Source organism: Candidatus Zixiibacteriota bacterium, assembly GCA_035380245.1.
In the GTDB taxonomy this organism is placed as follows: Bacteria; Zixibacteria; MSB-5A5; order GN15; family FEB-12; genus DAOSXA01.
Genome location: DAOSXA010000001.1, coordinates 1043402 through 1101072, shown reverse-complemented (window position 1 = coordinate 1101072; position 57671 = coordinate 1043402). Strand labels below are relative to the sequence as shown.

General features: G+C 52.5%; 29 protein-coding genes (2 of these 29 running past the window's edge). 12 read left to right on the top strand and 17 right to left on the bottom strand.

Features of this window, described 5'->3' with window-relative positions:
* From PLF13_04195 to PLF13_04180, 4 genes are all read right to left on the bottom strand, one after another.
* Positions 1 to 5453, bottom strand: the 5' portion of a protein-coding gene (locus tag PLF13_04195) for a right-handed parallel beta-helix repeat-containing protein (protein ID HOP06474.1). The gene continues 2494 nt to the left of window position 1, outside the view; only the first 5453 of its 7947 coding nucleotides appear in the window; it begins with the start codon at positions 5451 to 5453; the stop codon falls past the left edge of the window.
* A gap of 758 nt (positions 5454 to 6211) precedes the next feature.
* Positions 6212 to 10414: a T9SS type A sorting domain-containing protein gene (locus PLF13_04190; protein HOP06473.1), complete on the bottom strand. Its 4203-nt coding sequence runs from the start codon at positions 10412 to 10414 to the stop codon at positions 6212 to 6214.
* Positions 10411 to 11016 (bottom strand): hypothetical protein, encoded by a 606-nt coding sequence (locus tag PLF13_04185; GenBank protein HOP06472.1) that lies wholly within the window; start codon positions 11014 to 11016, stop codon positions 10411 to 10413. The genes PLF13_04190 and PLF13_04185 overlap by 4 nt, the downstream gene beginning before the upstream one ends.
* A complete protein-coding gene (locus PLF13_04180; GenBank protein HOP06471.1) occupies positions 11013 to 12875 on the bottom strand; it encodes a serine/threonine-protein kinase in 1863 nt (620 codons plus the stop codon). The genes PLF13_04185 and PLF13_04180 overlap by 4 nt, the downstream gene beginning before the upstream one ends.
* Before the next feature lie 219 nt (positions 12876 to 13094).
* Between PLF13_04180 and PLF13_04175 the strand changes: the two genes are divergently transcribed.
* The 3 genes from PLF13_04175 (at position 13095) to PLF13_04165 (ending at position 18978) form a co-directional block, all read left to right on the top strand.
* Positions 13095 to 14942, top strand: coding sequence for a sigma 54-interacting transcriptional regulator (locus PLF13_04175; GenBank protein ID HOP06470.1), 1848 nt, complete (start codon positions 13095 to 13097; stop codon positions 14940 to 14942).
* 1008 nt (positions 14943 to 15950) lie between these two features.
* Entirely contained in the window at positions 15951 to 16667 is a 717-nt protein-coding gene (locus PLF13_04170) for a hypothetical protein (GenBank protein HOP06469.1), read from the top strand.
* A 373-nt stretch (positions 16668 to 17040) separates the two neighbouring features.
* Positions 17041 to 18978, top strand: coding sequence for an aryl-sulfate sulfotransferase (locus tag PLF13_04165; protein ID HOP06468.1), 1938 nt, complete (start codon positions 17041 to 17043; stop codon positions 18976 to 18978).
* Between the two features lie 525 nt (positions 18979 to 19503).
* Here the strand turns inward: PLF13_04165 and PLF13_04160 are convergent.
* From PLF13_04160 to lepB, 3 genes are all read right to left on the bottom strand, one after another.
* Positions 19504 to 22860 (bottom strand): PKD domain-containing protein, encoded by a 3357-nt coding sequence (locus PLF13_04160; protein HOP06467.1) that lies wholly within the window; start codon positions 22858 to 22860, stop codon positions 19504 to 19506.
* Between the two features lie 667 nt (positions 22861 to 23527).
* Positions 23528 to 24667, bottom strand: coding sequence for a radical SAM family heme chaperone HemW (gene hemW / locus PLF13_04155; protein HOP06466.1), 1140 nt, complete (start codon positions 24665 to 24667; stop codon positions 23528 to 23530).
* A gap of 3 nt (positions 24668 to 24670) precedes the next feature.
* Positions 24671 to 25396 (bottom strand): signal peptidase I, encoded by a 726-nt coding sequence (lepB, locus tag PLF13_04150; protein HOP06465.1) that lies wholly within the window; start codon positions 25394 to 25396, stop codon positions 24671 to 24673.
* 454 nt (positions 25397 to 25850) lie between these two features.
* Here lepB and PLF13_04145 point away from each other — a divergent pair, with 454 nt between their 5' ends.
* Together PLF13_04145 and PLF13_04140 are read left to right on the top strand one after the other, a co-directional pair.
* Complete coding sequence (locus tag PLF13_04145) at positions 25851 to 27560, top strand: dockerin type I domain-containing protein (GenBank protein HOP06464.1); 1710 nt, start codon at positions 25851 to 25853, stop codon at positions 27558 to 27560.
* A gap of 150 nt (positions 27561 to 27710) precedes the next feature.
* Positions 27711 to 29780 carry a dockerin type I repeat-containing protein gene (locus PLF13_04140; GenBank protein HOP06463.1) on the top strand — a complete coding sequence of 690 codons (2070 nt, stop codon included), beginning with the start codon at positions 27711 to 27713 and terminating at the stop codon, positions 29778 to 29780.
* A 219-nt stretch (positions 29781 to 29999) separates the two neighbouring features.
* Here PLF13_04140 and PLF13_04135 read toward each other — a convergent pair whose 3' ends face one another.
* Positions 30000 to 30593, bottom strand: coding sequence for a DUF2179 domain-containing protein (locus PLF13_04135; protein ID HOP06462.1), 594 nt, complete (start codon positions 30591 to 30593; stop codon positions 30000 to 30002).
* Between the two features lie 285 nt (positions 30594 to 30878).
* Between PLF13_04135 and PLF13_04130 the strand changes: the two genes are divergently transcribed.
* The 4 genes from PLF13_04130 (at position 30879) to PLF13_04115 (ending at position 35572) form a co-directional block, all read left to right on the top strand.
* Positions 30879 to 31412 (top strand): HD domain-containing protein, encoded by a 534-nt coding sequence (locus PLF13_04130; protein HOP06461.1) that lies wholly within the window; start codon positions 30879 to 30881, stop codon positions 31410 to 31412.
* Between the two features lie 11 nt (positions 31413 to 31423).
* Positions 31424 to 33391: a homoaconitase gene (gene lysF, locus PLF13_04125; protein ID HOP06460.1), complete on the top strand. Its 1968-nt coding sequence runs from the start codon at positions 31424 to 31426 to the stop codon at positions 33389 to 33391.
* A gap of 105 nt (positions 33392 to 33496) precedes the next feature.
* The gene (locus PLF13_04120) at positions 33497 to 34150 is read left to right on the top strand and encodes a hypothetical protein (GenBank protein ID HOP06459.1); all 654 of its coding nucleotides are present in this window, start codon (positions 33497 to 33499) and stop codon (positions 34148 to 34150) included.
* Positions 34151 to 34204: 54 nt separating this feature from the next.
* Positions 34205 to 35572, top strand: a complete 1368-nt coding sequence (locus tag PLF13_04115) for an MmgE/PrpD family protein (GenBank protein HOP06458.1) — start codon at positions 34205 to 34207, stop codon at positions 35570 to 35572.
* A gap of 302 nt (positions 35573 to 35874) precedes the next feature.
* Here the strand turns inward: PLF13_04115 and PLF13_04110 are convergent, their stop codons facing one another.
* The 7 genes from PLF13_04110 to PLF13_04080 form a co-directional block, all read right to left on the bottom strand.
* On the bottom strand, positions 35875 to 36621 hold the full coding sequence (locus tag PLF13_04110) for a YIP1 family protein (GenBank protein ID HOP06457.1): 747 nt from the start codon (positions 36619 to 36621) through the stop codon (positions 35875 to 35877).
* Positions 36622 to 36837: 216 nt separating this feature from the next.
* Entirely contained in the window at positions 36838 to 38985 is a 2148-nt protein-coding gene (locus PLF13_04105) for an EAL domain-containing protein (protein ID HOP06456.1), read from the bottom strand.
* A 166-nt stretch (positions 38986 to 39151) separates the two neighbouring features.
* Positions 39152 to 40666: a circadian clock protein KaiC gene (kaiC, locus tag PLF13_04100; GenBank protein ID HOP06455.1), complete on the bottom strand. Its 1515-nt coding sequence runs from the start codon at positions 40664 to 40666 to the stop codon at positions 39152 to 39154.
* Between the two features lie 5 nt (positions 40667 to 40671).
* Positions 40672 to 40962 (bottom strand): circadian clock KaiB family protein, encoded by a 291-nt coding sequence (locus PLF13_04095; GenBank protein HOP06454.1) that lies wholly within the window; start codon positions 40960 to 40962, stop codon positions 40672 to 40674.
* A 6-nt stretch (positions 40963 to 40968) separates the two neighbouring features.
* Positions 40969 to 41847: a response regulator gene (locus PLF13_04090; GenBank protein ID HOP06453.1), complete on the bottom strand. Its 879-nt coding sequence runs from the start codon at positions 41845 to 41847 to the stop codon at positions 40969 to 40971.
* Positions 41844 to 42305: a response regulator gene (locus tag PLF13_04085; protein ID HOP06452.1), complete on the bottom strand. Its 462-nt coding sequence runs from the start codon at positions 42303 to 42305 to the stop codon at positions 41844 to 41846. The genes PLF13_04090 and PLF13_04085 overlap by 4 nt, the downstream gene beginning before the upstream one ends.
* Positions 42298 to 45141: a PAS domain S-box protein gene (locus tag PLF13_04080; protein ID HOP06451.1), complete on the bottom strand. Its 2844-nt coding sequence runs from the start codon at positions 45139 to 45141 to the stop codon at positions 42298 to 42300. Before PLF13_04080 ends, PLF13_04085 begins: the two co-directional genes overlap by 8 nt.
* 486 nt (positions 45142 to 45627) lie before the next feature.
* On the opposite strand from PLF13_04080, the gene PLF13_04075 reads away from it, so the two are divergent.
* Entirely contained in the window at positions 45628 to 46188 is a 561-nt protein-coding gene (locus PLF13_04075) for a response regulator (protein HOP06450.1), read from the top strand.
* On the opposite strand, the gene PLF13_04070 is transcribed toward PLF13_04075, so the two are convergent.
* On the bottom strand, positions 46185 to 50624 hold the full coding sequence (locus PLF13_04070; GenBank protein ID HOP06449.1) for a PAS domain S-box protein: 4440 nt from the start codon (positions 50622 to 50624) through the stop codon (positions 46185 to 46187). The two genes, PLF13_04075 and PLF13_04070, sit on opposite strands and share 4 nt — an antisense overlap.
* Before the next feature lie 693 nt (positions 50625 to 51317).
* On the opposite strand from PLF13_04070, the gene PLF13_04065 reads away from it, so the two are divergent.
* Positions 51318 to 53522, top strand: coding sequence for a hypothetical protein (locus PLF13_04065; GenBank protein HOP06448.1), 2205 nt, complete (start codon positions 51318 to 51320; stop codon positions 53520 to 53522).
* Between the two features lie 258 nt (positions 53523 to 53780).
* Here PLF13_04065 and PLF13_04060 read toward each other — a convergent pair whose 3' ends face one another.
* On the bottom strand, positions 53781 to 56171 hold the full coding sequence (locus PLF13_04060) for a hypothetical protein (GenBank protein ID HOP06447.1): 2391 nt from the start codon (positions 56169 to 56171) through the stop codon (positions 53781 to 53783).
* 178 nt (positions 56172 to 56349) lie between these two features.
* On the opposite strand from PLF13_04060, the gene hutU reads away from it, so the two are divergent.
* Positions 56350 to 57671, top strand: the 5' portion of a protein-coding gene (gene hutU / locus PLF13_04055) for a urocanate hydratase (GenBank protein ID HOP06446.1). 349 nt of this gene lie beyond the right edge of the window; the window shows 1322 of its 1671 coding nt (coding positions 1–1322); its start codon is at positions 56350 to 56352; its stop codon lies beyond the right edge, outside the window.

Sequence of the window (57671 nt, the reverse complement as noted above, 5' to 3'; positions counted from 1 at the left end):
TAGTCGAGCCAGTCGCCGTCACCCTTACCGGTGTAAGTGTTGTAGGCGAAAGTCCCGGGCACCCACATAAGAGCGCCAATGCGGCCAATGTTATCGAACTCCGAATGTATGATAGAGACACTGACACCGCTGCCGAAAGCAGCAACGGCCGTCCCGGCATACCCCGGATGAATCATGTTCTTGAAGACGATATCATCGAGGAAACCGCTGCCTTTGTGACGAATCCCTTGATAAACGTTAAAACCGTCACCATCGAGCGTCACCTTGCTCATGTTGAGTGCAATTCCGTCCTGAACCAGGAACCAGCCGCGGGCATCACCCGAGCTGCCGGTGTTGGCCGTAGGAACGATTGTCACTGTTGACGAAGCATCGCCGATGATATCCAGATCGCTGTCTATCACCACCTGCGGTCCCTCGGCATAGGTACCGGGTGTGAGATAGATAGTACTTGACGTCACCAGTCCGATTGCCTCGATCAACCGCGTTTCGGAACCGGCCTGAGGACTGTCGTCATCGACGTAAAGGGTGCCGAAACTACCCTGGAATCCGGTCGCGATCGGGTCGGTATCCGTACCCGTTGCCAGCCACGGAGTATAGTCGACCGGACCTTCGAATCCTACGGCGACTGTCGCCGGATCGACCGCGCCCCACCAGTTGCCGGAAGCATCGGCGGTTTCACCCGCTCCGGATTTGACTGACAGGGTGTTGCCGGTTATCGAGTTGTCGTGAATCGCCAATGTCGCACCGGTCGGGAGATTTCCAAACGTAGCGGTGTTGCGATCATAAACAGCGATACCGTTCTCGAACCCGGTAATATAGTTATTGGAGATATCCAGAACGGCACTACTGGAAAGCGGACCGAGCCAGGAGTCATCAGTAGCAACATAGATCGCCGTGGTATTGGGCGGACCACCGTTGGCGCCGCCGACATTGCCGCCGTCCATCATGTTGCCGCTGACGGTGGCGTTCGTAATCGGCCCTCGGAACACAACACCATAGGTAGCCGAACTGAACGAACCGGTAAACGTAATCTCGTTATCGGTAACGGCTATCTGACTGGTAGCGGACTCGCCGCCCGATCGGAAATCGATCAGACCAACGCCACCCGAACCACCGATATCGACACTCTGGGTGAAGGTATTGTCGTCGATCGTGATCGGACCTTCGATCACGGCGACCTGAGTCGCCGGATCCAACTGGCCAATCAGACGAATACCGGCACTCCAAATGGAATTGTTGAACGTATTCCCGCTGATATCGACATTAAGAATCGCCTCACCGTGGGCATAGTTCCACATGTAGACGCCGCGACCGTAATCAGTGAACAGGTTACCCGTCACGGAAATGTTTTGAATGTCGAAGTTGGGAAGGCTGCCGTCGCCGATATATATACCGGCCACTGCCGCCGTACAGTCCTCGATCTCAAACGGTCCGAAAGTGTTGCCGTCAACATCGAGGCCGTTGATATCCGAACGCAGATAAATACCCACGAACAGATATTCGAACACCGATCCCGACACGGCAAAGTCGCTGAGCATGAAATTATTGCCTGCGAAAATACCGATCGCACGTGAGTATTCTCCGAGATTGGTGGCAATAAAGTTGGAATTGCTTACGGTCAATCCCGCGAAGGTATTGGTTATATTGACACCAAAGGCATTTCCCGGTCCGGGATTATTGCCAAGATTGGTAATGTCAACGTAGTCGAGGGTGAGATTAGCCGCAGCACCGGCTACCCGTACGCCTTCGACTAACTGTGTCGGATGCGTGATGCCGATTTGCGACAGCATTACATCATCGGCCGTAACCGTAATCGCCGGCCCCGTACCGGTCGGGGTAATGAGAGTCGATCCCGGTCCGGCGCCGATCATAGTCAGTGACTTGTCGACAACCAGGTCCTCGACATAAGTTCCGGCCGCGACATTGACGGTGCTGCCGGTGACGGCATTGATACCTTCCTGAATCGTGACAAAGGCATCATAGCCGAAAGTATGCCCGCCAACCTGATCGCCCGGCGAATATCCGGTCCAGTCGTCATCCACCCAGACCTCAGTCACGGGATAAGACAGCGTACAGTTGGTATGCGAGGCATCGGAGCACCATGGATCGAAATCGACTTCTCCTGAAACGAGCCCGGAGATAACCGGATAATCGATTGTTCCCCACCAGTTCTCCTCGGCATCGAAGATAAAGCCGTTGGTCGGGTCGCCGTTGACCACAACACCATACTGGGCTTCCGGATTCCCGGCGGTACCGTTGCCGTAGATATCATTGCCGTGAGCCTGAATATCGGTAGCACAGTCAAAACAGGCATACTGTGAGTCGGCCGGCGCCGGTTCGAACTGAGCATTCCAGTAGTTGCCGAGCAGATCGACGATGACACCGTTCCAGCCGTTGTCATGGATGGCATTTTCAATGATCATGACGCCGTCGTTTTTCGGACCGGTATAGATGCCGCTCTTACTATTACCGTAGATGTTGTTGCCCTCAATAGTAAGATTGACCGGACCATAGGCGGTCAGCGGATCGGACACCTTGTCCGAGCTTCCCCGGATCAAGAGGATGCCGTGACCGTACTTCAGTTTGTCCGGATCATCTCCCGGCAGTTCTACGTTGTCATAGATCTCGTTATTACGGATCACGAGATCGGAGAATCCACCGGCCGTCTCAATACCGCTTCGGTGAGAACCGTATATCTCGTTGTCTTCAATCACTGTCCCGGCCATCGAGGCAGGCCCGGGAGCGCCGTAAGCGTAATAAGACGACCAGATAAATACGTTGTCGCCGTTCCCCTTACAGTCGAAGATCTTGTTCCCGGCGAAGCTGCTGTTAACCACCCCGTTGTCATCGTAAGGATGATTGACAATATAGAGTCCCATCCGACCCTGAGCCCCGTCCTGAGAAACCGTATTCGTATTCGGGCCGATGACATTGTTGACGACCTGAATGTTGCCGATTTCTTGTGAATAAGCGTACACTCTGACCAGCGAAGTGTTCTGATTCGCCACCGCGCTCAATTCCTGCACCACGAAGCCATCGAACGTGACATCGTCGGTGTTATATATGTCCACAATTGTCATATACCCGCTTGCAGGATCAGGATGCATAATGATGGTCTCGACCGCATCGTCCCAGGTATACCCGGTCGGTACGGCGTATCCATTCTTGTTCACTCCGGCCGTTGCACCGAATAAGCTGAGCGGTTTGGTAATAGAGAGCGCTTCGACATAAGTCCCGGCCGAGACATTGATAAGGTCATACGGATCAGCGGCATCGATAGCCGCCTGAATGCTTCCGTTAGGAGTCACGTACAACTGGGTTACGTCAACCAGATCCTCGATATACATATCGTTGCCGGTTAAATGTCCAATCGGCGCCAGCGACAACACCGTCGCAGCATCGGTCAACGTCGGTACGAACCAGACACGCACCTGGTCGGGTGAGTCATCCTGTTCGCCGTGCACCGCGAATCCGAAATCGGAGGCCTGCACCGTAACATCGGCGCCGTCCGAGATATTGGTGCTGTAGGTGATGATCGCGTCACCCGAGGGCGCCACGCCGGGATTGTTGTAATCACCCATTTCCAACTGGAATACATCGCTGAAACTGTTGGTCCCGGAGAACACTATCCCGCTGACACCGAGGGGTGTATAATTACCCCAGGTGGCCACGCTCACACCCTGCCAGGCATTACCTGAAACCGTCAGATCGGAGACATCGACCCCGTTGCAGTCAACCAGCGAGAGACCATGTCCGCCGTTGTTGATGCAGGTGACTCCGCTTACGGTCAGATTGCTTGTCCCAAGAGCATCGACGCCGCTGCGATAGACATCACGCACCGTCACATCGATCAGCGAGCAACCGTCCACCTGACCGAATTTGATTCCATAACGCGGTAATGAATTAGTCGCCGTCGACTGCAGCGTGAGTGATTCAATCGTCACATTGTCGGCATCGACGTAGATACCGGAATTGTTCGAGGCCAGACCGGTCGGATCGATAATCACTGTGGCGCGATCCTCACCTACCAACTGCAGACCCGTCAGTGTGATATTCAGGGTCTCGTAGTAGGTTCCGGGGGCAATCAGCACCGTGCTGCCGTCCACGACATCTATCGCTTCCTGGATAGTGGCAAAAGCATCATACTCCCAGATGAAGTTCGTTCCGTGAGCGTCGTTGTAGACGTCAACATCACCTTGCCAGGTGAAGTCATCGTCCACGAGTGCGTCGGCCAGATCATACACGGCAGTGTTGCTCGTGTAATAAAGCCCGGCGGTCGCTTCACCACATACTTCAGGATAGTGGTTGCCGGAAGAATACAACCAGCCGCCGCTGGGATCCTGCGTCGCCGCCAGGAAATACCCCATCTCATCGATTTGACTCTGGTAGCCGACTTGATCCAGGCGACCGAGCGTCATCATGGCATAGGCCGTCGTTTGCCAGTCATCGTCGCCGGGGTTGGCACCGTAACAATAGCTGACACCGCCATGATTGGCCTGACTCGCCAGGAGTCGATCAACCAGGTCCGGTATTTCCGATGTATGCAGATCAGCTGCAACGAAGGCATCGATCAAACCGCTGATACCGAGATTGTACCAGTAGAAGTTAACATCGTTGTAGTCCGGATCGAACCCGGCATCGTCAACTATATCAAAATAGCCGGGATTATCCATGTAAGAATCCTGGTACAGCACCTCGGCCATGGCATCGGCGTCGGCATCGTAACCGTTGCCGGGGAAACGGGCGTCCAACATGGCGGCCACGCGAACCCAGACACCGACATCCCAGGCTATAATACCGTTCGGATAACCGTTGGTTACACCGCGATAATCCCGAACAAACTCGGCGAATGCCTGCGCACCGCCGTAGGAGGTCATGCGGGCATCGTATTTGGCGCGCGCCGAATCCTGGTATTCCGTGCCCGAGACCGATGAAAGATCGTTGTATTGCATCAGGAATATGAGGTCCGATCCGGAACGCACATTTGGATTATAAATCATGGTATCGGCGGCATCGGTCATGGCCAGCAAGTAACTTACCCCACCGAACTCAAGGTGAGTGTAGTACAAACCCAATGCCGTTGCACCGTAGAGATTGGTCGAACTGGCTGAGGTTGTGTGTGAAAAAGGCGCCGGCGGTGAGGTAACCCGCCAGTCCCAACCCCCGTCGTCCGGGTCATCGGGACTATCCGGATTGCCGTTACCGGCGTTGTCCTCGGTGATATCGGCCTGCATCTTACGCAGGTAGTTGGCGCCGTATACCTGCGCCTGATGGAAATCGACAGCGCCGTCGACGCTGAGCGACTGTGTCGGTATTCTATCTCTGGCCAACAACTCCATATCCGGTGTCGTTGTCTGGCCCTGTTCACTCCAAGGTATCGCTACTCCGGCCCAGGCACTGGCTGAGCACAGCACCAATGCGAGAATAGTACCCATTAGCATTGAAGATCTCATTACTTTCCCAACTCCCAAGGAAGAGATTGATAACTATGGATAACGGATTGTACTTTCGCGGCTTTCGCCTTTCCCCAGTACGATCGTAAAATGGGTATTCTGAGCTGTTGTCCCCTCGGTGAAATTCCCTCCGCGCTTTACAATCGGCAGTGTGCAAATCGGTGGTGTGCGCGATTACTGCATACCGTCATCTCCCACAAGAATTACATTTCTCTATTCTGTTCACCTCCTGTCATGAGTTACCGAAACGATGAGCACACTTGATGCAGACTCACTGCTTTAAGTTAACATACCTCTAACCGCAGGAACGCAGTTGTCTGTCGAAGATTGAATATAAGCGGTATCATGTGAGAACTGCCTGCCGACCAGCAATCCTTTCGGATGAGCAAACCGATCTGTCAGGTAGTATATGAAACCATTATGCTATATATAGGGACTTTCGTCAAGATCAAAGTGAGTGATATCACCTAGGGAATAAGCCGAATTATCGACACTAGTGCTGCTATCAAAACGAACAACGGTCTTGATATATCATGGAAATGATTATAGGATCATGCGGTTGCACTATTGAAGAAATCGTACGCTCTTATATTCGGGAAACCACAACGGCGATACGGGTGACACAAGGCCGCCCGCTACGCGAGGTCAGGGTTCATTAGCGCTTAGCGGCAGGGCTTGTCTCCGCCGCATAAGGGATTTACAAAAACTTCCGGTTGACAGAGCAGGCGAGCTTCGTGGGACTCGCCTGCTGTTATTATCTACTTGAGCAATATCATCTTGCGCTCGAATACCTGCCCCCCCGCATCGAGCCGGTAGAAATACACACCGCTCGCGACAGCTTTGCCGTCGATCGCGGTACCATCCCAGTCAACGACATAATGACCGGCGGCCATGGTGCAATCAACAAGTCGGATCACACTGCGGCCCAGGATGTTGTAAACCGACAGCCGCACACGACCGGGTTGCGCCAGATCGAATCCAATCGAGGTACTCGCATTGAATGGATTGGGATAATTCTGGTTCAAATCAAACCGCGCCGGGACCGTGGGATCATGCTCCGAATCGGACTGACCGGACTGGTTTAGTGTCGCTTGTACCAACAAGGTACGGTTACCGGTTGCGTCGAGCATCAAGTCAACCGTCTCCGTTTCGGACAACGTTCCCAATAAAACTCCGGACCGATCGAACACGGCAATTTCGATACCTTTTGGTAAATCAACCATCTGGTCGGTCTGCATGATCACGCGATCATGAGCTTCGCCGCTTAATTGCATCGTCCAGATCAGGATTGAGTCGCTTGTTGCCCGGATGTCGGAAGCGAGAGTTGTCTTGTTGTCCTGGCGGCACACGGCGTCAAGTTTCAGAGATGTCGAGATCGCAGGAGGCGAACTGAAGTCAAGGCTGTCCGATCCGGCGGTTGCAACGGGCGAAACACCGATCCAGCAGGTTGAACGTTGACCGTCACTGTTGGCGGCGGCGATCTCCGCAAACCATGAGCCCGGATGTTCGGCGAAGGGAACGGTTGTCTTCAATTCGGTATATTCATCGTAGGGAATCAGCAATTCCAAACTGTCGGTCGGATGAACATTCCGCACGAAATACGCCCTGAACTGCTCCATCAATGTTGTTGAAGAATAACTTCGCCGCGCGGGACTATAAGCGTGCAAACCGTTCTCGATATAGTCCCCATAGCTCGTGTCTTCGATGCGACCACCCCAATCGACATCGAATGCAAACGGGTTGACGATCTGGTTCCAGCCGGGAGCGAGGATCAGTCTCGCATAGCCTTGCCCGTCGATATAGACATCGGGGACAGTGGAATATCCGTGGGCGTGAACCGTCGTCGCCGAACGCGATATCAGCCAATAACCGTGGTACGGTAAAAGGCTGTCCAGTTCGGGGTATTCATCATAGGCCGCCAGAGTCGGATTCCAACATCCGAATCGGAAGTTGAACCCATCATTGTTATCACCTAAAAGCGGTTTAAGAATGGAATCAATGACCAGACTGGACGGATTCATGGAAAAACCTACCATCTGGTAATTCCACGGCACGATCTCGAACAAATCAGTCGTGTTCGGTATCTCCACCTGGAAATAAAACCAGGATTCATTCTCCGAAGCATTCGGAAGTGTGTTGGAGACACCGTTGTCAACGGCTCGGAAACAGTATTCGATAGAACGCAGTCCGAGCACGCCGGAGGGTATGCTTCCGGTATAACTCTGACCCGTGGCAGCGGTCATAATCACACTATCGCGATTGTGTCCTCCCCCCTGCCGATAGATCAACCAGACTTCATCCGGTGAACCCGAGACGTTTACCTTCAGCGCTACATTATTAGCATGGTTGAAGAGCGTATCGTTGTTGTACTCATAGAGCGTCGGCAACACCGTAAAAAGAACACTGTCCGGTTCATGACCAGCTCCGGCGGCGACAACATAGGTCTGTCCGGGAGCGACCGGATTTATCAGACCACGGGTCGAGACCAAAACAACGTCATGGTCGCGACTCAGCCATTGCACCGCCGAGTCGAGATTGATTTCGATCCCGGTGCAATCGTATTCATAGACATGGCACTGTATGGACGTACCGCATTCCGTTGAATTTCTATCGGCAGCAACCACCATATCCGGATCGATGTAAATCCCCAGCGCACCGATCTGCACGCTGAAGTCATTATTGTCTGCGGCACAGGGAGACGAAAGGGACAAATGGAAATCACCGCCTTCCAAGTCACAGAGGAGCGGGTCTTCAATCAGATTGGTGACATCATACGGAAACCCGTTCGGATTGGACTGAGCCTGATCTCCGCAGTTCCCGTAGACATCGTTACAGGTTACCACCGTTCTCTCTACGTTGTAGCCGCCAATCGATATGCCATATCCGACATCACACTCGCAGGTTTCGATCGGTCCATTATCAGTCACCAGATTCCGCTCGAAATCAACATCGACGAGGAAGCTCTGAAAACCGAAACCGTGTTTTGCACCGCGGTTGCCGACAATCGTGTTGCCGATCACTCGAAAGGGATTGACAGTGGTAGCATTATAAAGGAAAACTCCACCACCAGCATCATAAGAGTAGTTGTTGCTAATGATGTTATTTTCCAGTACCCCGCCGGCAGCATCGGTGGAACTCAAAATCCCTCCACCGTCGGTGCTTATGTTATCCCGTATGATGCTGTTACGTAGAACAACATATCCACCATAGTAGAAACAGACTCCACCGCCGCCGGCGTCATCGCCGCCGGAAGTCGATTCATTATGATGGATATCGCAGTTCTCAATAACCACGGCAGCGCTATCGATTAAAATGCCGCCGCCTCGACCGCTCTGCGACTGGCTATCCGGGTTACCGCCGGTTACTTCAAAACCGGATAAATACATGGTATCCGCAAAGTCCTCAATAAAGAGCACCCGGTTGCCCGGCTCCGCCTCGAGAACGGGCCGACTGGTCGTGTCGTACGGAACCATTACAACGGCTTTGTTGACATACAGACTTCGGGAGTAAGTCCCCGGGTGGACAATGATGGAGTCGCCCGGTTCCGCCCCGTTCAGAGCTGTTTGAATGTTGCGCAGTGGCGCTGTCAGGCTGCCGTCGCCGGTCTCGTCGCTCCCGTCGGTTGACACATGCCAGGCACTCGGGATCACGAAGTCGTTGTCATATAACTCCTGGGCCGCCAGATCATTGGCCATCATCTCAGTGATCGAGGCCAGGCGATTGTCACCGCGACCGAACACCAGCACATAAATTAACTCGGTGCTGTCCCCCGCCGGCAAAGAGACTGGACCGGTCGTATTCAGAATCTGCATATCGCTGCAGGTTGCCTGGATATCCCCGGTGCCGGCCACCGGATCGCCGGCATACCAGAATGGTGTGCTGTCTCCTGCTACGTCGTACCGGCTGCCGTTCGCGTGAAGGCCTCTCAGGTAGTTGTATGTCATCTCCGGTGAGTTCGGCGTTTCCGATTTGACCATCGCCGTGAAGGAAGTCATCTCAACGTTTTGGTACCCGGTGAGAACGCTGTCCCAGAAATGAGCCTCGTCGCCGCCGTTACCTGTTTCAACAATCGGCCCGCGAAGCAGATCGATCCCTACGGCCGGCTGCATAGAGCCATACAGGTAGTCCCAGTTGGCACTGTTGTACCCGTAGCCCAGGTTGCGAGTTGTGTCGCAGGCCGTAAGATCATCCTTGTCGTAGTTTTCGCCGGGCTCAGCACGACCAATATCAACGTCACACCAATAGCCTAAATAACATGAGTCGATATCGTTGGCGCCCTTGTTGAAGATCCTGAAGCGGAAAAATATACAGTTGCTCAGCCAATCCAGATCGTACGCCCAAACCGTCTGACGCACCTCAAGACCCAACGACAGCGTGTCGCCCCCGAAATACTCCTGTAGCGTGGAGTCGGCATCGTTGTAGACAGCCCAGAGCATCTGGTTGCCCATCATGTCCGGTGTTCCGTCTTCTCGAATCGGAGCCCCTTGATCGACCGGCCAGTTGGTGTAATCGGCATTGGGAGTACCGGCCAGACTATCGGCATAAAGCTTGTAAACTTTGAACGAGGGATCATCCGGTTGGAAAGTCCCGCCGCTCATGGGACCGGGCCGGTATTCCGACTGCTGATCGTAGCGGGCTGAAGCCATTCGCACCTGACCGTCCACTGTGCCGCCGATCCACAGCGCCGTAGTGTAGACACAAGTTTTATTGTTCGCGCCCGAAATGATATCCTCAATCCCGGTGTAAGGGAAATAAGTGCCGGTCGGTAAATTAAAAATCTCGTTCAGATCCTGACCCAGTTCACCGTAGTTGGTGATAAACATGAGGATATTGTTGGCGTTGATATAAGTATCCTCGGTATAACCGAGCGCCGTCGTTCTCCCGCTCTCGTTTCTGTCAACCGACCAGGCCGGCACAAAAAAGGTCAGCAATATAATACAGATAATTATCGTTGTTTTCATTTGCTGCTCCCCGGAGGATTGGGAAAATCAGGAAACTGCGCATCCTTCTGACCGGTCACGCTCGAAGAGGAATAAATGATCGCAGCCACCGTCCCGGCCGTTAGCAAGCATGCCAGCTTCCATCCGTGAATCTTCTTCTTTTTCGTCAATGCACCCGACTCAACCAGCGCACGGCCTTCCTCTACCCATTTAAGATACTGCGGTACCTGGGCATAGTATGGACCGGTCCAATCAGGTCGCTCCAAAAAGCCGTATGCTGCCAGCGCTACCACGGTATCCCTGATCGTTTCCGGCGCTTGCCCTTCTTCCGTCAGTAATTGATAAGTCGCAGCAGCCAGTAAGAAATAAGCCCCGGCCGTTTCATCGTTACTGAGTTTATCTTCATCTCGATCCAGAACCAGGTTAAGCACATCAACAGCACACACCCAATCGAGTGCCCCGTAGAAATTGAGGGCAGTTTCGATGGTTGCTTCCGATCGGTTGAATTGACAACCGTTGCGTGATCCGGGCAAAGCCTGTTCGGCCCGAGAAGCACCGGCGAGGGTGAAAATAAGAAGCAGGATTATTGCGGAGGTATGCCGCGTCCATCGACAGCGCATCATTGTTTGACTTCTCCTGTTGGCTTGGCTGACCAATACACCACTAGTTTCATGTTATCATCCGTTGGAGTTCGAAAAAGATCAAAATTCACCGTTGCGCTGTCACCGACAAAGGCCGGTACTGTTCGTGCAGCGGTTTGTTTGACTGAAAAGGAATCTATCGTTGCGGCGGTCCATTCGTCTTCGCCAACCAGCTCACTCATACGCAGGCTGATCGACCATATTCCCACCGGGAGATTCGATATAACCGCCGGAATCGCCTCATAGGTTTCTTCGATGCCGTTAAAGCGCACCGTCAATCGGGTCTGCCGGGACGGATACGGCATACAGCCGATCTTCAACCGTACTCGATCCGTTCTCGCGAAGTTTCTGACCGCGTCGATTGTCAGCACCGTATCACCTCTCAGATAAATCAAATCGTCAGTGACCGGAAAACGCGCATGTACGATGCAAATCTTGTGTAAACCGGGTATTGTCATCAGTGAATCCTGACCAGCCTTTATCGGACGACCGTCGAATTCCAGAGCCACCCATGGATCCGGTTTGGTTTTTACCTGCACCGATATAGAATCGACGCTCGGGTGCGGAGGGATGACCACAGGAGATTCGCTTTCAGGCGACTTGGTTGTACTGCGTGAAGGCGGATCATCATGGGCAGTTTTTTCCGTGTTGTTCTTCGGTGTTTTCGAAGCTTCGTTTCCGCTTTTCTCTACTTCCGGCTTATCCACCGGAATATCCGTCTTGCGCGACTTGGCGTCATCCACAGAGTCCATACTTATCTCGGGAATAGCCGAGCCATGATCAATCGGCAGGGTCGTATCGTCTTTGCCGATAGAATCAACGACAGCCGGGATCCTTGCCGCCGTTCGGATCGAATCCGCCACGACATTATTGGCAGTAACTCCGGGTTCGGATTGTGAATTGCCTATATTCGACACCACCAGATAGACGGCCGCAACCACTATCAGCGGCACGCCAACGAACATCACTAACTTTTTAGGGCGCTTGATGCCGGTTCGGTCCGGCAGCGAATTCAGAAATCGCAGGACCTCATTCATATCCTCGAACCGGTCCTTTTTCTCCGGCGCCGTGAGACGCTTCAGAAAGGCACGGAACTCGGGAGACAATCGCCGAGCGGCTTCACCGTTCCAATGGTTGGGATTCGCACCCAGTCGTTCGTGGCGCAGACGCACCCCGGTGCTGAGTTGAAAGAGGGTAACTCCCAGAGCATATATGTCTCTCTGGATCGGGTCGTCAACGGCGTCGTCATCGAGCTGATCCGGCGGCAGATAGGACCAGGTCCCCGGTGTGGGACGATCCTCGGTCAGATGATGACTGGTTCTCTTGGCAATGCCGAAATCGATCAAGCGCACATGACCATGACGGTCGATCATGATGTTGGAGGGTTTCAGGTCCCGATGGTAAACCTCGTTGGCATGAGCATAAGCGAGCGCCTTGATTAAAGCCAAAGCAACGGTCGTCACGCGTTTTTCGGACATCGGTCCGGAACTATGGACAAGCTGTTCGCAATCACTACCGTCAATGTAGGGGATTACTATCGCTTTCTGGTCCGGAAGATAAGCCTGGACACCACAAATGTTGGGGTGATCAAGATTGGCCTGAATAGCGGCTTCGAGACGGAAACGGTCAATCGCCTCGGGGCGCATGAGAAATTTGACCACGACCTTTTGATCGAACAGCTCCAGGTTCCGGGCAAGATAGACATGACCGAACCCACCTCGCCCAATATACCGCTCGATCTGGTATTTTCTTACCAGAGCCGTTCCGAGTATGCCAAGAGGGTCGGTTTCGCCCGTCTGCGAACCCTCTGCCGGCGTCTCATCGGTGTATTCATCAACCATAAAACCGTCCCCAGCACATTTTGCGAATATGAATCACGGTCCGCTAAAAGTCAAGAGAGCCGGTCGTTTAAGCCTATAGGTACTTCTAGTTCTAAACAATGGAGAAGGATTTAGATTGCGATAGCAGCCGTTTGTAGATACCTTCCGTATTAACTAAAGCTGCCAATTGCTGTTTGCTCTGACCCAGCGGCCGCTCGTAGTAAGAGGGAACCACACTAAGTGCCACAGTTGATTATCAAACGCGGAAAAGTTCAAATTGATCGTTTTCCCTTGAACCAGGACATCACCACCATCGGACGCGGTGGCTCGACCGATGACCCGCCTGACCTTGAATTGCTGGACACCCACCGCCGGGTATCGCGCTACCATGCCGCTTTCGTGCATGATGCGGATGGACGATACTGGGTAGTCGATCTGTTTTCTTCCAACGGCACTCAGGTCAACGGAGAGATGATCTACCGCAAACGACTTAATAACTCCGATGTCGTTCAGATTGGTGATTTCCGGCTGATATACGACGAAACCGAACGAACCGATACCGGTCTCCCCTTGCTGGTTTTAGTCGATGAGGATATGTCTGCCGTACCCGGCATTACCGGAACCAGTACCGTCATGCGCGAGGACCAAACCCATGACGGCATTGAGCTGCCCGATCAGGATTGGATTATGCTCAACGACATCCTCACCCGTTTGAAGCACCTGGGCAATTCCGGCGCAATCGTATCCGAGCTGGTAATGTTGCTGGTAAGCTCCATGAAAGCTGATTGTGGTTTCGTTGCCGTTCTTCACGATGAGGGAGTATTGGTGCCTTTGGCCGCCCATGGCTTCAACCGCAACGACAATGTTCGCTATCCGGTTTCGCAGGAATGCGTTCAGGTCGCTCTGAAGGAAGGCCACTCTATCCTTCGTACAGTTCCCCACGGTTCCGCCCTCTGCTGCCCCGTAACGGATCAATCCAATACCACCGGCGTTCTTTATTTGCACTCCCGGAATCGCGAGGCATTCGCTGAGTCTTCGACCATCCTGCTCGATCATATCCGCGACTGGATCGAAGATAAAAATCTGCCGGTAATGAGCACGCCTCCGCAACGCAACACCTCCGAAACAGTCAGCGGGCATATCAAATGGCCCGGCAAGGTAGTTACGTGTAACCATAATATGAGGAAACTCCTGGCGAATCTGGACAGAATTGCCAAAAGCGATACTTCGGTTCTTTTCCTTGGAGAAACCGGCACAGGCAAGGAAGTCCTCGCTGAGCGGTTGCATCTTAAATCCAGTCGAGCCATGGGTCCCTGGTATCCGGTGGAACTTTCCGGGGTCGAGCAACAGCATGTCGATGGACTTCTCTTTGGCTGGGAAAAAGGATCTTTTACCTCGGCCGACCAGGATCGCCGAGGGGCATTCGAAATCGCCAATGGCGGCACGCTCTTTCTTGATGAAATCGGTGATACCAGCATTAATGTACAAGCGAAACTCCGCAGAGCGGTTGAGGAAAAACAAATACAGCCCATAGGGAGCGAGAAGGCTATCAAAATCGACACTCGCGTTCTGGCCGCAACCAATGTCGATCTGAAAAAGGCCGTGGCAGAAGGGCGTTTCCGGAACGACTTGCTAATGCGCTTCACCAGTATCGAGAACATCCCCCCCCTCCGCGATCGCCTTCAGGAGCTCCCGCTTCTCTTCAATTATTTCATCGACCTTTACGAAGGCTCCCTGGTGGCTGTTTCACGCGGCGCGATGCGTCTTCTTTATCGTTATTCCTGGCCCGGCAATGTGCGGGAAGTACGAAGAATGGTCCAGCGATGGAACAATCTCGGTAAGAAAGTGGCCTTCTATTGGGATTTACCGGAGGAAGTCATTAACGAAACCGCAGCATTCGCAACCGATACCGACCGCTTTCGCACTACCAAACAAATCGAGAAGGAAGAGATCACCCGGGTTCTTCGCATGACAAAGGGCAATGTAGAAAGAGCGACTAAAATCCTCGGTTTCGGTGGAAAACAAACTCTGTACAACAAAATGAAAGCGTTCGGGCTTTCACCGGATAACTTCCGCAATCGTAACTGACAACTTGCCCGATCACACTTCGGAGACCGTCCAGATCTTAGACGCACCGTCTTGCTGCTGGACGCTTTTTTTCGTAACGGCCGTTTCATCGTTGTCTTTCCCGACATATTAGTTGATTGACTCCCAACAGCATGCAGCGACTCATGCAATGTTGCCTCAATAGTCGGATTTGGGCACATCGCTTGCAATACACTTGTCTGGGACGAACTAGCTGTGCAAGTTCTGGCGTCGCATCGTCCGGGTCAGGAGGGGAACTCTGCCGGCAACTCACCATGCGAACCGCCGTTGAAAGCATAGCCAATTGCTCAGAAGTAGTGCTGAGAGTCTGACGACACGGGGGGCTCTGTCTGCTTCTGTTCGATTCCGACGAGCCAGGGAAGTGTCACCGGGCGCCGAAAGGGGTGTCGCTTCAAAATCCTAGGCTTGGTTCGTGGGATAGGGGTTCCGGGAGGGGCCCCGGAAGGGGACCCTTCCCACGACCTATTTTTTACGAACCCGGCGATGTTTGTGCTCACATTGCCGGATTTCCTTTTTCCCCAATATATTTATAGGTAACAGGACAGGCGAGCCCTCCGGCTTGCTCTAACCGGAGGGCCCTTAGGGGCACAGGGGGAGGGGAACCGTGCCCCTGTATTTTGTGATGTAAATCGGTCTCTCTAGCTATATGACTCGGAGTTTTTCAATCATTCTATGATCAATAATACTCAATTGCAAGTCCCTTTTTATCAACAACGGCATTCATATAACTGCGTGGCGCATTGATCCGTTGCCAGGCATCCGCCTTGCTGAGAACCGTTGAAAAAGAAGTTCCCCCATGACAACAGCAGAAGGATTTCCATACACTGTGAAAAGCCATTTCAATACATCCTCAGAGGCAGATAGTTATCAAACGAAATGTCACAGCCCCGGTTGTATATAGTTTTAGTTGCGGCAGCAAAAAAAACGAAACTTTTCTATTTCTGTCGCGTTTTGTCCATGACTAACCGTCTTACCGGAGAGAGAGAATACATGCGTCCAACATCTTTGATAAAGTCGGCTGTCTTTGCCCTGTTTGTGACAGCTATGATCACCGGCTCAGCCGGTGCAACTCAGAACTTCCTTGGCGGCGTACATTTCAACGCCGGCTTCCCACAGGGAGATTTCGACGATCAGATCGACCGCAACGCTTACGGTCTCGGCGGGCAGATTTTTTTCGCCCCGGATCATTCACCGTTCGGAATCGGACTGGAAGTCGGCTGGATGAATTACGGCAACGAATCCCGACGTGAGCCCTTCTCGACCACTATCCCCGATGTCACCGTGGAGGTCGAAACTTCCAACAATCTCGTGCAGGGCTTCCTGATTTTCCGAGGCCGCATTCCCAATGGACCGATTCGTCCCTACGGTGACGCGTTGATCGGTCTCAACTATCTCTTCACTGAGACCTCGATCAAAGACGCCGATGAGCCCTCGGAGGATATTGCCTCCACGACCAATCAGGACGACGCCGTGTTCGCTTACGGTTTTGGCGGTGGCGTCATGGTGCCGATCTTCAATAGATCCGCCGATGAAGGCAAACCGATTACGATTATGCTCGATGCCGGTTTGCGATATGTCCTTGGCGGCGAGGCGGAATACCTGAAAAAAGGTTCCATTGCCCGTGAAAACGGTACGGTCACCTATGACCTGATCAAGTCCAGGACTGACATGTTGCGTTTGCATATCGGCATCGCGGTAGCGTTCTGATAGAACCTGCAGGCGAGAATCTCTGTGATTTCAGTCTCTTACTTTATCAGAACCCTTTCACCGTCGTGGTCCCGACGACTCATAGACTTGTCCGCTCCGGAATAATAGCAAATACATCTTGAACAGGTCAGGTTGCATACAAGCGATCTGACCTGCGAACCGTTACCAGTCGCACCGTTACATTGACAATTCGACGGAAATTGCGTACAATAGATATGTAGAGAGGTACAGATGCTGTTTTTTGAAGTTCCTATCCGATGAGTCTCCGTTAGAGTTTTCAGGTATACTGCTCTCACCGATTTCTCGGTACATCCTGAACAACACCAAACGGCATGGCACCTGTGCGTTTAAATCAAATGAGAGGATTGTATTTATGCCATGCTCACTGAGACATCCGGTTCGAGTTTTCATTCTTGTTGTGTTTATTTCGATGGTCTTCCAGCAGACCGGACTGGCCCGTGAGCAAACGGTGGGGCTCTTGCAGTATGATGAAAAAGCCTCCTTCACGGGCTACACATTGCTGGCGCCTTTACAGACACCGGATATATACCTGATCGATAACTACGGCCGTGTCGTTCATTCCTGGGACATGAATGTCAGTCCTTCCTCAGAAGTCTACCTCCTCCCCAACGGACATCTGTTGCGCGGGGCAAAGACGGTCAGCAACTTTGGCACAGTCGGTCGTACTATTCAGGAGATCGACTGGGACGGCACAGTTGTCTGGTCGTTTGTCTACTACACGTCCGCTTATCTACAGCATCACGATATTGAACCAATGCCGAACGGCAATGTCCTCCTCCTGGCCAACGAGCTGTTTACCAAGGCGGAGGCAATTCAGGCAGGACGCGACACGTTATTGATGTCGCGCGACATAATCAGGGCCGACTATGTGGTAGAGATACATCCCACCGGTCCGGAGAGCGGCGAGATTGTCTGGGAGTGGCATTCCTGGGATCACCTCATACAGGATCATGATGCCTCCGGGGACAATTTTGGCGTGGTTGCCGACCATCCCGAATTGCTGGACATCAATTATGCTCCCAACACCACGGCCGATTGGCTTCACACCAATGCCGTTGCCTACAATGAAGCGCTGGATCAGGTAGTGATAAGCTCGCGTCATTTCAGTGAGTTCTGGGTCGTCGACCACTCCACGACAACGGCGGAGGCGGCCGGACATAGCGGAGGCAACTCCAACATGGGCGGCGATATTATCTATCGCTGGGGCAATCCCCTTTGTTACGGCGCGGGTACAATTGACGACCGTAAGCTATTCGGCCCGCACAACGTCCATTGGATCGCATCGGGTCTGGAGGGCGAGGGACACATCCTGCTTTTTAACAATGGTTGGGAACGACCTTCGTCGCAGTATTCTTCGATCGAGGAGATTATCACCCCTGTCGGAATTGACGGCGCCTATCCTCAACCGAGCCCCGGCGCTGAGTATGAGCCGGACAGCTCGATCCTGATATTCGCCGCCGACACGCCGACTGATTTCTACTCGCCGACCATCTCCGGATGTCAACGGCTGCCGAACGGCAACACCCTGGTCTGCTGCGGGCGACCGGGTTGGTTCTTTGAGGTCACGAGCGACGGCACGATCGTCTGGCAGTATCAAAATCCCATATCAATTTACGGCATTCTCGATCAGGGAGATCCGGCCGGAAACGGTCTCGATGTGTTTCGCTGTCATCGATATGCCCCCGACTATCCGGGATTGGTCGGTCATGACCTTACCCCCAAAGCGCCTATTGAAGGCTATCTGGCAACTATCGCGGAGACATCACACAACCCGGAGATTCCCCAATACAATGATTCAGTGGTGATTTCATCCAGGGTCTGGTCCGACGACGACATAGCGTCGGTGGAAGTAATTTACGATGCGGGTAGCGGGTTCATATCCGAAACGATGTTCGATGACGGCCTGCACGACGACGGGGCGGCAGAAGATTCAATTTTCGCCGTTGCGCTTCCGCCATTCAGCGGCGGCACTGAGGTCTCTTACTATATTCAAGTCGAAACCAAGTCAGCAGCAGTCGAAAGCGACCCGCCGTCTGCGCCTAATACAGCCGTGTATGCCTACACCGTGGACTACGGATACATCTGCGGGGACATCAATTTGAGCGGCGCCGGCCCGGACATTGCCGATCTCGTCTATCTGGTGACTTACATGTTTCAGGCCGGTCCCGAGCCGCCGGCGTTGGTTACGGCCGATATTGACGGCTCCGGCGCCGGTCCGGACATTGCCGATTTGGTGTACCTCGTAACCTACATGTTCCAGAGCGGCCCCGAACCAGCCTGTTCCTGGTGACGTGATTCAGGTGAGCGGCGGGCGATCTCGTTCCGTCGGTCTGCTAAGGTGTCCCATCTATTGGGGTATGTTGAAAAGTCATACACTCGGATATTCAGTAAAAAACACATCTGTAATGCGGGCGACACAAGGCCGCCCGCTACGCGAGGTTAGGGCTCTTTAACGCGTAGCGGCGGGGCTTGTCTCCGCCGCGATTGAGGTTTGTCAACAATCCCCGAGGGGTGGGGCACCTTTGTCCGAAGCTTTCAGATATATCCCACCCGTGGACGGGCGGGCCACCGGACGGAATAGTGTGACGCGCAGGATTTGGTAGGCGATCTCACTCACTTACCCCAACAACTGTCGGGTAATCTCGTCGGCGAGGCAGATGCCCACCTCGGTCAGGCGCACAGCCTCGTCGTCCTCGATCAGATGCCCCGACTCGATCAGCGCCGCCATCGTCTTACGCGACAAACGGGTCGCGAGCGATAGCGGCTCCTGAACCACAGAATCATCAGTCTCGTTGTGTATGCTACCGCAGCATGGCTACTGGCATGCAACCGGTATTGGTCCACCCTGGAACATGTATGCAACCAGATAGACCAAGTCTGCTATATCAGGGACATCGCTACTGCTGCTACCGTCTACGTTGGCTGCCGGTAGACATGGCGGCTCCGGTCCACTTTGGAACATATAGGCCACGAGATAGACTAAGTCCGTTATGTCAGGACCAGTACCATCGTTATTGATATCACCACGTAGTTTACAGCATGTTGGATAACTGATCGTCCGGAGCAACGGTTCTCCATTCTCTGGTGCATGCAACCACTCGTTGAAGTCGAAGCGAATCCACGCAGAGTTTGTTATCTGAGTTCCTGCTTCCAGACCATTTCTTGGTTTTATCGAGTAAGAGACGTATCCCTCTCCTTCAGGCGGCGTCACATTGGGCGCTAACCATATACTGTCAAAAAACCAAGTAATCACGCCACTGTATGGATCGAAATCGTAAGTGCAAACATCCGAATGGCTCGTGGGTCCAAAGGCCAATGTGCTCCAGTCAAGATCGCTGTCGAGTGTGTCCAGAATCAGCACGTAGATTGCTTCAGCGGTTGCTTCCACCTTGTTCTCAAACTGAATGAGATAGTGCAATTGCTGGTCACCTTCTATTTCACACAGCGGCCCATCGCCGTGCGGCGACGCTGTCTTGTCGTTCGGGTCCATAGAACCAACGACTGTGTCGATGATTGTTACCTGGTTGTTTTCTAAGTCAGTCTCTTCAGTGGATGATACCACCGATAGAGTGGCGCGCAGCTCAGTACCCAAGGCCACGCTGCCGTCGATTGAGCACTCTACAACGAAGATAATCCCTGCGAATGGAGTTGGCTCAACCGGACCTAACACAAATAGCAAATCGTTACCCGACAAGGTGTATCCGGTATACTCCATACCTGTGGCCTGGTAAACCAAGTGTGCGTCTATGACATTGACTCCCAAGACGTTCGGAGGTGTAAACGAAAGCACGCAGTTTTCCGCTGACATTGTTCCTATATTTGTTAATTCAAGAACGTATTCGAAGTTGAATCCGCGTCTGGCAGTCGTATTGAACCCAGCCACCTCAAGATCTGCTAACGGTTCATCGATATATATGTATGATGGTTTCGACATTTGGTCGGTGGCAGTTCCGCTGTGAATCGTTAGAGTAACGTCATATCGGCCGGGTGCGCTGTACAAATGCTGCGGAGCTTGATCGCTGCTGGAACCGCCGTCTCCGAAGTCCCAATCCCAGGAATCGGGTGAACCTTCGCTCTCATCCGTGAATTGAACTGTGGTTTCTACCGGACCGGCGGTCGGATTAGCCGAGAAATCACATTTCAGTAACGTACCGCTTCCGCCGCTCTGGGCATACACACCCTTGCATACTGATGACCAACCTGGAAAGGAGCCCGAATATTCTATGGACGTAGTTGCACAAACTACATAGAAACCCGGATTAGCATAACAGTGTGATACCAACGAAGTCGCGCTCCACTGTATCGGTGTACCGTCTCCAAAGTCCCAGTAATACTCAACGGACCATCCTGATTGAGCCTCAACGAGGCTTTGAAACTCCATGGCCTGATAGCTTCCACCAAAGACAAAATCATTCACGCCACTCATAACGGGCAGAGAATACGAATTGGATTGTGAGTGTTGGTCATATGACGCAGTCAGGGTAATGTCATAATGACCCGCTGACTGATAGGTGTGAACTGGGTTCACCTCATGACTCGATTCACCGTCTCCGAAATCCCAATCGAACGTCAATGTCCAATTCGGATCAGCTGGTTGAGAGTAGTTCACGAACAGTATAGTCAGGGGTGCTAGTCCTGAGTGTGGGATTGATTCGAAAAGAACATTTCCTGGATCGCATGCATCTCCAATATTGTCACCATCACTGTCTATCTGATCAGGATTGAAGTCATATGAACAATTGTCACATTCGTCACCCACTTGGTCACTATCTTGGTCAGCCTGATCTGGGTTGAAGGCATACGGACAATTGTCACAGGCATCACCGACCCCATCAGAATCTTCATCCTCTTGGTAAGGGTTGTATGCTTCCGGGCAGTTGTCTACATCACTGCAGAGGCCATCACTGTCGTTGTCGTGGTAGAGACCCTCGCACGGATCACACTCATCGCCTACTCCGTTGGAGTTCGCATCAGCTTGATCCGGGTTTGCAACGTCCGAACAATTGTCATCGCAGTTGGTTGTACTCCCTCCGGTGCACGGGTTATCGTACGGGTCCCCGCTGGCGTCCCCATCGGATAGAACACCATCGCCGTCTGGATCGCAGGCATCCCCGATCCCGTCGGTATTCCAATCAGCCTGATCCGGATTCCACACACTTTGGCAATTATCGCAGGCGTCGCCATGCAGATCGCTGTCAGTGTCTTCTTGTCCGGGATTCTCGATCAAAACGCAATTGTCACAGGCATCGCCATAGCCGTCACTATCACTGTCAGACTGATCGGGATTAGTAAGTAGTGGACAGTTGTCACATGCGTCACCAAACTCATCCGTGTCGTTGTTTGATTGGTCAGGATTAGCTACACCGGGACAGTTGTCTACATTGTCGGGAATCCCATCGCTGTCTGTGTCGGTGAGCGCCTCACAGGCGTCACCAATTCCATCGCTATCCGAGTCGTTTTGGTCGGGATTGAACTGGTTCGGGCAGTTATCGACATCCGCACAAACCAGATCGGCATCGTAGTCGTTATTCGGGTCACCCGGACAGTAATCGCAGTCATCGACGAAGCCATCACCGTCCGCATCATCAGCAGACAGGCACTCACCAATTGTGAAGCAGTAAGGCCCTTGCCAATCCGGTTCAATGCTGCCTCCGCTCTCCAACTCCCACATCCAACCATCATCAGAACCATTCCAGGTACATGAATCTATGCAGATCGTCTGACCCACGTATGAATCACTGATCTCCACCTCAGCGAAGAAAACCAGTTGGTCAAATCCCGTAGGGAGCCCCATACCGGGCCACAGATTAAGGCCCACCAACGCGATCGTGTCGGAGCCTGCGCCATCAAGCGAATGGTCATAGACAGAGATCATCTGAAACATCGATGCCCAGTTGATGTTGGTTGTATCGTAACGTACTGGACTCCAAATCACCCCGTCTGGCGAGTAGATCTTGAATGAGTTAGAGCAATTTGTAACAATCGCGCCGCTTGATGGCGTCTGGTATTTCAGTACAAACCTGACGAGATCAGGATTTACAGTTCCCGGCAGCGTCTCACCTTGGACCGATTCTAGAATAACTCGGTATTCATTGGTTTGAGACCTAGCGGAGTCACAGAGTGCAAACACCAGGATGAGTATTGCGATTCTGATCTTTAGCGATAACACCATCGTCGATTCCTCCAATGCTATTTCACATAAATGAAACAGATTATATATGCAAGCTGCACAATAACAATACCGATGATGCAGCACAAAGTTACTCGTACACCTTCTGCAGGTAACAAGCCACTCCGTTGACCGTCTGACCCAAATGCGAATGCACCGACATCGGTCATTAAGTACTCAAACAGGTTCATAACCCAGCACATCGACTGATCTCGGCAACGAACCGCATTATAGGTATCTGCTCTAGCTTGGTTGGTTATTTCCTGAGCACACGTTGTAATAGTTGTAATATAGGTACTTCTGTCCATGTCGGCAATCCCAAAATGTATAAAGTGATCTGACATGGGCATCTGATCCACGCCTGCTAACGACCAGATGGAGGTTTAGCGAACACCATGTTATCCTATTGCCTGACGTCTGCGTTCATAACCTCGGAAACTTTACAGTACTCTATCTTCTCGGCGAAGAAGATTAAGTTATTTCAAATGGCTGTGGCGAGATTACTGCGCTTTCACCTTGCCCATTATGGACACCGCAAATGAAAGCCCGCAAGAATAACATATCTTTTAGTAATCCCCTATTACATATAACGTTGGTAGCGTGGGTGCCTGCGGAGTGGGATTAGTTGAAACAGTGTGACGCGCAGGATTTGGTAGGCGATCTCACTCACTTACCCCAACAACTGTCGGGTAATCTCGTCGGCGAGGCAGATGCCCACCTCGGTCAGGCGCACAGCCTCGTCGTCCTCGATCAGATGCCCCGATTCGATCAGCACCGCCACCGTCTTGCGCGACAAACGGGTCGCGAGCGATACTCCGAAGCGGTCAACGAACTCCTTCTTGCGCACGCCACGCGAAGTCCGCAGCCCGAGCATGATCGCCTCGACTATCCGCTCCTCATGCGAGGACGGATCCGGCTCGGCCGGGAGTCTTCCCTGTTTTAGCAGTTCGACATATCGCTTCAAGTCGGATGGATTGAAGAAACGACGGTTGCCGATGAACGAGTGCGCCGAAGGCCCCAGGCCGAGATAGGCGGAGCCGTCCCAATACCCCTGGTTGTGGCGACATTCATAGCCGGGCCTGGCGAACGAAGAAACCTCGTAATGATGATAGCCCGCCTCGGTCAGGCGATCGCATCCCTCGCGGTACATGGCAGCCACCAGTTCCGGATCGGCCTGGCGCAGGCGGCCCTCGTTGAGCATCTTTTCGAGTGGTGTCCCTGATTCGACGGTGAGCTGGTAATAAGAAATATGCGGCGGTGCGAGCTTGAGCGCCTCATCCAGATCGGCGCTGTGCTGGTTGGCCTTCTGGCCCGGCAGACCGAAGATCAGATCTATTCCGTAATTCTTGAATTCGAGGGCGTTGGCATGGTAAATCGCCCGGTGGGTGTCGTTGAGATCGTGCCGCCGACCGAGCAAACGCAGCAGAGCGGGATAAAACGACTGCACCCCGAACAGCGGCCGGTTGACGCCAAAAGTTTTGAGAGTGTCCAGCAATTCAAGCGAAACCGATTCGGGATTGCACTCGAAACTGAACTCCACCTCGTAAACCATCGGGAACGAACATTCGACCTGCCGGAGCCAGAGACGAAACGAGTCGAGATTCATCAGCGAGGGCGTCCCGCCGCCGACATAGATGGTGCTGATGGAGCCGAGGGCCGAACCGTATTTGCGTGCCGTCAGATCGGTCTCCGCGGCCAGCGCCGACCAGAAGCGATGTTCAATATCGTTATCTAAATGCTCTTTGTAAAAATCACAATAGGAGCAATGATTGGCGCAAAAGGGATAATGGAGATAGAGTCCGAACGACATGACTTATAGCGGAAGACCGAGACGATCCCAACGGGTGTGGCTCGGGAAATTGACAATTCCCCAGCCGATCCATTGGATCGCATCGATCACGTATGGAAAGCCCCAGCCCGGTGCATCCTTATCCGGCTGCCATGACCAGTAAACGAAAATCGCCTTGCCTCGGATATTTTCGTACGGTACGCCACCCCAGAAACGAGAGTCCTTGGAGTCATCGCGATTGTCCCCCATCACGAAATACTGATCCGGAGGGACCTCGTACGGTCCGAAATTGTCCCGGAACGAAAGGGAGCCCGGGATAATTTTCTGGTCGATATTTTTCATGCTGGCTGGAATCTCAGCGACTTGATCGTCAACGTAAACCACCTTGTCGGCTACTTCGACCACCTGCCCCGGAAGGGCGATGATCCGTTTGATGTAGTCCTTGGTCGGGTTATTCGGGTACTTGAACACGATAATGTCCCCGGCCTGCGGCGTACCGCCGTACTCGTAGGCAAGTTTGTTGACGAAAATATAGTCGCCTTCATACAGGCTGTTTTCCATTGAGGATGAGGTCACGCGGTAAGCACTGACAACGAACACGCGCAACAGAATTGCCGCCACCAGAGCCACCAGAGCCGTCTCCAGATATTCACGCCAGAGCGGCTTGCGCTCGCGATGCTGACGCACCTTGCGGGCTTCGCGATTGGCTTCAGCCTTGGTAAATTCCTCAATGAGAAAATCTTGGTCCATACATCAGGGTTATCGGCTAAATCCCATACCATCTTTAGATACAGGTGTTCACATTTTGAATATAACTACGCGGCAGGCCGGGACAAACGATAAGGCAGGAGCGAAATCAAGCTGCAGGAATAATTGACTTCACTATCGTGGAAAAGTAAGACAATTGTCATATTAATAAGAGGAAAGGCAGCGACCGATGTCGTTCATGGTGGCAAGTGCAGGGCAGGTCTCTCCCATTTTTCGGGCAGGAAAATCAGATCAGCATCTAAAATTACATAGCCGCCTTCCCCAAGAACATGTTGACAAAATCGGAAAATCAGGCATTTTGAGAATAAGCCAAAATTGATCACGCCTTGTAAATTACCATTACCTATCAACTTCCTTTACTGACGGGATATCGATTTTGACAATCCTGGTGTGCTCTCGCAAGCTGTTGTCTTGCTTATTCATAGCAATAATATGTATGTTTATGGCTTCCTCCGGCTGGGGGACAACACGTCTGGTACCTTCACAGTTTACCTCCATCCAGGCGGCAATTGAAACCGCCTCGGACGGCGACACGGTGCTGATTTCCGATGGTATCTATTTGCAGAAGATAGACTTTGCCGGGAAAAACGTGGTCGTTGGCTCTCATTATATAATAGACAGCAATCCGACCCATATCGAATGGACCGTAATCGACGCCGACTCCGGCGCGGTCGAACCGGCCTCGCAAGGAGCTACGGTAAATTTCAGCAACGGCGAAGGCCCCGGGGCACGGCTGATCGGTCTCACCGTACGCGGGGGGCTGGGCAATGAGGACGTCTACAGCTTCGGACGTAAAGGAGGCGGGATATATATCCGGGATGCCGCTCCCCGGATAGAGCATTGCCTGATCCGCAATAACTATGCCTCAACTTCCGGCGGCGGAGCCTATTGCAGCGGTGACCCGATCCCGCTGTTTTCGAACTGCCGGTTCATAGAGAATTTGACCGCGTTTTTCGGGGGTGGGATTGAGATTGATCTTTGCTCGCCGATGATTGTCGACTGCGAGTTCAGAGACAACTCCGCCGGCAAATCGCTCGGTATCGGAGGCGGCCTCGATATCTGGCAGGGCGACCCGACCATTATCGGCTGTTGGTTCATCGAAAATATAGCTTATGCCGGAGGCGGAGTATCCTGCTACGCCGGTAATATGCAGATGAGTAACTCTCTTCTCCTGAACAACGAAGCCTGGTTCGGAGGCGGCCTTTATGCTTACGGCCTGGATCCTGTCGTAACCCAATGCACGTTTTTCGGCAACAGGGGCGATCAAACCGGGGGTGGTGTTTACATTGAAGGGTGTCATCTGATACTTAATAACAGCATCATTGCCTACAGCGAGAACGGCGTCGGTCTGGCCGAATATGTCAGCAACTCGGAACTCAACTGTTGTGACCTGTACGGCAACATCGACGGCGACTGGGTTGGCTCGATTGCGGTTCAGGCGGATTTGAACGGCAATCAATGGACCGATCCGCTCTTTTGCGATGCCGTAAATGAAGATTTCACCCTGGATGCGATGTCGTCCTGCCTGCCGGACAACAATGACTGCATGCAACGGATAGGTGCTTATGGGGCCGGTTGTGAGGGCGCCTTGAAAATGCAGATAACTCCTTTTCCGTTCAGTGTAGTTTACGCCAATGCCGTCGACACGATGATGGCCACGATCGTAATCGGCAATTTCACGGCCGGATATTCTCTGCTTAACCTCGATCTCAGTTCGATCCGCATCAACGACTCGCTGGTTCCGGACTCGATCTATTCCCTGCCGGCATATGAGTATTTCATCGGTGAGGTGCTGGTGTTGCGGGAAACGATGAAATCGCTGTTGGCTTCGTATCCGATCGTCTGGGATACAACCCTGGCAGAGTACCGAGTGACGGGACTATTCAACGACAAGGCCGATCTCGATCTGGTTGCCCTGGTGCCGATTCTCGGTCGAGCAACCGGGGATTTCAATCTCGACGGCTCGGTGGACATCAGCGATGTGATCGCCATGGTCACTTACTATTTCTCGGGCGGAGAACCACCTGCCGATATGACTGCGGTCGATATGAATCACGACGGCCGCCTCGATATCACCGACCTCCTGGCGCTCGTGGAACGGTTGTTCTCGGAACGACTCGAACCACCGGGACTCCGGGTGCGATGACGAGCTAATCCCCGGCATCCAATTCTTGACAGGATATAACTCGGGGCTATATTGAAGATACAAACGGCTTGGGATGGCCGACCCGTTACTTCTGCCCTGTGTGGGGCGGGTACTATCACTATCGGAGCTTTTCGCAAGGGAGCTTTACAAATGAAAGCAATCTCGATTCTCGCCGCAGCAGCGGTACTGCTGTTGGGGACTGCCGGTGTTTTCGGTCAGTCGCTGACAATCGACCATGTTGACGGACTAAACGGCAGCGGCGCACTTGACACCGATGTGCCAATATCGATCTACATCGGTATGACCGCCGGCCCGGACAACATCTGGGGTATGACCAGCGGATTCCGTGTCTACTCCGACAACGGCGCTCAATGGAACACGACCTCCGGCGCCTGGGTTGACGTAACCAGCTCGGTATTCGAGCAGATGTTCGTTCAGAATTTATCTATTACGGGATCGGGAGCGGATACTATCGGTTTCTCCGGTTTCCGCATGTTCACCAACGGTATTCCCGGTGGATTCGAAGGCATAGCTTTCCGGATCGATATGGGGCCAATCGATGCCGCCTACAACGGGACGACGATCTGCCTTGACTCCGCTTATTATCCCCCGAGTGGTCTCTTCAAATGGGTCTCATCGGTTGGGGATGTCCTCCCGGAATGGGGCGGTCCCTATTGCTGGTCTGTCGGAGAGACGGTCCCGATGATTACCTGTCCGGGAGATGACGAAATCAGATTGTGTGGTCCATTCACTATGGTCTATGAGTTCTCGTACTCCAACACCGACCAGGTTTCCGCCAGCGAGCCGGCTTATATCGAAGGGAACTACGTCTATGTCCCGATAGAGGAACCGGGTACTCAAACGATTACATTGACAGCCGGAACACCACCCACGACGGCGGAGTGTTCGTTCAATGTGATAACCACATTCGATGAACCTCCAACAGTAACCGTTGACCCGGCTTTCGAGTTCAACGCATGCCCCGGCGATACGCTCTCTTTCACTTTCACCGCTAATGATCCCGAGGGATTGCTGAACAATTTAAGTTCCTCATTCGGAACGATAACCGAAGAAGGTTCTTATTATGTTCTGACATTTAGTTTCGGTACGGGTGGTGTGTACGATTTTTATATTACCGCGACCGATGCCTGCGGCAATCGGACAACAGCCACAACGCAAGTGACTATAAACTTAAATCCTGTAGCGGAAATAACCTGTCCCGATAATCTCGAGTACACCGCTTGTGAGGCGGGTACCCTGGAGATCTCCGTTCCAATCAACCCGGCGGATGCTATCGTTACTGTCAACCATGGTACTTACGATCCCCTTACGGGAATCCTCAGTTATCCTTTTACCTCTCCCGAGGTGGTAACCTTCAATATCACCGCCGAGGCCGAATGCGGTATCGAGGAATGTTCTTTTGTCGCGACGATCGATATTATTGATCCTCCGGAAATTTACTGCCCCGACGACCAGATCATAACCTTCTGTGAGCCGGGAACGGTTTGTCTCGGTGTACCGATCCTGAATGCTGATGAGATAGTTACCAACGTCGGAACCTATATCTACGGTCAGATCTGTTTCAATGTTGCTGCCGAGGGAGATTATCCGATCGAGTTGACGGCTACTAATACATGTGGTTCGGTCAACTGCCAGTTCGTCGTAACGGCCATACAGGAATGCCCGGAGCAGACTACAACCGTCGAACCGGATTCCATCCCGGTTTATTGGGCTTTTACGGTAGTAGACCGTTTCGTGCATGTCTACCTGGGCAACCTTGTTGGTGAGAACACTGTCGAGGATGTTAACCTATCCACACTGACTGTGAACGGCGTTTCCGGTACGGCATCCGTTATTCCAAGCCATCATAACTATGTTGGATCGGTAGTGGAAATCACCATGCCGATATACAACTTCATTGAAAATTATATGCCGTTGTTCAACCTGGCCTCTTATGACTATGTCGTCACCGGTGCGTTCAATGACGGCTCCCCGATCAATGAGACCGGAACGGTAAAGCTCCGGGGTTTGTTGGTGGGCGATCTCAATCTCGACAACTCGGTTGACATCTCCGACCTGGTTCTGATGGTGGAGTATTTCTTCCAGCAGGGTGAACCGCCTCGTTTCCTTGAATCGGCCGACCTTGACCATAACAATCAAGTCGATATTACCGACCTGATCAAACTGGTTCAAATGTTGTTCAACACCGAAGTTAAATAACCTCAGAACTGTTGAAGACATGAAGGGCGAAGTCTGAAAGGCTTCGCCCTTTTTTATGCTACTCACCGCCGTTAGAGAAAACGCAACGGTAACACGAACGACATAAGCCTGCCTGCTATACGAGGTTAGGGCTTTCCCTTGCGCCGTCCTGAAACTCGTATCTGTCGCCGTTAAAGCAGTTGAGGGGGGGGGTCAACATGCCCTCATGTGCGGTGGGGATTATTTACCTTTGCGGAACCAGTAGAAAGGTTGGAGCAAACCGCGATTGCGCATATAATGACCGTTCAACTGAGGATCGCTGCGGATAGAGCGAACATCCTCAATCGAATAGAAAGTGTCCGGTTTGATCTCGTTGACCAGAGCCAGAACGCGGTTGATATGGCGGCGGCGGACAATCGTAAAAACGATATGCACCGGTCCCCTGGCGCCCTGAGCATCGAGATGAGTCACGCGGAAACCGGCCTTAATCAGTTCCTCGACCAATTTACCCGAAGAACCGGGCACCACCATACGGATCAACGACATCCCCTTGGCGAGGCGGCGTTCGATAGTCATACCGACATAAGTCCCGGCAGCAAATCCGGCGCTGTAGGAGAAATAACTGATCCAGCCGCTCAGATGCTGGAGCACCTGGCCAATAGCGATGAGCCAGATCAGCACTTCAAAAAATCCCATGATCGCGGCAGCCAGGCGCATGCCGCGGCTGACCACGATAATGCGCATGGTTCCGATGGAAACATCGAGAATACGCGCACAGAAGATCAGAAGTGGAACAAGATAGCCCGGTATTACCCAACCACCCGGAATGCTCATAGATTCCACGTAAATATCTCCTTACCGGCTACCCTTGCGATGGCCACAGTCAGCAAAATCATAGTTATTAGTACACAAAGAGAAACCGGTTTTGGCAAGGGAAATCTGAACTAATAGCTGCTATCAGATCCAGGGGCTGCATGCCGGTTCCGATTGCTTTCTCCCGGGCTCAATTATATATTGGGCAACCGCCCGGAGGAGCCGGCGACAGCTCAAGAAGACTGCCGATCAGGTGTAGCGGGCTCGTCAAACAAGAGTTAGAACATAATAAGTTTCGAGGCTATGATGAGAGATATGATCCTCAATCTCCTGCCGGAGATAAAGCAAATCAAAGACACCGCCGTGCAGGACAAAGTTATCGCCTGCTGGCAGGAGGCGATCGAGTTCCGCGGCTGGACCGAGGAACTGCTGCGCAGTATGCCCTTTACCCTGCTCGCCGAGAACGTCAACATAACCTTTATCGACCATGTCCGGGCGGTCTGCCTGATGTGCATCGCCTGCGACGAAGTGCTCGATAAAGTCCACGGCAAAAACAAAACTCCGATCAACCGTGATTATCTTATTGCCGGGGCGCTGCTGGCCGATGTCGGGAAGCTGCTGGAGTTCGAAATCGTCGACGGCAAGCCGGTCAAGTCCGACTACGGTAAACATATCCGGCATCCTTTCTCAGGCGTCGGGCTGGCTTTCAAGCATGGGCTGCCTTCGGAAGTGATGCACGTAATCGCTACTCATTCCAAAGAGGGTACGGGCGAGAAGCGGCTGCCGGAGTCTATCGTATTTCACCATACCGATTTCATTGATTTCGAACTGGTCAAATAGCAGAGGCAATCATGGCTCAAAATATAGTCGAAAAAATAGCGCAGCGCTTCGCGGTCGACCTTGAGGCCGGTCATGAAGTGCACGCCGGAGATTATCTTTCCATCCGTCCCGCTCATGTAATGACACACGACAACAGCGGCGCGGTGATTCCCAAGTTTCGTTCGATCGGCGCAACCAAGGTGGCCAATCCGCGCCAGGTGGTGTTCACGCTCGATCACAACGTCCAGGACGAATCCGAGACAAACCTGGCCAAGTATCTTAAAATAGCGACGTTCGCCAGAGAGATGGGAATCGACTTCTATCCGGCCGGTCGCGGGATCGGGCATCAGATCATGGTCGAGGAAGGTTATGCCTGGCCACAGACGATGGTGGTTGCCTCAGACAGTCATTCCAACATGTACGGCGGTATCGGGGCTTTGGGCACACCGATCGTGCGCACCGATGCGGCGGCGATCTGGGCTACCGGTAGAACCTGGTGGCAGGTCCCCCCGGTGGCGCGCTGTGTGCTGACCGGGAAACTTCGCCCCGGCATAACCGGCAAGGACGTGATTATCACTCTTTGCGGCACGTTCAATAAAGACGAAGTGCTCAATCACGCGGTCGAGTTCGCGGGTGACGGCGTGGCCGCTCTTTCGCTCAACGACCGTCTGACCATCGCCAATATGACTACCGAGTGGGGTGCGCTGGTGGGTCTGTTCGGGGTTGACAAAATCACGCTCGACTGGCTTCGCGCTCGTATCGCTTATATCGAAAAACGCGGTGTGGCCGGAGTACCGTCCGATGTCGACGGCAAAGGCGGCCATCCTCGTATGAACCGTGAGCGGTTGGCGCAACTCGAAGCGGATATTCTGAAACCGGATGCTGAGGCCTTCTACGCCAAGGAACTGACTCTCGATCTGAACACGGTGGTGCCGCATGTTTCCGGTCCACACAATGTCAAGACGATGACTTCAGTGATGGATATGGCGGCGCAGAAGAAAAAAATCCACAAGGCCTATCTCGTGTCGTGCGTCAACAGCCGGGTCGATGACCTGGCCCAGGCGGCGGCAGTGGTCAAAGGCAAGAAAGTAGCCGACGGAGTTGAGTTCTATATAGCGGCGGCCTCCTCGGAAGTACAGGCGGAAAGTGAAGCACGCGGTGACTGGTCGGCGCTGGTCGAAGCGGGTGCGATTCCGTTACCGCCCGGTTGCGGACCCTGTATCGGTCTCGGCCGCGGCTTGCTCGGAGACAACGAGGTCGGCATTTCGGCGACCAATCGCAATTTCAAAGGACGCATGGGCTCCAAATCGGCTGAGGCATATCTCGGTTCACCTGCTGTGGTGGCCGCCTCGGCGCTGGCGGGCTATATTGCCGGACCGGTCGACTACGACCAGATAGTGGCGGTCGGTAAGGTGAAAACCAACACCAAAGCAACCGGTAAAACAACCAAGTCGACCATCGTTGATGGATTCCCGGCAAAATTGACCGGCCGGCTCATTTTCTGTCCGCAGGATAATCTTAACACCGACGGCATCTATCCCGGCAAGTACACTTACATCGACGACTTCACCCCGGAACAGCAGGCCGGAGTAGTGATGGAGAACTACGATCCGGAATTCGGCAAATTAGTCGAGAAGGGCGACATTCTCGTCGGCGGGTACAATTTCGGGACCGGTTCCTCGCGCGAGCAGGCGGCGACGGCGCTCAAGTATCGCGGTATTGCGCTGGTTATCGGCGGCTCATTCAGTCAGACCTACAAACGTAACGCGATCAACAACGGTTTTCTCGCCATTGAGGCTCCCGAGCTGGTGGATGATCTGAAAAAGAAATTCGGCAAGGACAAGCTGACCGTTGTTACCGGAATAGAGGCGACGATCGATTTCACGACTGCAACCTTGACCGCCGACGGCAAGGAATACGCCATCGGTCCGGTCGGTGCGGCCGCGCAGGAGTTGATTGTCTCCGGCGGTCTCGAAGCCTGGGTCAAGGAGCGGCTGTAATTAAACCGTCATTCCCGCGAAAGCGGGAATCCATCTTTCGTGGCTGTGATAACGATGCGGCAGGTCTCGGAGTGACCTGCCCTACAGGAGAACAGAGGGAGTGTTATGATGAAGCATTTCATGATTCTTACGGCAATGATCCTTGTCATTACCTGTGCGGTTATGGCGCAGGAAACCAATCCGCCGCAGCTCGTAGTACCGACCGGCGACGGCACCCCGGTGCTGCTCGACGGCGAGTTCACCTGGGGTGAATGGGCTGACGCCGACAGCCTTCGCATCAGCGATGATATCCTTCTACGATTCAAACAGTACAAGGAACACTTTTTCCTCGGCATCGAATGTCCCAACATCATTGCGCCGGTGGTTGATTTATTCCTCGCAGTCGACACCAATGAAACGCTGCAGCTTCACGCTGCCGCCCAGCTCGGCGAGCGGAAGTGGCCGGCCGGACAGGAGCCGGGCGAATTTCTATGGGGACGGACCGCCTATTGGTACGCCAACGAGTTCCGCTACAACTCCCCGATGACCGACTCGCTCGTCCGCGTGGAGGGAATGAAATGGGAGGACGCAGTCAAGAAAGCCTCGTTCCGGTCCAAGGGCACGGAGTACCAGATAATGATGGGCAAGATTCCGTTTGACCGCTGGTTTTTCCGTCTCGAAGTCGGCGCAGCGGGTGCCTACGACAAACCGACCGTTTTCCCGGCCGGAACCACTGCCGACAACCTGACCGGCTGGGGACAATTCATCTTGAAAGAATAAATTTCGTTATACAGAGACCTTTGAGAGAGATTTGATTCGATAGGACTTACAGCAATGGATAAATCGTTTTCCCGTCAGATCGCCGAGTTCGCCCTCGGCCTGAAATACGAAGACCTCCCCGAAAATGTCGTCAACGAGGTCAAACGTTATTTGTATGACTCAGTCGGCTGTGCCTACGGCGGCTACCATACCAAGGACGTGAACATTCTTCGCGACATCTACAAGGAGATGGCTGGAACGGAGCAGGCGACGCTGATCGGTTTCGGTGACAAGATTCCGGCGGTCAACGCCACGCTGGTGAACTCGCTAATGATGCGTGCGCTCGATTTCAACGACATTTACTGGAAAGAAGATCCCTCGCATCCCTCCGACCTGATTCCCGCAGCGCTGGCGGTTGGTGAGTTGGTTGGGGCTTCGATGAAGGAAGTGATCGTGGCCATCGTTCTCGCCTACGAGTTCGAACAGCGCCTTTGTCTTTTCGCCAAACCGGGCGTGCGCGAACGCAAATGGCACCATGCTACCCTGACCCAGTTCGTCTCGCCGATCGTGGCCGGGCGTTTGCTCGGTTTGACCGTTGACCAGATGGTATACGCGATAGGCATCAGCGGCTGCCATAATCATACCATCGGCTGTCCCACCGCCGGCAAGCTGACCATGATGAAAAACACGGTCGACCCGATGGCCGTCCAGAGCGGCGTGTTTGCGGCGTTAATGGCCAAAAAGGGTTACTCCGGGACCGAGGCGGTGTTCGAAGGAAAAGAAGGTTTCATGGATGTGTTCGGCCCGGACTGGGACAAGGCGGCGCTGCTCGAGGGATTGGGTAAATCTTTCAAGATTCTTGAATGCTCGATGAAGGCTTTCCCGACCGAGGCGCTGACTCATACGCATCTTACGGCCACACTCAAGGTGATCGTCGACAACGACATCAAACCGGAGCAGATCGACACCGTGACCGTGACCACAATCGCCCGCGCCTGCGACATTCTGTTCGACCCGCACAAGTATCGTCCGGAGTCGCGCGAGACCGCCGACCATTCGCTCCCTTACTGCATCGCGGCGGCGATTGTCGACCGCCAGATAACGACCAACTCCTTCTCCGATGAAAAGATGAAGGATCCTGCGATCTGGGGCGTGATCGACAAGATCAAGGGTAAGGCCTCGGAGGAGTTCGAGAAGATGTTCCCGGCTAAGCAACCCTCGAAGGTTGTCGTCAAGACGACTGACGGGAAGGAGTTCGAGGCGTATCTCGAATATCCGAAGGGTGATCCGCGTGAGCCGATGACCGAAGCCGACCTTGCGGCCAAGTTTAACGCGCTTTCCGGCAAACTGCTTTCGGCCGATCGGCAGAAGGCGGTCAAAGACATGATCTTCGCCTGCGAGAACATCTCGTGTAAGGAGTTCATGGGCAAGCTGGTGATCTGAAGTAGATCAGGTTCCTTGGAACCAGACAATGCTTCGTAGAAATCGTAGGTCAGGACCCTCGCGGTCCTGACGCTGTAGGGCAGGTCTCCCCGAGATCTGCCTTTTTGTTTGCCTGGTGTACAGAGCAGGTGTGGGCGATAGCTCTACGGCGTCAGGTTGCAAGCAACCTGACCTGCTCAAGATACGTTGATTGTAAACGTCCTCGTCTTCGCGATCAACCTGCGTGGGAATGGCGTTCATTCGATCCGTCCGGTCATCGGCGCCACTCCCCTCGGGTGGGACAATAGACGCAGCCGCCTATTCTATAGGAAGCTGTAATTTATCCCCGCGAAACTGTAACCGACAATCATAATACCTACCATTACGAACAGGAACAACAACCCAAGGATCCAGGCCATGGTCATCCCTTTTCCCTTGGATATATTGAAGATCGCGGTATAACCGAAGCCGGCCGCAATAATGCCCCAGATCGCAAAGACGTCCAGGTAGTATAGCAAAGAATAGAGAACAGAAGAAAAATCCTTACCGGGTAAGGCTGCCGCCAGGCCGTACGATACGAGCATCGTGCCTTTGGCGTAGACCAACGGCACTCGGAGGAGATTGCCTATTTGCGGGATGATTCCAGCCAGTAACCCGACTCCCCAGACACTTTTGAATTTACTTTCACCACCGAAAACGAAAGACCCCAGGAACCAGGCGACAAGCGCTTCCAGAACCGTCACCAGTAAGATACCAAAGAAAGCTCCGAGGACAGTCTTGAGGATACCGGTGTTCTCAATCGCCTTGTGCATTTCCTCCAGCGCCGCCGGCGGCATGATGGTCGAGGTCTTCATCATATCGTATTGAAGTTGAGCGTTGTATCTGGCCGTAAGAACGCCGGCCACACCGGCCAGGACGAGTATCACGATCAACGGCGCCAGGATTTTGGGATTGCGGGCAAAGGCGGCGAACGCCTTCGTCGGTGAGGTAAATACTCCGATAATTATCGACCAGATGCTGACGCCGTTATCTTGCGTCGATTCAGGCATACTCTGTATGTTTTCTTCCATTGTAAAGGACCTCCGTGAACAGGATGGTTTGCTGGTCTAGAATCTAGCCAAGCGCTGAATAATAGACAACAACTATTAATGCCTCTCGAAAGTGGATACGATTGTTTGGGGCAGGATATTCAAAGATACGATAAGAAAATAACCGTAGTGCGGATGACACCGGGTCGCCGACTATGTGAGGTTATGATTTAGCTGAAAGGGATTTCCCGTTTCAGATCAATCGTCGGATTCGGCCGGGATCAGACATGACTGCTGTTTCTTATAATCTGAATCGGATCGGGCGGGCCATTTTACATCGTTTCGTTTCGATTCGCCTTTAAACCATGGGTTGCCATCGCGCAGGAAATCTATGATGACACTTTGGTCGAGTGGTTTTGAAATCAAGTGACCCTGGAGCAGATCACATCCTACATTAGACAGGTAATTGAATTGCTCCGGATTTTCTATTCCTTCGGCTACCACCAGCTTGTCGAGATCATGAGCGGCGTGTATTATCGATTGTACTATCTGTCGGCTGGCTTTGTCCACGAGTATGGATTTAACCAACCTCGGTGCAATCGATATCTCTTTAACTACCGGGAGTTGCATAAGCGCCAGCGGGGCACTGCCGGTGCCGAATCGATCGATGTGGATATTTATTCCGTTTTGATATAACAAGTCCCAAACTTCAGGTTTCCGCAGGTTCATCATCTCTGCGTCTTTTTCGGAAACCTCAAAGGTAAGAGGGCGAACCTGTGATGTCTTTTCTTTCGAATCGGTCAACCAGGCAAGAAACTCACTGTTGCCAAGGGTTGCCGCACAGATGTTCAAGTGGAGTCCGATCGCCGGGATCTGTTGGTGAAGGATTCGATCGCGTCGATAGATTTCTCCCGTGCGCTCAATCACCCAACTGTCGATTTCTCGACTCAATCCCTTGGAGCGCACCGTGTCCATAAAATTCGACGGATACAAAATGGTTCCGTTGGGACGATACCAGCGCAGAAAAGCCTCGAACGAAACGACAGCACGGTTGTGCGCCGAAATGATCGGTTGCAACATGGCATCGAGCTGATTCGAGTTGAGCGCCGCCGTTAGTTCGGTCCCGAAATACTCGGAAAGGGTTTGATCGGCCGACATACCGTCGTCGAAAACCTCATAGCGAGCCTTGCCGCGCTTCTTGGCGAACTGCAGGGCTGTGTCGGCATCACGGAGAATGTCTCTCGGTTCGCGGTGTCCCTGGCGATAGGAAGCCAGACCGATCGAAACCGAAGTGGAAATTTGCTTGTTACCCACCTGGATGGAGTCACCGACAGCGGCAATGATGCGATCGGCAACACCGATTGCATCGGAGATACTGTTGATATCCTCGAGGCCGAGGGCGAATTCATCACCGCCGAGACGGCCGATAAAATCGGAGGGACGCACGGCATTCAGGAGTACTTCGGCAATCCCCTGAAGCACGGCATCACCTATGGAATGACCATATTCATCATTGACCTGTTTGAAATTGTCACAATCGACATACATGACCACGAACGTTTCGATCTGTTTACGTCGCGCCTTTTCAATGAGACGACTGAGCCGCTTGTCGAACATCCGCCTCACTTCGACACCGGTCAGGCTGTCGTGATGCGCGGTATGCATAAGTTGAGCGCGGGTTCGTTCGTGATGGGATACATCCTGAAGTGATACCACCCGCATTAGAGAAGGCATGTTGGTCGGTTCCACGACATGCATTTCCAGGTATTTCGTCTCGCTCGATCCCATGTGGGGGGGGACCTCAATCAAGCATTCATCGGAAATAGGGAATCCGAACTCGGCTCCGATCAGCCTGTCGGCTTGTCCGTTTAGCAATGTACCGGCCGCCGGATTGGCATACTCGATAATCCCTTCGGAATCCACCACCAGCACTCCCTCGGACATATTCTGTACAATCAGATTTTGGAAATTTTGATCGATCGTATGATTTTCCAGGCGAGCTTGAAGCGCCGTGTGAATACGGTGCCTTTCCACGGCATTTCTTATTATCCGTTCCAGACGGACTTTTCCCAATTCATCTTTAGCTACGAAATCCTGGGCGCCTTTCTGGATCACTCGTTCGGCCAGCTGGCCGTCGTCATGACCTGTCAGTACAATTACCGGCAGTCCGGGTGCCATCGCTCTCAGGCGTACCAGTGTTTCCAGGCCGCTGCAACCGGGCAGACCGAGATCAAGAAGAATCACATCCGTTGCGGTTATTTTCAAAATAGGCGCCAATTCATTGAGGTCGGAAACGACCGTCATACGAATGTCTGCATCCTTTATATCGCGCAAGTGTTCTTGTACGAGCTGTATATCACCGTGGTGGTCTTCCACCAGAAGAACCGAAAGAACACGTTGATTCATCCGTATCCCTTTCCTGCATGGAGCACATAGACGCACACTGTTCGTCGTAAAGAAGCAACTATGCCGTTTACGGCAATATATCGCCTCTTACGCAAGCCGGTTGCGTCAGTTAAAGCCCCCTTTGTCACACCGTTGTCGTTCCGCAACAATCCGCGGGACAGACAACCTATTCCTGGAAGAGTTCTTCCACTCGATCCAGTTCGCTGTCGTTCCAATGACGGGTAATGCCCGAAAGAATTCCGCTAACATTGCGGAAAGGTCTTGCAACATGCATACCCGTACCGTCGACGGTGAACTCCCTAATATCCTTGTCATGCATGGAGCCGCGCATCTTGAGCACGGTCATGCCACGTCTCATCTCTCCAAATATCTCAACGTATCTCAACAACACGATAGAGTCGGTAATTGTCGATATATGAGCTTCCGTAACCGACGTCCCACCGAGCAGCGTAGGTGTGGTCGAAGTGAACAAACCGGCTGCCTCACGGTCTTTGATAAACGACGTAATGGCGATAACGAATTCACGAAAACTCTTCTGAGTCGCAACTCGTTCCAGAGCCGAAAGAGAATCTACGGCAATACGATCCGGTCCGAACTCTTCGATCAGTTCTTTCATCCTTATCAAATGGTCCTCGAGCCCGGCTCCCTCCGGATACTCACAGACGACTTTCAGCAAACCCTGTTCTTCGAGTTTCTCAAAATCCCTTCCCCACCCATAGGCATTTCTGAATAACTGTTCACGGCTTTCTTCGAACGCGAACAGGAGGCATTTTTCACCGACCTGAGCGCCGCCGTCCACGAACTCCGTTACCATCAGCGTCTTGCCGGTTCCAGTGGCGCCGGAAACGAGGATGATGGAATCACGGAAGAACCCGCCGCCGCACATATTGTCGACTTCAGAGTTACCGGAAGTGATTCGAACCGTAGTTGAATGTTGCTTAAGCTCAATAGCGGCGAGCGGGATGACAACAGCACCCTGCCCCGGTATTATCGTAAACGGGTATTCGCCCTTGCGATGATCAGTACCGCGGAATTTGAGAATTTCTACGGTCCTTCTCCGTTTTTCGTCTTCGAGATTGTTTCTCAGGATAATTACATTATCAGCTACGAATTCTTCGACGCCATAGCGCGAGGCCGGGCCGTATTCGCTAGCCCGCTCAGCCGTCATAATGGACGTGACATTCATATTTTTTAGTGCAGTATTTATACGAAGGAATTCACGCCTGAGAATAAGCTGGTCCTCGAACTGAGTCATGACCGCTCCCAGAGAATCCATTGCGAGTCTTTTTGCTCCCACTTTCTTGGCGGCATTCTCCACCCGTGCGATGAGACCGCCAAGATCGTAATCTCCGATAACGGTCGACTCGGTTTCAGGAGAGGGAGCAGCATCGACAAAAACCCATTTGCCTTCCTTTTCCCATTGCTCGATATCCCAACCAAAGCTGCGCATATTGATTCGAATATCCTGGGGACGTTCTTCGAACGTGACAAACACTCCTGACTGATCATATTGCATAATGCCGGCAGCCAGATATTGAGCGGCCAGAACGGTCTTGGCGCTTCCGGCAGAACCGCAGATCAACGTTGTTCGCCCTATAGGCAAACCTCCGTTGGAGGTGAAATCCAGTCCTTCTATCCCCGTAGGGAGTTTCTGCATTTTAATTGATACATCGTTCTGCATCTGTCCTATACTCCGTGCTGCACTGTTTCACTGATATCGAGCCCATCCATGACATCCTTGATATGACTCAGGTCTCCGATAATACGACGCCCCGGTAGAGGGAGCTCTTTAATGACAGTCGGTGTTGCTAGAATCCTACTGCGCTCAGCCTCCTCGGGCATCTCGAGAACATCGATTATTTCTAAATCAAAGTCGTTTTCGAGATATTTCTGACAGAGACGTTTAAGCGTATTAACAGCCCTGATTGATTTGGGTGTCTGGCCCGCAATGTATAGTTTTAAGATATATCTTTTCATATATCCTCATACCTCCATGTCTGAGGTGTCGATGGCTCCGGTTTCAAAGACGACGGTATTATTGCCACCGGCCAGATCCCGGTAGTAATTTGCCAGATATCCCATAAGCTCCAGCGTTACATACCGCGCTTCTTCAGCCATTACAGCGGCTATTGTAGGTTTCCTCGTCTGACTGACACGATTCAGGGAAGCTCGGTATATATCGATAACATCTCTTGGCCCGGCGTTCAGCTTACCCAACGTAGTGGCAAGATTTCGTATATCAATCGAGAGGTTCCCTTCCACCCTGACGGCGCGTTGCTCCAGAGCATGCTCGGTCAAAGACACAGCCTCCTCCACCAGGGCTCCGAAGGCCTGATCGCTTACGTCCTTGATCCGTTTGATTCCAAGACTGGAAGCTGAAATGGAGGTGGCAGGTTGATCGGTAATGCGGCTGAGAGAACTCAGTTCGCGCAGTTGCTGCTCTTTGCGCTTCTGGTCGTTCAAGGCACTGCTGAGTCGATGTCTCTCGAGGGAGTAATTGATCGACTTAGTCAGAAGCCTGCTGTCGAACTCACCCTTGATCAGGTAGTCCTGAGCCCCATGTTGAATAGTCGCCAGAGCCACCCGTTCATCGGACAGACCAGTCAAAACGATTACCGGGACATCGGGATAACGCTGATGAAAATGCTCGTAAGTCCCCGGTCCGGAACTATCAGGAAGATTCAGGTCCAGAAGAATCAAATCCGGGGTGAACTCCAGAATTCTCTCCTCCGCTTCAGCCATGGTACCTGCTTCATGCACAATCATATTGTGCGGACTATTCTCCCTGAGCATTTCTTTCAACAGCCTTAGGTCACCGGGATTGTCCTCGACCACCAGCAGTTTAAGATCGGTCAGTGTCATAACCTCATCGCCCCCACTCTTGACCTCTTGGGCAGGCGAACGATCGATAACCAGAAGTCTTCAACGGACTTCACGACATTAAGAAACTCTTCCAGCTCCACCGGTTTGGAAACGAAGCAGTTGGCATGAAGCTTGTAAGAGCGTATAACATCCTCTTCATTCTGCGAAGTGGTTAAAATCACTACCGGGATAGCTCTGAGACTTGGGTCCTCTTTGATCTCTTCGAGTACTTGACGGCCGTCTTTTCTTGGCAGATTCAGATCAAGCAGAATGAGATCGGGATCAGCTGCGTCCTCGAACTTCCCTCGCTTATGAAGAGCATCGAGAGCTTCAACACCGTCTACGGCGACAGTCAGGTTGTTGGCAACCTTACCTTCCTTAAGCGCCTCGACCGTAAGACGGACGTCTCCGGGATTGTCCTCAACCAGCAGGATCTCGATCGGTCTGGCGTCATTCATTTGAGACATCCTTGACAACCTCCTCCAATGAAGTTTCGGACTGTTTCGGTTTTAACGGCAATTCCACATGGAAACGCGAGCCATGGTTCAATTCCGATTCGACCCATATTCTCCCGCCATGACGATAAACGATCTTCTGACAGAGCGCGAGGCCGATCCCGGTTCCCTCGTATGTCTCACGACTGTTGAGCCGCTGGAAAATCTCAAAGATTTTCTGATGATACTGCTCTTCTATGCCGATGCCGTTATCTTCAAAAATAAAATGCCAATTATACCCAATTTGTTCAACTTCAATTTTCAACCTTGGGGACTCTTCTCCGTGGAACTTGATGCCGTTAATCACCAGGTTCTGGAAAAGCATGCCGAGCTGCGATTCGTCACCCATAATAACAGGCAACGGAGCAACGTTTACTTCCGCGCCGGTATCCTCGATCAGTCTTTCCACACTATGGAGAACCCGATCCATTAACTCCTGGCTGTCGAATTCCGCGAACTGTTCTCCGCGCGTCGTCACACGCGAAATCTCCAGCAGATCGTTGATCATTTTCTTCATGCGATTCGCGCCGTCAACAGCGTAGTTAATGAAATCATCGGCGTTTTCGTCCAGTTGACCCTGATAACGACGCTGGATAAGCTGCAGATAACTACCAACCATCCTTAACGGCTCTTGTAAATCATGCGAGGCAACGTAGGCGAATTTTTCGAGTTCGGTGTTGGACCGCTTGAGTTTTTCGGTCATCGCCTTGAGTTTCTCCTCCGATTCCTTTCTTTCCGTGATATCGATAGCCAGCTCCATACGGACATCGCGACCATCGGGCCAACGAATGATTTGATCGGAAATGAAATAATGCCGATTCAAACGCTCGTTATAATAATCCCAGGTATAAGGCTCTTTTGGCTGTTCTTTTATGATATGGTTGGTGCAAAAACTGCACGGGGTATCGAATCCCTGCAAGGCCTTGTAACACTTCTGTCCTACCACATCACCACCGAGCAATCCTGTAAGTTTGCGGTTGGTAAAGATCACTTCATGGGTATCAGGGTCGGAGACATACAGTACCTCCGGGAAGTTATCCAGCAGGGCCAGGAACTGACGATGTTGTCGTTCTATCGCTCGCTGATATCGCCTTTGTTCGGTTACATCGGAATGGACACCAACAAATCGGACGTTCTGTCCTGTTTTTGGATCAACTACCGCTTTCCCGCGAGACAGGATATTTTTCCAGGTACCGTCCTTATGCTGCATACGGAACTCAGCCCTGTAGCTGTCCGATTGACCCTTGAGATAATCATCGATAGATTTTTTAGCATCCGACAAATCCTCCGGATGGAGGAGCATTTCCCAGATGTCATAGTTATCCGCCAGTTCCTCATCGGAATAACCGAGGATCCCCTTCCATCGCGGCGAATAAAAAATCTCATTAGTTATCAGATTCCAATCCCAGATGCCGTCCTCAGTGCCGTTCAAGGCCAGGGTCAGACGTTCCTCGGACTGTTTGAGTTCCTCTTGCAGTCTCAGTTCATTACTGATATCGCGAATGAATATGGCGAAACTGCCACCGCCTTCGGTAACGTATATGGCGCTTAATTCGGCATGAAGCACACTTCCGTCCCGCTTGCGGAGGTCTATTTTAAAACGATCGAACCCATTCTTAGCGACCGAATCAATGTGCTGAGCCGTTTCCTCCGGATCTTTCCGCACTTTATAATCCGAAAGTCTGGTTCCCAGAAGTTCTCTTCGATTATAACCGAGCATTTGGCACAGAGCTTCGTTGACATCGGTCATCTCCACGGCCATCGTGCTGGTACAGAATCCGTCACAAGTAGCTTCGAGCATAGCCTGATAGCGAACATCGGCGAGAACATTTTTAGAGACATCGACAACCAGTTTGGTAACGGTGCTGCCGGTCAGTGAAGCACTAACCTGGATCCAGCGCTTCAAATCATTTCCAAGCTTCAGCTTGTGGATGACTCCATGAACTGCCCCAGACCTCTTTAAGTCGTTTATCATCTTCTGCCATTGTTCCGGCTCGTCATAGATATCGTAGAGATAGCTTCCTTCCAGTTGCTTCCGATCGAACAACCGGCAGGCAGTGGCATTAGCAAATTGAACACGGCTTTCCAAATCGGTCGTTATCAGTCCGATCAGCATATTCTCTACAATCGACTGATAGTCCTGCTGCACATTACTGAAATCCCGCCGAAGCGAGGCGTGTGCTTTTTCTAAAGCTATCTGCTGTTTTTTGCGATCCAGAACGGCACAAAATACCGGGCTGAGTTTTTCGATAATCCGAGCATCCTGCCCGTTATAGCCTCCCGGCTTATTGGCTAGTGCGATAACTCCAACAGACTCCTCCCCGCGAAAGATGGGAACGCCAAGAAAAGTGGTGATGCCGGGGTGCCCCTTAGGTACGCCAATGCTGTCCGGGTGGCTGGAGGGTTCATTAGTCATCAGAGTACAGCCGTGTTTCAAGGGATTAGCCCATAGTCCCCTGAGTTTCATGTTATTTAGCATTCGCACCGCTGATGATCGATCAATGGAACAAGCTTCCCAGCCGGGATTGGAAACAGCCACCGTATCCAAAAGGTTATTATCGTTGAGTTCACCGATGAAACCAAAACTGCTGCCGGTCACTTTTTCAGCCACTTCCAGACACAGATTGGCTACTTCTTCCACCGATTCAGCCTTGAGGCTTTCAGTAAGAACCTTGTTAGCCGCAGTCAGAAGGTCGCTATCGCTATTCACCAACGATTCACGATCGCTCGTCTCGTTATCATGTTCTATACATGAAACGATCTCAACCTCACCACCGACCGAATAATCATCGTTTTTCATATTGATCCGAGTCACCCCTGTAGATATCACAATCGATCTTAAAAGCCGGCCTTAACCGGTTGTCTGCTCCCCCGTACAAACAGAGCACTGTAGAGACAACGGGAGAGTTTTCCGAGGAGCACACATCGCCGTGATATCCAGTTAATATACATAGCCCCGTTTTGTCTCATCAGTCAAGGTTTATATCCCCTGTCTTCTCAATAATAGTATTCGGCATAAATACCAATGAATTAACCGCACCCATACCGGATTTCTCTATCCACGATATGCTATGGAGCCATCGACGATCAGCCTGTTGACTCGCTATACAATAGTTTGTTTGTGCAAGCATTGGTCATGATGCCCCCACCATGCGATAATCCTTTGGCGGGCATTTGCTTGTGTAAATCTCTCAACATCGCAATCGATATCAGGCTATTCAACATGAGAAATTACCTTGACGACACAAACGAAAACAGCGTTGGCCTAAACCCTGAGGGGGTATAAATGAAATCCGACCGCAAGTCTATTATCCTCGTTGAAAACAACGATCACCAGGCAGAGTTAATTGCGGAGATCGCCCGTAATTCTCGTCTCAATCCTCAGATTACGCGCGTGAAATCCGCGAAAGAAGCGATGGATTACATTGGTCGAATGGATCTTCTGAAAGACCGCCGCTTGATGCTGCCTGATTTAATCCTGATAGACCTGAATGAGGACAACCAGCCCGGTTTGGATCTGATTGAGTTCGTTAAGCTTAACAGCAGTCTTTCCAGCGTGCCCGTGGTGGCGTTGACTACTGAAAGCACATCTCAAGAAATCAGCATGGCGTATTGTCTGGGCGCCAACAGTTGTGTGCAACTCGGAAATGAAAATGAAGCTATTATGAAAATCGTGGAGACGGTTATGTACTGGCTGGTAACCTCAGTACCGGTCGCGGATCTGTTAATCGGCCGACGCTCTATCAATCACCAAATTACCGAACCGACAACCGCCCTTGAACCGGGTGAACAACCTGTCATCGCAAATCGTTTGAACGGCCTGGTTGAAGCTGAATCGGGTGGCTAACGCTCCGGACAACCTTTCTCCCGTAAAATATCCAGCTCGAGTCGAACGGCTGCGGCCAGGTCCACCAGGGTTAAAGGCTTACGCACGAAAGCTCCGGCGCCCAGTCTTTGTGCTTCATGCACATATTCAGTCTCAGAATACCCGGAGACAATAATCGCCTTCTGATCCGGGTATAGTTCCGTTATCCGGCGGTAAGTCTCAGCGCCGTCCCAGCCGTTGGGCATAATCATGTCGAGCACTAAAAGGTCAACCGGTTCGCGTTTCACCGCTTCCAGTCCCTCTTCGCCGCTGGAAGCTGTTGTGACCCGGTATCCGAGATGCGTCAGTAGGCGTCGGGAAACATCCCGCTGGACAACATCGTCGTCAATCACGAGAATCTTCTCAGATCCACCCGAACATACCGCCGTATCGGTAATAGAAGTAATGGCCGCTCTCGTCACCGGCAGGTAAATGTAAAATGAGGTGCCTTCACCCGTCCGCGACTTCAGATCAATGTAGCCCTGATGGTCACGAATAACGGCGTCCACGACACTCAAACCGAGCCCGGACCCACGTTTTTTATCGGCGGTTTTAGAAGTATAGAACGGATCGAAAATATGCTCGATTCGATCCGACTCTATCCCACAGCCGGTATCCGACACCGTGAGTTTGACATATTCACCCTTAGGCACACGACCATAGGCCACGCTAACGTCGTCGACGTAAAAATTCTCCGTTCTGATCGTCAGAGTTCCGATATCTTTCATGGCATCCAGGGCATTCTGGATCAGATTAGAGACCACCCGATGAAGTTGAGCGCCGCCGCCCATTACATGCATCAAAGCCTCAGTGAGTTGTACGTCCATCATCAGGGTTTCTGAGGTGCTATCTGTCTCACGCAGAACGGCCTTAACGACGTCGTTCAGGTCGAGCGGCTCAGTGTTGTAATGAGCTCGCCGACCCAGCGATAGAAGTTGCTGGTTGATCTCCGTCATCCGGTGGGCGGCATCTTCGATTGCCGATAAATAGTCCTGCATAGCACTGTCAGGCGCCAGTTCTTCACGCATCAGTCCCGGGTAGGCCATGAGCGGCCCCAACATATTATTGAAATCGTGAGCAACCTGTCCGGCCACTCGTCCGGCTGTTTCGAGCCTTTGGGCGCGTGCTTCCATTTCGCGCAGGCGTTTCGTCTCGGTAACATCGGAACAAAAGGCGATAAAACGATTGTCTGAAATACAGGCCGCGTCAATCGAGGTCCAAAGCAGAAGGCCGTCTTTACGTTTAAGTTGTATCTCACCGGAGACTACGCCCGTTTCACACAATAGACTGAATAAACTGGTATCACAACCAGGTTTTAAGCCCAGGTCGAAGACCGTCATACACAGAAGCTCTTCCCGCTTATAACCGGTAAGACTACAAGCCGCGTCGTTGACATCGATATAGCTGCCCTCGCGATCAACGATGAATATCCCGTCCGGGGCATGATCGACATACGAGCGATATTTGGCCTCGCTGTACCGGAGAGCATTTTCAGCTTCCTTGCGTTCCGTAATATCGGTAATGAATCCTTCTAGCGAAATCGGGTTTCCCCTATCAGGCACGGCAACTCCTCGCTCCCAGAACCAGCGGAGGTTACCGCCTCTATCGTACATACGATATTCGATTTCGAACGGGGTATTGTTGTCTATATGCTTCCGAATCGTTTTATGAACATAGTCGCGGTCGTCGGGGTGAGTCAGTTTGTCGAGTGATATTATCCGATGCTCGATTATTTCATCGGGAGTATACCCGGTATAATACTCACATGCCGGGCTGATGTATTCCATGGTCAAATCATCGTCCAGACGACAGCGATAGGCCATCCCCGGCAGGTTAGCCAGAAGAACCGCCATGGATCGCTGGGATTCACGCAGAGCGACTTCGGCGCGAACATGCTCGATCGACCGAGAGATCATCATACCCGTTTCCTGTAACAGAGAACGCGCGTTGTCGGACCATTGGAAACAGCCGTTAACGGCATCGAAGCCGATCAGACCGATCAGGCGATTTCTCATGATCATCGGTGCGACAATGAGTGATTTAATCCTCTGAGCCAGTAAGTGTTCTTTTTCGAGAGCAGCTTCAGGCGGCAACGCGGCGACATCGTTCAAATACAGCGTCTCTTCTCTTTGAAGCACTTGCATGATCCAGGGTAATTCTCGTCTGAAATCGATTCCCTGGAGATGAGCGGCCTGCGGTTCGATGCCGTCGGCGCACCATTCGTGAGTGTTGTCTCCGATGAAGCTGTCACCGCGAAACTGGAAAATGTAGGCTCGCTCGGAGCCGGTACTGCGTCCGATCGATTCGAGTGCATGATTGATATGTTTATCTAGCTCTTCCGGCTCGGCATGGACCAGACTCTGAGATATATCGCTGACCAGACGATTGAATTTTGCCTTGTCCTCGAGTTCCTGTTCGAGAGTGCGACGTTCGGTCATGTCCATCACGCCGACAACTGCTCCCAAATAACTCCCTTGTTCGTCTCGGAGAGGCGCCACGGCCATCGTAGCATACAGAACAGACTCGTCTTTTCTTTGAAACTCGTAATCCTGATGGGCATGCCTGGTATCCAGATGTCCCGTCAACAGCGATTCGCAATCGGGCCGATCATCCGGATGCATGAACTCGATCAGAGGCTTCCCAATGATTTCAGTTACATCGTATCCCAGCATGCCGGCCATACTTGGATTGACATGAGTAGTGCGTCCCTCCGCATCGACAACCCAAATCCCCTCGCGAGCCAGTTCCATCAACTCACGGTATTTTTGCTCACTTTTACGGAGGGCGGTTTCACCCCTTTTGCGTCCCGTAATATCCTGAATCGCGCCGGTAATAACTCCTCTGACCGAGTCATACTCGGCCGTGGAATGCACGAAAACTCGCCGGGCGTCACTTGCTCGTTCGATCTCATACTCGGCATCCAGCGGTGTCCCACGATTTATCAGGGCTCCAACGGCTTTATTCAGGTATTCTCGGTATTCCCGACATGGGATGACTTTGATTTCATCGATAGTCCATTCTCGATCGTCCAGACCGTAAATTCGTCGAGCCTCATCAGAGGCAAAAACCGAACCGCTTTCAAGATCGTATTCCCAGTTTCCGATACCTGCTATCTGTTGAGCACGACGCAACCGTGATTCGCTCCGGGCCAGCTCCAACTCGGCTTCTTTACGCTCGGTGATGTCCGTCGCCACGCCCTCAAGAATTACGTCTTCTCCCTCCCTGGTGATACTGACCGGACGATCCCGGAACCATCGCCAGCGTCCGTGGTTGTCTCGAACCCTATACTCGATCCCATGGCTGGTTCGAAGCTCGTCCCGATCGAACATTTCTTCGATTTTTTCACGATCTTCTTCATGAATGCTGTGGTACCAAAGGAACGGATTATGGCGACGATCCTGCTCATCATAACCGAGAATGTCCTTTATCCGAGGAGACCAATACAGAGCTCCGCGCTTTCTGGAAAACACATAGACGATATCCGGAAGCGACTCGATCAATCGACGATTGCGACCTTCGCTCTCTTTAAGCGCTTCCTCCGCTCGCCGCAGGTCCGTTATGTCGTTGCATGAACCGACCCAACGGATCGGCTTCCCGTCGCTGTCCAGAATGGGTGTCGCACGATCTCGCCATACGCGCCAGGAACCGTCGTTGTGGCGTATCCGGTAAATTCCTTCTATTGTCTGTGTTGAAGTGCGATAGAAATCGATCGCTTCTTCGAGATGGATCCGATCATCCGGATGGATGAGATTGAGCCAGTTGTCTATGCCGGTCGCGAATTCACCATGTTCATAACCCAGAGCGGCATGAAGATCACCGTACCATTGAATTTTACCGGTTGCTACATCCCATTCATAAATCAGGTCCGAAGTGATCATTGCTGCATATCGGAAGCGTTCCTCGGCGCGTTCACAGGCAAGTTCCATTTCTTTGCGCCGCGATATTTCGCGGTTGATTCCAACCACCAGCATAGGCTGGTTTTTATCGTCCCATTCTACTATCCGGCCGTGCGTAACGATCCAGACATAACTTTCGTCATTGCGACGAATCCTGAACTCGGCAGAATAGTCCGGTCGCCGGCCTGAGGCGTATTCCAGAAACTGCTGCTTAACTTCCGAGCGATCATCAGGATGTATACGATCCAGCCACCATTCATCTGACTCTTCTTTCTCCTCAAGTCCATAGCCGAATATCTCAAGAGCTCTGGTATCAAATGATAATTTTTTCGTTACCAGGTTCCATTCCCATATCCCCTCACTGGCGCATCTCATTGCCTGTCTGTAACGTTTTAATTCTGCTTCTGCCCGACCGCATAGCTCTAACTGAACAGCCAGATTGTCCCTCTGGGTACGGAGATCTTTTATCGAAGACTCAAGCGAAGCAATACGCTGTAGAAGCTCTGATGAATCATTGCCCACTAAGCAACCTTTCCGCTACGAATTGTACAACTTGATATCAGACCACGGAGTCGTGTACTCTTGTTTTCTTAATAAGGAATATCGGCTGCGAAAGTCAATTACAACAGTAGCTATCCTGATCGAAAGGGAATGCGAGCGCCGCGCTGTTGGGTGATTGACATCGCATACGATATCGAATACTTCGGAGGTATTACCAATACCAAATGGATGTGGCCCGAGCAAAGGTGACCTTCCCATATCTCAACCCCTTCCACTTGCAGACCTGACGGATTATACACCTCTCCTCTTACTTACTTGATCTACCAGACCCCTACTCCGGTATTTTGGCATAAACACAATGTGATACTAGCACTCGTAAAAGCTGTGGGATAGCGACCTTATATCCCTGCGTTTCATCAGATGTCACCTCTTTTCCTAGGTGACATTCTATTTTATGCTTCCTCCTAAATCAATGCTTCGCTTTAAACGTACACGCCGGGTAAGCCCGATGGTTTCTATTGCAAATAAAAAGGCGGGATCAAACAAATCCCGCCAGGTCGATACCTCGTCTGCTCCTGTGTCTGCCACGAAGTGCTCCCCCGTTAACAAACCCATACTATTGAGATTGACTCCAACCTTGACAAGATCGAGTGAATAGGCTTCCTTGGACTTAAGGATAAACCATATTCTATCTCATTACGGGGAGTTACAGGTATGCTAACAGCGAACACATTCTCATTGAGGTATCTGTGGTCGTGTGCTCTGACCATGACCGCCTTTCTGTTACTGTCTGCTTTCGCCGCTAATGCGGTCGATGAAGCACAAAGCGATTCGACAAACACCCCTATTTACCTCGTCTCTCAGCCGGAGCATTATCTTCGTCTCGTCCCGGTCAGCGTCCACGGCGACCGTTATCGACCGATTTTGTTCGGAGACAGTCTTACACCTGGTGATCCCGGAGTAAGTCATTTCGCCAGCCTTCACGGCGGAGAGGTGATTGTCGTTACGGGCAAGACTATTGACGGTATTATTCGTAAGACCTGGCCCGAAGGTAGTAGAAGGATTACATACCGTGGCGGCGATGTTGCAGCAACTGTTGCGGCGGCACTTGCGGCGGCAATGGATTGTCCGCTTGATATCCAAATTATACCTGTGGATTCGTCCGACACTGTCGACTCCGACGCTGGCGCAGAGGTCGAGATAACCGGTTCGTCCAATACCCAACCTATCGTCCTACGCGGTCTGTCTGAGATTCTTGCTCATTATAATTCGCTCGTCGCCACGGAAGACGCGGTTATGTTCGAAGCTGATGCGTTCGCTTTTCTCGCCGCGTCCGCGGCCGCTTGGCACAAAGCCACATTGGTTGTCTCGCTCTCTGAGATGCGAGTGAAACGGCCACATTCTTTGAGTTGGGTAACCGCACCGGAAACAGTCACAGTTGAAAACGTTAAACAACTCTATGATTCCGCCCGCTTCACATCCTCTTCGGCGATCTACGATCCGATGATCGGCATTCTGACCGCCCGCAACCAAAGCGAGTTATCTTTTTTGCTGGCCAGGACCTTTGCCTATCATAACCTGAAGGGAGACTGGCGTGACCGTGCCGTTCAGGCGGGCATGGGAGTATCGCCGCTTATTGATCATAAAAGGTATGGCCGCCTGCAATTCACCAATATCAAAGGCGACAGTCTCACAACAGCCTCATTTACCGCCGCGATTCAAGACGCCAGCTGGGTGTTCATCGGCGCGCATGGATCCGCGACCGGGATGAAGTTGACCGATCGCAGTTGGCCCGGCGAACAACCTCTGCCGCCCTTACCGCCGTTGATCTTCATTGCCGAGTCATGCAACACCGGGGATATCAACGGCAGTGATATCGACCGGAACATCGCGCTTCGTGTTATTGCTGCTGGAGCGGTAGCCTATGTCGGCTCGATGGAAATGGGAGGAGTCCAATCAGGCGCAGAGCATCCGTTTCTCGGCTCCACTCCCGACTTCCCCCTCGGTGAGCACACTCGCCTGCAAAGCTCCGGGCGAGTCGATGCTATTGACCACTGGCCGCATTCTATTTTGATCGGTGATCCTCTCCTTAGCCAATTCAAGGAGAGTCCGTATATTTGCCAGGTCACGCGGGAGGATGATATATATCGTGTTGAAGTACGCGGGCCGAAGGAACTTACGGATTATTCACTTGCCATGACCATTCTCGACACAACGGAGATACAGTCGGCCAAAATCGTTGCCGGCGACAAAGAAGACAGCCGCGCCCGAGGTTTCATCGGTCCATCGGGACTGCTGTGCGCTCCGGCCTTCGGGCGACAGAGCGTGATCATCTCATGGCCCGGCGGCGACGGCACGATCAGGCTGAGTACGAACAAACCATTGAGTCTAAGAGCACTGTATATCATCGGCCAAGGTCAGATGGGAATGATCATACTCTTCTACGACGTACCGACCGTGTTCGAATACGGACCCCAGACGATAATAGGAATCACCTTGATGACGGTTCTAGTCGCCCTGGTTACGTCAATTGCCGGAAAGACCTACCGCCGAACGGCGATGCTGTTCGTAGCCAATCTTCTGGTCGGACTGCTCTTCGGATTTCTTGTTTTCTTCTTTACCGGCAAGCATGATACCTTAGTCCTGACGGCCATCTCAACGGGCCTGGCCACAGCAGCGCTGTCCGTTCTTTGGCGAGCTCTCGACGGCGGCTTTGGCCGCATCTTAGGGGCCGCAGTCACCTTCATCACCCCCCTAATCACAATTTCGACATCGGCTTGCAAACTTGATGACGGAGGGAATCTCGGTCCTATTCTGGCGCTGGGGATAGCAACGATTGCTTTAGCCTACTTGATCACGCTCCTGATCGCTCGTCTTTTCTATCGTCGCTGGCTGGTGCGCTATGAACGCAAGAGTTGAATCAAAATAGGCTTACCGGATTACCAAGTGTCGCCGTCCCATTCATTGGGTGGAACGTTGATCAGTAGTCAAGGTGTCGGGTTGCAAGCAACCTGACTTGCGACGGTTATGAGTTATCGCACCACGCGGCAGGTCCCGGCGAGACCTGCACGACAATTTTCACGTTTATCAAATATCTCGTAATAAAAAGGCGGGATCAAACAAATCCCGCCAGGTCGATATTACTGCGATTCGAGATTAAGATCTCATCGCCTCACCTTATGGACACTCTACCGGCGCCGGGCCACCGAGGAATATGTAATGTACGAAATAAACGATGTCCGATATATCCGGCGCCTCGCCGCCGTCGGCGTTGACATCGGCCTCTTCCGCACATTCGGCCGCCGTCCCACCTCTGAAGATATAATCGACCAACCGCACCAGGTCGGAGATATCCAACGAAGGAATAGCATCATGCGTGAAGTCGCCGCGAAGCAGACAGCAATAATCCAGCATCTCCTTCATGCGAGTTATCGAGGACAACCGATCCTCCCCCTGGCCAACGACCATCTTAACCTCGACGTACTGGCTGTCTCCCGGAGCGAAATCGAACGGGCCGCACGAGAGCATCATGCGACGATCGGCCGGGTCGGAATCGAGATCACCGGTACCCGTTGTCGGGTCTCCGGAAATCATGTAAGTCGTGACGTTCCCTCCGTAACTGTATGGATTTCCATCGGCCGTCAGTCCCCGCATGTAGTTGTACGACTCGATAGCGCTGTTGGGGTCGGTGCCGTTGATATATTTCGTAAAGGCGGTCATGCCCAAATTGCGATAGTCGGGCACTTTTGCTCCGTCGAAAACAGCGGTATCGGACGGCGAAGGAACCAGCGGTCCATGAATGATTTCGAATCCAATCGCCGGTCCAAAATGCCCGAACTTGTTGTCGAAATCAGTGCCGTTATAGCAATAACCGATATTCCTAGTGCTGTCACAGCCAACCAGGTCCTCGGTGTAATCACCCACGTCGGGATCGGTCCAAAGCGAAAAATAACAGTTTTGAATGTCATTTCCGCCCTTGTTGTACAACTTGTAAGCGATGTGTATGATATTACCGTGGCCGCCGGTTTCATACGTCTGCGGTTCCGGTACGCTGAAGCTGAAAGTATCGACCGGTCGGTTCAGTGAATCTATCTTGCATTCGAACCGGACTATCGTTCCCTCGTCCGGATGATCGGTCATCCCCGAATTGTCATTGAAGACAATGCGCCCAATCTTGAAATCATCGGGCCAGACATAATCCGCCGGATTGGGCGCCGGCTCCTCGTAAGGGTGTTCGCACAGGTAGAGACGATCGCCGTAGCTCCAGTCACCGCTCCAATCATCATCGATGATGAAGAAATTCAAGCGTATGTCGTCACTCGGATCGTTGGGTGTGTCGGTGCCGATGTTCCAGGCCTCGAACGGCGCTCGGCCAAGCATCAGCTCGTCGGTGTCCCAGTCGTAGTACTGCGAACCGGCTGCGGTGAATCTCAACTCGTAGTCTTCGTCGGTCATCAGGCCGCGCCAGTTCATGCGGCTGAAATCCGCCCGTTCATCCGAGGTGATATACCAATCACGCGTAGAATTGGACGAATACATGACGTTGTCGGGCGGCTCCAGCGGACCATCGGCGTTGGCAATTTCATCGATGGCAATAACGCCGGGTTTGGGGCCAATAACTTGAATAGTGAGGCCGTCAAAAGTCGGGTAGTCCCCCTGTCCCGACTGGTTGGTCTGATTCGACACCACCGCCACACCCGAGGTCACGTCTATCACATGCCAAACAACGTCAACGATAGGATCAGGCTCGAACACCACGATATAGTCGTGACCGGTTACGGCCGAGGGATCAACCACGGCTACGTTGACTTCTCCAAGACCGGCCGGATTGGAATTAACCGCCTCCGCCACACCGCCGATTACGGCGAGATCATCCCCGCTGCCGGCTTCAGCCCAGGCGGTCATCCTTATCTCAATGCCCAACGGGTCGGTTTCACCGGCATTGTTTTGGTGTTGATCGGGATTGGCATCGTTGAACACCGTCCACAACATCTCATCGCCGCGGAACGCCGGGGCGCCGCTTGCCGTGACCGGAGCTCCCTGAGATACCGGCCACTCGTTATAATCCTGGTTGGGATTTTCGGCCAGACTGTCACTGTAAAGGTGATAAACCCGATAATCCGTCATCCACCAGCAGTCGGGATCGAAGGTATAAACGGGGATACCTCCAACACTACCTGTCTGTACGTTCATCGGTCCCGGGACGTATTCGTCATCGTATTCTGCAATCGCTATTCGCAGTTGACCGTCAACCAACCCACCCAGCCAGGGACCAGCGGCATAAAGCACATAAGTAGTGAGGAGACCGCCGGTGATATCTTCTACCGTTCGAAACGGGTAGAAAGTACCGGCATCATATCCAAAGGTCCCGCTTACATCGCGACCAAAATTGCCGTGATTGGTGACAAACATCAGAATGTTGTCGGTCGTGATATAGCAACTGTTGTCGGTTATTGTCGGACTCGGCGATCCCATATCGCCGGAACGGTCATCATTCGCACTCGGCGGCATCGCGACAACGGCAACCGCCAGGAATGTGATTGTGAGCACAACCGTTAATACTTTCATGAAACGAACCTCCCGTCCTGCGGACAGTACATGACACGATCTGTCGGTTCCGATGATTTTACATAAAATACCCGTTTTGTTCTATTCGTCAAGGCCTCTTCCCCCCACTTGCGCTCGCCGATAAGGAAAGCTATATTCTCCCACAGGAATATGATACTGAACATGGGAGTCAAAATACATGCCGACTAAGCCGAAAAAATGCCGCGCCCCGCGCGGGACAAAAATCTCATGCAAGAGCTGGCATCAGGAAGCCGCTTTACGCATGCTTAACAACAACCTCGATCCCGAGGTCGCCGAGAAACCGGATGAGCTGATCATCTACGGCGGTTCCGGCAAAGCCGCTCGCAACTGGGACTGCTATGCGGCAATCGTGAAATCACTCAAGAGCCTCGAAAACGACGAAACGCTGCTGGTGCAGTCCGGAAAACCAGTCGGAATTTTCCGCACCCATGAACATGCCCCGCGCGTGCTAATCGCCAACAGCCACATTGTCCCAAGATGGGCCACCTGGGAAAAATTCCGTCAGTTCGACAAACTCGGCCTGATCATGTTCGGCCAGATGACCGCCGGTTCGTGGATTTATATCGGCGCTCAGGGGATTATCCAGGGCACTTACGAAACTTTCGCCGCCGTCGCCAACCAGCATTTCGGCGGGGACCTCTCCAACCGCTGGATCCTCACCGGCGGCATGGGCGGTATGGGCGGCGCCCAGCCGCTCGCCGGGACGATGTCGGGAGCGTCGATTCTGGTTGTCGAAGTCGACGAACAGCGCATCACCCGCCGCATGAAACAGGGCTTCTGTGATGTCAAGGTCAAGAGCCTCGACAAGGCGATTGCCCTGATCAAAGAACACACCAAAAAACGTGAGCCGATCTCGATCGGCCTGGTGGGCAACTGTGCTGAAATTTACCCGGAGATTTTCCGCCGCGGTATCGTGCCGGATATCGTCACCGATCAGACTTCCGCTCACGATGAACTGAACGGATACATCCCCGAGGGCCTCACCATGGTCGAGGCCAACCGCCTCCGCAAAAAAGATCCCAAGAGCTATATCAAGCGCTCGTACGATTCGATGGTGAAACATTGCGACGCCATGATCAAATTCCAGAAAGCCGGTTCGATCGTGTTCGACTACGGCAACAACCTCCGTGGTCAAGCCCAGACCGGCGGCCTCACCAACGCTTTTTCCTTCCCCGGTTTCGTTCCGGCCTATGTCCGTCCGCTTTTCTGTGAAGGCCGTGGACCTTTCCGCTGGGCGGCGCTTTCGGGCGACCCCAAAGATATCGCCGTAACCGACGATATCGTAATGCGTGAGTTCAAGGACAATGCTCTGCTGATGCGCTGGATCAAAATGGCTCGCGAAAGAATCCCCTTCCAGGGTCTTCCGGCTCGCATCTGCTGGCTTGGCTACGGTGAACGGGCGCGTTTTGGCGATATCATGAACACTTACATCAAGCAGGGCAAGATCTCCGCTCCGATCGTTATCGGGCGCGATCATCT

Excerpts from the sequence above, each read along its gene's own strand:
- PLF13_04190 (HOP06473.1), bottom strand. The coding sequence starts at position 10,414 with ATGAAAACAACGATAATTATCTGTATTATATTGCTGACCTTTTTTGTG.
- PLF13_04185 (HOP06472.1), bottom strand. The coding sequence starts at position 11,016 with ATGATGCGCTGTCGATGGACGCGGCATACCTCCGCAATAATCCTGCTT.
- PLF13_04180 (HOP06471.1), bottom strand. The coding sequence starts at position 12,875 with ATGGTTGATGAATACACCGATGAGACGCCGGCAGAGGGTTCGCAGACG.
- PLF13_04170 (HOP06469.1), top strand. The coding sequence starts at position 15,951 with ATGCGTCCAACATCTTTGATAAAGTCGGCTGTCTTTGCCCTGTTTGTG.
- PLF13_04165 (HOP06468.1), top strand. The coding sequence starts at position 17,041 with ATGCCATGCTCACTGAGACATCCGGTTCGAGTTTTCATTCTTGTTGTG.
- PLF13_04160 (HOP06467.1), bottom strand. The coding sequence starts at position 22,860 with ATGGTGTTATCGCTAAAGATCAGAATCGCAATACTCATCCTGGTGTTT.
- hemW (HOP06466.1), bottom strand. The coding sequence starts at position 24,667 with ATGTCGTTCGGACTCTATCTCCATTATCCCTTTTGCGCCAATCATTGC.
- lepB (HOP06465.1), bottom strand. The coding sequence starts at position 25,396 with ATGGACCAAGATTTTCTCATTGAGGAATTTACCAAGGCTGAAGCCAAT.
- PLF13_04145 (HOP06464.1), top strand. The coding sequence starts at position 25,851 with ATGTTTATGGCTTCCTCCGGCTGGGGGACAACACGTCTGGTACCTTCA.
- PLF13_04140 (HOP06463.1), top strand. The coding sequence starts at position 27,711 with ATGAAAGCAATCTCGATTCTCGCCGCAGCAGCGGTACTGCTGTTGGGG.
- PLF13_04135 (HOP06462.1), bottom strand. The coding sequence starts at position 30,593 with ATGAGCATTCCGGGTGGTTGGGTAATACCGGGCTATCTTGTTCCACTT.
- PLF13_04130 (HOP06461.1), top strand. The coding sequence starts at position 30,879 with ATGAGAGATATGATCCTCAATCTCCTGCCGGAGATAAAGCAAATCAAA.
- lysF (HOP06460.1), top strand. The coding sequence starts at position 31,424 with ATGGCTCAAAATATAGTCGAAAAAATAGCGCAGCGCTTCGCGGTCGAC.
- PLF13_04120 (HOP06459.1), top strand. The coding sequence starts at position 33,497 with ATGATGAAGCATTTCATGATTCTTACGGCAATGATCCTTGTCATTACC.
- PLF13_04115 (HOP06458.1), top strand. The coding sequence starts at position 34,205 with ATGGATAAATCGTTTTCCCGTCAGATCGCCGAGTTCGCCCTCGGCCTG.
- PLF13_04110 (HOP06457.1), bottom strand. The coding sequence starts at position 36,621 with ATGGAAGAAAACATACAGAGTATGCCTGAATCGACGCAAGATAACGGC.
- PLF13_04105 (HOP06456.1), bottom strand. The coding sequence starts at position 38,985 with ATGAATCAACGTGTTCTTTCGGTTCTTCTGGTGGAAGACCACCACGGT.
- kaiC (HOP06455.1), bottom strand. The coding sequence starts at position 40,666 with ATGCAGAACGATGTATCAATTAAAATGCAGAAACTCCCTACGGGGATA.
- PLF13_04095 (HOP06454.1), bottom strand. The coding sequence starts at position 40,962 with ATGAAAAGATATATCTTAAAACTATACATTGCGGGCCAGACACCCAAA.
- PLF13_04090 (HOP06453.1), bottom strand. The coding sequence starts at position 41,847 with ATGACACTGACCGATCTTAAACTGCTGGTGGTCGAGGACAATCCCGGT.
- PLF13_04085 (HOP06452.1), bottom strand. The coding sequence starts at position 42,305 with ATGAATGACGCCAGACCGATCGAGATCCTGCTGGTTGAGGACAATCCC.
- PLF13_04080 (HOP06451.1), bottom strand. The coding sequence starts at position 45,141 with ATGAAAAACGATGATTATTCGGTCGGTGGTGAGGTTGAGATCGTTTCA.
- PLF13_04075 (HOP06450.1), top strand. The coding sequence starts at position 45,628 with ATGAAATCCGACCGCAAGTCTATTATCCTCGTTGAAAACAACGATCAC.
- PLF13_04065 (HOP06448.1), top strand. The coding sequence starts at position 51,318 with ATGCTAACAGCGAACACATTCTCATTGAGGTATCTGTGGTCGTGTGCT.
- PLF13_04060 (HOP06447.1), bottom strand. The coding sequence starts at position 56,171 with ATGAAAGTATTAACGGTTGTGCTCACAATCACATTCCTGGCGGTTGCC.